Consider the following 55,370-nt stretch of genomic DNA (forward strand, 5'->3'; position numbering starts at 1 on the left):
CGTCATCGCCGAGTTCGAGAACCCCCGCTATCGCGCCAGCCAGGGCTCGCCCGAGGAACAGGCCGCCGCCCGCGACGCCTTCGTCGGCTCCTCGGTCTGGTCCGGGGAGGTGATCGCCACCGCGCCCGACGGCTCGGTCCTGATCGACATCTCCAGCTTCGTCACCCGCGACGCCCACGGCATCGCGCCGTCCCTGGCCCGTTCGGGGCAGGGGACGCTGCGCCCCGTCGCCGACCTGACCCTGATCGACCCGACCCAGGCCCGCGCCTTCCCCGACAACGTCGAGCTGGAAGCCCGCCTGACCTTCAGCGTCGACAACCCCGGGCGCGTGCTGAACCAGATCGCGCCGGACAGCCGCATGGCCACCTTCACCGTGCGCCACAGCTTCATCCGCCTGCCCGACGACGGCTACCAGCCCCGCGCCTACGACCCTCGCACGGGTGCGCTGTCGACGGTGATCACCGACTTCTCCGCCCCGCTGGACGAACCGATCGTCAGCCGCGTCGCCAACCGCTTCCGCCTGGTGAAGACCGATCCGACGGCGGCCCGTTCCACCGTCGTCGAACCCATCGTCTTCTACGTCGATCGCGCCGCTCCCGAGCCGATCCGCACGGCGCTGGTGGAGGGCGCCCAGTGGTGGGCCGAAGCCTTCGAACGCGCGGGCTACATCGACGCCTATCGCGTCGAGGTCCTGCCCGAGGGCGTCGATCCGCTGGACGCCCGGTACAACGTCATCAACTGGGTCAATCGCGCGACGCGCAGCTGGTCCTACGGCCAGAGCGTCGTCGATCCCCGCACCGGAGAGATCGTCAAGGGCAGCGTGCTCTTGGGCAGCCTTCGCATCCGTCAGGACATGCTGATCTTCGAAGGGCTGGTCGGCGCCGATCAGACAGGGACTGGCGGCCCCAACGACCCGCGCGAAGTCGCGCTGGCCCGCATCCGCCAGCTGTCGGCGCACGAGGTCGGCCACGCCATCGGCCTGCTGCACAACTTCGCCGCCTCGACCCAGGACCGCGCCTCGGTCATGGACTATCCGGTGCCCCTGATCCGGGTGGACGGCGACGAGCTGGATTTCTCCAGCGCCTATGACACGGGCGTCGGCGAGTGGGATCGCTTCGCCATCGACTGGCTCTATGCCGACGCCGATCCGGCCGAACTGGACCGGCGGGCGAGGGAAGGGGCGGCGCGCCTTCGCTTCGTCTCGGACGGCGACGCCCGGGTGGGCGGCGACGCCCAGCCTTGGGGCAGTCTGTGGGACAACGGGGCCGACCCGGTCGAGGAGCTCAACCACTTGATGCGGGTGCGCCGCATAGCTCTGAGCCGCTTCGGCCTCGCCGCCCTGCCGGAGGGCTCGGCCGTCAATGACCTGCGCCGGCGCATCGTGCCCATCTATCTCTTCCACCGTTATCAGGTGGACGCCACGGCCAAGCTGATCGGCGGCCTGGATTACGGCTATCCGGTCACCGGCGACGGCCGCGAGACCGCCCAGCCCGTTCCCGCCGACCAACAACGCGCCGCGCTTGCCGCCCTCATGACCACGCTCGACCCCGCCGCGCTGGACCTGCCCGAGCCCCTCCTGGCCCTGCTCGCCGCCCAGCAGTCGGGCGACAGCGACCCCCAGCACGACATCGAGCTGTTCGCCACCCGCCAAGGCCAGCTCTTCGACCCCGGCAGCGCCGCCGAGGCCGCCGCCGACACGACGCTCAACGCGCTGCTCGCCCCCCGCCGCGTGGAACGTCTCGCCGACGTCGAACGCCGCGATCCATCCGCGCTCGGCCTGACCGAGACGTTGGACACCCTGTTCGCCACGGCCTTCCGTCCTGCCGCCGGCCGGCTGGCCGAGCCGGCCCGCCGCGTCCAGGCGCGCACCGTCCTGACGCTGGCCGGACTGCTGCGCTCGGATGCCGTCTCGGCCACGAGCTCCGCCATCGTGGAAGACCGCCTCAAGGCGCTCGAGGAACGTCTCGACAGTTCGCGCGCTTCCGACCCGGTTCAGCGGGCGCATGACCGCTTCCTGGCCGAGCTGATCTCCGACCGCGAGCGGCTGGATCAGTTGCTGGAAGAGAACCGCATCGAGACGCCCACGCCGCCCGGCAGCCCGATCGGCGCCGAGGCCTGTTGGCACTGCGAGCCGTCAACGGGCGTTGACGGAAACTGAATCACCTGTATAAGGCGCGCTTCCCGCGAAGGGCGCCACGCTCCTGGTCTGTTGACCGGAGCGTTTGTTGCGTCCGGAAACGCGTATCTGGAGAGCTTCGTGGCCCGTATCGCTGGCGTCAACATCCCGACCAACAAGCGCGTCGTCATCGCGCTGCAGTACATCCATGGCATCGGACCCAAGTCCGCCCAGGAGATCACCGAGAAGGTCGGCATCGAGGCCTCGCGCCGGGTCAACCAGCTGACCGACGCCGAAGTCCTGCAGATCCGCGAGACGATCGACAAGGATCACACCGTCGAGGGCGACCTGCGCCGCGAGACCTCGATGAACATCAAGCGTCTGATGGACCTGGCCTGTTACCGCGGCCTGCGTCACCGCAAGGGCCTGCCGGTCCGCGGCCAGCGCACCCACACCAACGCCCGCACCCGCAAGGGTCCCGCCAAGCCGATCGCCGGCAAGAAGAAGTAAGAGAGCTAGCTGATGGCCAAGGAACCGGGTCGCGTAAAGAAGCGCGAGCGCAAGAACATCACCTCGGGCGTCGCCCACGTGAATGCGTCCTTCAACAACACGATGGTGACCATCACCGACGCGCAAGGGAACGCGATTTCCTGGTCGTCGGCCGGTCACATGGGCTTCAAGGGTTCGCGCAAGTCGACCCCCTACGCCGCCCAGATGGCCGCCGAGGACGCGGGCAAGAAGGCCGCCGAGCACGGCGTCCGCACCCTGGAAGTCAACGTTTCGGGTCCGGGTTCGGGCCGCGAGTCGGCGCTGCGGGCCCTGCAGGCCGTCGGCATGACCATCACCACCATCCGCGACGTCACCCCGATGCCACACAACGGCTGCCGTCCGCCCAAGCGTCGCCGCGTCTAAGCGCCGCCTGAAGACTGCCGCCGACCTTATTTTCCGCCGGTCCTGCCTCACCTGACGAGGTTTAGGGGGACCGGCGACACTCGTTAGGGACACCTATGATCGAACGTAACTGGCAAGAGCTGATCCGTCCCGAGAAGCCGCAGATCGAGCTGGGTTCCGACGCGCAACGCAAGGCGCGTCTGGTGGCAGAGCCTCTGGAGCGCGGCTTTGGCGTGACGCTCGGCAATGCGCTCCGCCGCGTTCTCCTGTCGTCGCTGCAAGGCGCGGCCGTGACCGCCATCCAGATCGACGGCGTGGTGCACGAGTTCTCGTCGCTGGAAGGCGTGCGCGAGGACGTCGTCGACATCGTGCTGAACATCAAGCAACTGGCCCTGCGCATGCACGCCGAGGGCCCCAAGCGCATGACGCTGCGCGCCACCGGCCCCGGTCCGGTGACCGCCGGCCAGATCGATGTGCCCGCCGACATCGAGGTCCTGAACCCCGATCACGTGCTCTGCACCCTGGACGACGGCGCCTCGATCCGCATGGAACTGACCGTCCAGAACGGCAAGGGCTATGTGGCGTCCGAGTTCAACCGCCCGGAAGACGCCCCGATCGGCCTGATCGCCGTCGACGCCCTTTATTCGCCGGTCAAGCGCGTCGCCTATCGCGTCGAGCCGACCCGTCAGGGCCAGTCGCTCGACTACGACAAGCTGATCATGGAAGTCGAAACCAACGGCGCCGTGTCGCCGGTCGACGCCGTGGCCTATGCCTCGCGCATCCTCCAGGACCAGCTGCAGATCTTCATCACCTTCGAAGAGCCCAAGAAGGCCGTCGAGGCGACCGAGGGCAAGCCGGACCTGCCGTTCAATCCGGCCCTGCTGAAGAAGGTCGACGAACTGGAGCTGTCCGTCCGCTCGGCCAACTGCCTGAAGAACGACAACATCGTCTACATCGGCGACCTGATCCAGAAGACCGAGGGCGAGATGCTTCGCACCCCGAACTTCGGCCGCAAGTCGCTGAACGAGATCAAGGAGGTCCTGACCTCCATGGGTCTGTCGCTCGGCATGGACGTGCCGAACTGGCCGCCCGAAAACATCGAAGACCTGGCCAAGAAGTTCGACGACCAGATCTAGTTTCAACCCTCCGCCCAAGACCCCCAAAAAAGCGAACCGGGGGTCGCGGAGCGGTTAGAATGACAGGCCCAAGGTCCGGTTCTGCTGGAAACCAGGGTTGAGTAGGAGAGACCCCGATGCGCCACGGCGCCGCCTATCGCAAGCTCGGCCGTACGGTCAGCCACCGCCAGGCCATGTTCGCCAACATGGCCGCCTCGCTGATCAAGCACGAGCAGATCACGACGACCCTGCCCAAGGCCAAGGAGCTGCGGCCCTTCGTCGAGAAGCTGGTCACGCTCGGCAAGAAGGGCGACCTGCACGCCCGTCGTCAGGCCATCAGCCAGGTCCGCGACGTGACCCAGGTCGGCAAGCTGTTCGAGACGATCGGCCCGCGCTACGCCGACCGCAACGGCGGCTACATCCGCATCATGAAGGCCGGCTATCGCCACGGCGACAACGCCCCCATGGCCGTCATCGAGTTCGTCGACCGCGACGTCTCGGCCAAGGGCCAGGACTCGGGTCCGGTCATGTCCTACGAGGGCGACGACGAGGCCTGAGCCTCCGTTCGACGCTGACGATCTGAGAGGGCGATCCGGGCGACCGGATCGCCCTTTTCGTTTGCCTCGGAGCGGGGCAGGGTGGGGGCAATGCGCCTCGACATCGTCCCCTATCGCCCTGACCATCACCCCGCGTGGATCGCGCTGAACGAGCACTGGATCCTCGACGGCGGCTACGCCATCGAGGCCAAGGACCGCCTGACGCTGGATGATCCGGACGGTTCCGTCCTGTCCAGGGGCGGGATCATCTTCATGGTCGAGCGGGACGGGGAGGCGGTCGGCTGCTGCGCGCTGCTGGCCATGCCGGACGGCGGCTATGAGGTCGGCAAGATGGCGGTCGCCCGCTCGGCCCAGGGTCTCGGCCTCGGCCATCGACTGCTCCAGGCCTGCGAGGATCACGCCCGCGCCGCCGGCGCGCCCCGGCTCTATCTGGAGACCAACACCAGCCAGACCCATGCCATCGCCCTCTATCGCCGCTTCGGCTTCGTCGACCTGCCGCCCCAGCCGACGCCCTACGCGCGTTGCAACGTCTGGATGGAGAAGCGCCTGTGAGCGACCCCGCGACCAATCTGGTCCTCTACAGCCACCCCTTCTCCTCCTACTGCCAGAAGGCCCTCGTCGCCTTCTATGAGAAGGGCCTGCCGTTCGGGCACCGGAACCTCGAGCAACCGGAGGCCATGGACGAGCTAAAGGCCTCATGGCCCTTCGGCCAGTTCCCGATCCTGAAAGAGGCCAGCGGCCGCGTGACCGCCGAGACCTCGATCATCATCGAGCGCCTCGACCAGATCGCCCCGGACACGCCCATGATCCCAACCGACCCGGACGCGGCGCTGCAGGTCCGCTTCATGGACCGGGTCTTCGACAACCACCTCCAGTCCAATCAGCAGCGCATCATCTACAACACTCTCCGCCCTGAGGCCGACCGCGACCCCATCGCCGACGCCGAGGCCCGCGCGAAGCTGGAGACCGCCTACGCCTGGCTGGACGGCGTGATGGCCACCCGCACCTGGGCGGCGGGCGGGACCTTCACTCTGGCAGACTGCGGCGCCGCGCCAGGCCTGCTCTACGCCCACTGGACCCACGCCATTCCGGAGCGATTTCAGCACCTCTGGGCCTACCGCCGCCGTCTGCTGGACCGCCCCAGCTACGCCCGCGTGTTAGATGAGGCGCGTCCCTATCGCGGCTATTTCCCGCTCGGCGCGCCCGACGAGGACTGACCGACCACCCGTGATATTTCGCACGGCACGCGAAACAAATTCGCGTTTCAGGCCAGCTTGACCATTTGCGGCCGTTTCGTGTCGGCGTAGCGTCCGCGCTGCGACAACCTCAGGAGGGACGCATGCTCAGGACGAACTCGACCCGAATTCTCAAGGCGCGACTACTGACGGCGGGCTGCGCTGTGGCACTGATGGCATCCGCAGGTGCCGCAGCGGCGCAGAGCGCGCAGGACGAAGCCCAACTGGACGAAATCATCGTCACCGGCACCAAGCGCGCGTCCACGATCCAGGACACGCCCTTCTCCATCAACGCCCAAACCCAGGAAGACATCCAGCGGTCCGGCGCGGTGACGCTGGAAGACCTGTCCCGGAACGTCGCCGGTTTGTCGATCCAGAATCTCGGGCCGGGCCAGAGCCAGGTGTCGGTGCGCGGCGTCTCCGCCGGTCAGGTCGTGCGCGACCAGCCGGGCGTGAAGGAACAGGTCGGCGTCTATCTGGACGAGAGCGTAATCTCGCTGTCGCTGTTCACGCCCGACCTCGACCTGTTCGACCTCAACCGCGTCGAAACCCTGCGCGGGCCCCAGGGCACCCTGTTCGGATCCGGCTCAGTGGGCGGCACGGTGCGCTACATCACCAATCAGCCGGTGCTGGGCGTGACAGAGGGCTCCATCGAGGCCAACGTGAACGTCGTCGAGGAGGACGACGGCGGCGGTCATCTGAAGGGCGCTATCAACCTGCCGCTCGGCGACACCGTGGCCCTGCGCGCCGTGGCCTATCACACTGAGTACGCTGGTTTCATCGACGCCCGTCGCGAAGGCGGCCGACTGGAAGAAAACGTCAACGACGGCAGCCGTACCGGGGGTCGTCTGGCCCTGCTGTTCCAGCCCAATGACCGCGTCTCCATCACGCCGCGTGTCGTCTACCAGAATATCGAGACCGATGGCTTCAACCGCCAGGAGGTGTTCAACCTGTTCGCCAACCCCTTCACGACGACCCGCCCCGCGGTGACGTTCGACGAGCGCGAGCAGTTCCTCCTGCTGAACGAGTCGTTCAACGACGAGACGGTGCTGGCCGATCTGACCGCCAGCTTCGATCTGGGCGGGGTCGAGCTGACCTCGGTCACCAGCTACATCGACCGCGACATCCTGGTTAGCCGCGACGCCAGCGCCCTGACCGGCTCCGTCTCCGTCGATCTCGGCTATCCGGCCTCGGCCGTGACCCTGCCGTCCAACCTGCTGGACGCGACCCAGCTGGAGCAGACGACCCAGGAACTCCGCCTGGCTTCGACTGGCGACAGTGCCTTCCAGTGGCTGATCGGCGCCTTCTACTCCCAGGTCGATCGCCTCTATTCCCAGACCCTGCCGACGCCTGGCTATGATGCGGCGACCGACGCGCGTCTGGGGGCCGGAACCTCGGCGGCTGTCCGAAACGGGTTCGGCCTGAACTCGCCCTACAACGCCGTCCTGCCCTACGATATCGAGCAGACCGCCATCTTCGGCGAGGCCAGCTACGATTTCGGCAAACTGACCGTCACGGCGGGCGGGCGCTTCTACGATTTCTCAGAGACGCGCAGCTTTACCTCCGGCGGCCTGTTCGCCAACGGCGACCGGCGTACCGACACCACGGAATCGGACGGCTTCACTCCGCGCGTCCTGATCAGCTACGAAGCGTCGGAGAACGTCACCTTCAACGCCCAGGCGGCCCAAGGCTTCCGCCTCGGCGGGGTCAACGATCCGCTGAACGTTCCGCTCTGCACGCCCGCCGACCGCGCCATTTTTGGCGGCTTCCAGACCTACGACGACGAGACGCTATGGAACTACGAGGCGGGGATGAAGTCCCGCTTCGGGGCCCTCACGTTCAACTCGGCGGTCTTCTACACCGACATCGAGAACCTGCAGACCACGCTGGACGCCGGCTCGTGCTCGTCGCGCGTGGTGTTCAACGTGCCCTCGGCCCACACGGCGGGTCTGGAGGTCGAACTCTCGACCTTCTTGACCGACAACCTGGAGGTCGGTTTCTCAGGCAGCGTGGTCGAGGCCGAGTTCGACTCCACCGTCCGCGATGGCACGGGCGCGGTCATCGGCGGTATCCGCGAGGGCAACCGCCTGCCGTCGGTGCCGGAGCTTCAGCTGTCGCTGAACGCCACCTACAGCTTCGACCTCGGCAGCCTTCCGGCCTACGTCAACGCCTCGTTCCAGCATGTCGGCAGCCGCTACACCCAGGCCAGCGATCAGGAGAACAATCCGCGCTCCTTCTCCTCCGGACTGCCGTTCGGCGGGGCGACGGGCACGCGGGCCACGATCGTCGATCTGGAACTGCCCAGCTACGAGCTGTTCAACATCTCCGCCGGCGTGGAGTTCGAGAACGGCGTCGAGGCGGTCGTCTACATCAACAACGCCTTCGACGAGAACCCGCTGCTGTCGTTCGACCGCGAGCGCGGCGGCCGGGCCCGTCTGGGCTACTCCGTCGGCGCGCCTCGCACGATGGGCCTGACGCTGCGCCGGTCTTTCTGATCAGCCCCTAGATCCGGATAGGGCCGGCTCGCCTCACGGGGGGGGCGGCCTTATTCCTTGGACAGGTCCTGCCTGCTGAACCACGCAAGCGCCGCCACCAGCGGGACGATCGTCCACACCGTCAGGCCCGTGATCGCCTTCCACGCCAGACCGTCTGGCGCGGCGGCGGCGTCGGGGCCGCCCTGAACCAGGGTCTTCAGGCTGTCGTGCGACAGGCCGGGAATCAGCAGGTGCGCCTGCAGATCGCCCGCGCTCCACGCCAGAAGCGGCAGGGCCTGCATCAGGAAGAACTGGCCGATTGCCACCACCATTGGCACGAACAGTGCCGCTAGCAGCGAGCGGCTCATGACGGCGGCCAGCAGGCCGACCATGGTGAACTGCATTACCCGTGTGACCGTCACCGCGATCAGGCCCGCGAACTGGCCGGGGCGTTCGTCGGCGAAGGAAAAGGCCAGAGGCCGCTCGAAGATTGCCGCCTTGATCAGCTCGCCGATCAGGCCGAAGACCAGCCATGTCGCGAGGGCCACCAGCACCACGCCGAACACCAGGGCGACCTTACCCGCCACCAGATTGATCCGAGTGTTCCGCGCGCTCGTCAGCCGCCAGGTCTCCCAGCGATAATCCCCTGCATAGATGATGGCCGCCCCGATCAGGACGAACAGCATGACGATGGGATTGGCGAAGTCGCCGGCCTGGGCCAACAGGCTCTGCCCCAGGTCCAGCGTGCCGGACAGGGCCATCGGTCCGCCCTCGGCCGTCATCTCCGGCGGCAGGGCCTCGGCCATCTCGGCCATGCGGGCCTTGGTGAAGAACTGCACAGCCGTGCCGATGGCCAGGAACAGCACCGGCACGAACAGGATCGACCAGAACACAGCCATGCGGTTGCGAGTGAAGCGATAGGTCTCGGAACGGATCGCGTCAGCCAGCATGAATGCTCTCCGGCATTTGGACCGATCCGGTCTCGGTCATGAACACGGCCTCCAGGTCGGCCCCGACCCAGCGGGCCTCGTCGATGTCGACGCCCGCCTCGACCAAAGCGCGCAGCAGGGCCGGAGTCTCGGGTCGCGACAGCGTCGCAACAACCGCGTCGCCGTCCAGCGAGCCTGACGCGTATGACAGGGCGGCTAGCACCTCCAGCGTCTTCGATATCGGCGTCACCGACAGCCGCAGCCGCTCTCCCGATGACGTCAACTCGCTTACCGCGCCCTCGCGCACCAGCCGACCCCGGTTAAGAATGGCCACCCGGTCGCAGACGCGCTGGACCTCGAGCAACTGGTGGCTAGCCAGGATAACCGTGATGCCGTCGCGTTCCGCTAGAGACCGGATCAGGGCCCGCATCTCCTGGATGCCGGGCGGGTCCATGCCACTGGTCGGCTCATCAAGGATGACGAGTTCAGGCTCGGTGATCAGGGCGGCCGCAACACCCAGCCGCTGCAGCATGCCGACCGAGAAGCCGCGCACCTTGCGATCGGCCGCCTCGGCCAGCCCCACGCGTTCCAGCCATCCAGACACGCGGGCGGCGTCGGCCTTCAGCCCATGCGCGGCCGACAACCATCCCAGGACCTGGCGCGCAGTCATGAAGGGCGGAAAGCGCGGCGTTTCGATCATCGACCCCATGCGCCGGGACGCGGCGACGTCGCCGACGGCCCCGCCCATCACCACCGCTTCGCCCGCCGTCGGCCGGATCAGGCCCAGGAGGATGCGGAACAGCGTCGACTTGCCCGCGCCGTTTGGTCCCAGCACCCCGTAGACCCCGCCGCGAGGGATGCTGAGGCTGAGGCCATCCAGGGCCCGCACGGACCCGTAGGTCTTGGTCAGGCCGCGCGTCTCGATCACGAAGGTCATGGATCGACGGTCATCCGATGGAGGCCGCTGGCGAGGCGGCGAAAACTTGCCGGGCACTTCTCATGCCGAACTCAGGCCCCGCCAGCGTAGGCGACGGTGTACTTGCTGTCCTGCTGACCGCCGATGCCCCAGTTCAGGGTTTGGCCGGAGGCAAAGCGGACGGAATAGGTCTCTACCCGCCCGTTGGGGGTTTCCTCGGCACCGACGAAGGTCATGGCCTCGACGGCACCCAGGCTGGCCAGGCCAGCCGACATTTGCGCCAATTGCTGCAGACACGCCGCCAGCAGGCCATCCGCCATGAGGTCCTCGGGGCAGCTTCCCGCCGCAGTCTCGACGATCATGCGGCGGAGCGCGTCGGCATACTCGCCCTGCTGATTGTCCTGCGCCATCGCGGGCAGGGCGATCATCAGGCCTGCTAGGGTGGTGGCGTGCAGCGTGCGGCGCATGGCGGTCTCCCTGGTCCGGGGGTGACCTTGCCGCGCACTCGACCTCTCGAACAAGGGGGCAGGGGATTAAGCTTTCGCAACATCTGACCGGCTTGAAATCCGGCCGCCTTGAAGCGGCCCGAAACCGCTACAGATATACCGTCGTCCATGATGACCTGCTGGAACGCCATGAAGACCTCTTCGCTCGCCATCGCCGTGGCCCTGACGCTCGCCGCCTGCGGGAACGCCAACAGCTCCAAGGCCCAGGACGGCGTCTTCGCCGAGCCGACCGAGCGTCAAGCCCCGACCGACGCCACCACAATGAAGCAGAGCTTCTCGCCGGTCGTGCGCGAGGCGGCGCCCGCCGTGGTCAACATCTCGGCCCGCTCGATCCAGCGTGTCCAGGCCGATCCCTTCTTTCAGTTCTTCGGCGGCGGCATCCCGCGCGAGCGCGTCGCCGAGTCCGCGGGCTCGGGCGTCATCGTCCGCTCCGATGGCATCGTCGTCACCAATAACCACGTCATCCAGGGCGCCCAGCAGATCCGCGTGGTGCTCAACGACCGCCGCGAGTTCCCGGCCGAGATCATTCTGGCTGACGAACGCTCAGACATCGCCGTGCTCCAGCTTCAGGGCGTGACCGAGCAACTGCCGGTGCTCGCCATCGATGATCGTGAGGAACAGGAGGTGGGCGACCTCGTGCTCGCCATCGGCAACCCTTTCGGCGTGGGTCAGACGGTGACCAACGGCATCATCTCGGCCCTGAACCGCACCGAGACCGGGATCTCGGACTCAGGCTCCTTCATCCAGACCGACGCCGCCATCAATCCTGGCAACTCCGGCGGAGCGCTGGTCGACATGGACGGCGACCTGATCGGCATCAACACGGCGATCTTCTCCCGCTCGGGCTCCTCGGCAGGCGTGGGCTTCGCCGTTCCGGCCTCAATGGTGCGCCGCGTGGTCGACAGCGCGCTGGGCGGCGAGAGCATGGTCGTGCGCCCCTGGCTGGGCGTGAAGGGCGAGAGCGTCACCGCCGCCATCGCCCGGTCGCTCGGCCTGTCGCGGCCGCAGGGCCTGATCGTGACCGAGCTCTATCAGGGCGGTCCCGGTGACCGGGCGGGTCTGCGCGAAGGTGACGTCATCACCGCCATCGACGGCGCCGAGGTCAACGACCAAAGCGGCCTCAACTTCCGCGTCGGCACCAAGAGTCCGAATGAGGTCGCCGCCGTCACAGTCGTCCGAGACGGTCGCACCCAGACCATCAACGCCCGCGTCCAGACCCTGCCCGGCGACGCCAAGGGCGATGGCCTGCTCATCCAGGACGGCCCCTTCTCGGGCGCGGAGATTGCCGCGCTCAATCCGGCGCTGGCCGACCGCCTCGGCGGCGATCCCTTCGCCACGGGCTTGCTGATCACCAGCGTCCAGCGAGGCAGCTATGCGGCTCGCGCGGGCCTGCGTCCCGGCGACCTGGTGCGAGAGGTCAATGGCCGCGCTGTGACGTCTCCCCAGGCCCTCGCCCGCCTCGGCGCGTCGGAAGTCACAATCGAGCGGCAGGGCCGTCGCCTGACGGGGGTGCTGCGCTAGGGACCCTTGATCGGGCTGGCGATCGACCAGCAGTGGCCGAACGGATCCATGACCCGGCCATAGCGGTCGCCCCAGAACTGGTCTGCCAGCGGCATGATCGGAATGGCTCCGGCCGTCAGCGCCCGGTTCCACCATTCGTCGGCGTCGTCGACCTGAAGGTGCAGGGCGACGCCTTTCGGAACGACATCGCTCTCGTTGCCGTACTCGGGAAACTCGTCGGACAGCATGACCAGGCCGCCATTGATCACCAGCCGACTGTGCATCAGCCGCTCGCCATCCTCGGCCATGTTGTGGAACAGTTCGTCGGCCCCAAAGGCACGCTGGTAGAACTCGACCGCCGCCTGACCGCCTCGGCCGGGGATAGTCAGGTAGGGGATCACGCCGGACGGGATCGGGGCGGGCTCGGTCATCTGTGACGCTTTCTCAGGGGGCGACGTCCCCCTACATAGCCCTATGACCGATCTTTTCGAAGCCTCCGGCGTCCATCCGCCCGATGCTCCGCTCGCTGACCGTTTGCGCCCCACGACGCTCGACGACGTGGTGGGCCAGGACCATCTGCTGGGCGAGGGCGGGCCGATCCAGCGCATGGTCGAGGCGGGGCGGCTAAGCTCCATGATCCTGTGGGGGCCGCCCGGTACGGGAAAGACTACGATCGCGCGGCTCCTCGCCAAGGCCGCTGGCTATCAGTATCAGGCCATCAGCGCCGTCTTCTCCGGCGTCGCCGATCTGAAGAAGGCCTTCGAGCAGGCCCGCATTCGGCGCGCCGCCGGGCAGAGCACGCTGCTGTTCGTAGACGAGATTCACCGCTTCAATCGCGCGCAGCAAGATAGCTTCCTGCCCTTCGTGGAGGAGGGGATCGTCACCCTGGTCGGCGCCACGACCGAGAACCCCTCGTTCGAACTGAACGGCGCGCTCCTCTCCCGCAGCCAGGTCTTCGTCTTGAAGCGGCTGGACGACGCTGCGCTGGATCAACTGTTGACGCGCGCTGAGGACATGGAGGGCCGACCGCTCCCCCTCACGCCTGAGGCGCGTCAGGCGCTGCTGGCGCTCGCCGACGGCGACGGCCGCTACCTGCTCACCATGGCCGAGACCCTGTTCGCCCTGCCGCCCGAGCCGCTCGACGTACAGGCCCTGGCCAGCGTCCTGCAAAAACGCGCGCCCGCTTACGACAAGTCGAGAGAAGAGCACTACAACCTCATATCCGCGCTGCATAAATCGGTTCGAGGGTCCGATCCCGACGCGGCCCTCTATTGGCTCGCCCGCATGCTGAACGGCGGCGAGGATCCGCTCTATCTCGCCCGCCGCATCGTGCGCATGGCTGTCGAGGACATCGGCGAGGCCGACCCTCTCTCGCTGTTGGTCGCCAACGCCGCCAAGGAAACCTACGACTTTCTGGGCAGCCCCGAGGGCGAACTGGCGTTGGCCCAAGCCGTCGTCCACCTCGCCACCGCGCCAAAGTCGGTCGCGGTCTACGAAGGGTACAAGGCCGCGTCGAAGGCCGCGCGCGAGACCGGCTCTCTCATGCCGCCCGCCCATATCCGTAACGCCCCGACCAGGCTGATGAAGTCCCTGGGCTACGGGGCGGGCTACCAGTACGACCCCTCCACCGAGGACGGCTTCTCCGGCGCCAACTATTTCCCCGACGGCATGGAGCGCCGCGTCTTCTACGCCCCCAAGGGCGAGGGCCACGAGGAGAAGGTCCGGGCGCGGCTGGAACGCTGGGCTGAACTTCGCGCGGCGAAGATGGAAGGCTCGTAACTTGCCGCCACGCTTGATCGGCGTATCGTCGCGGTCCTGAATGATCCTTGGGAGGGGATGATGGTCAGCATGATGAGCGCCTCGTCGGGCGCGAAAACCCCGTGGCACCTGTGGGCGGTGGGCGTCGTGGGCATTCTGTGGAATGCCTTCGGCTGCATCGACTACACCATGACGAACATCCAGGGGGATGTCTGGCTGCGATCCATGGGCATGACCGACGCCCAGATCACCAGCTTCAACGCCATGCCGGCCTGGATGACCGCCGTCTGGGCCGTGGGCGTCTGGGGCGCCATGCTCGGCACGGTCCTGCTGTTGCTGAAGAACAAGCTGGCGTTTCCGGTCTTCGTGGTGTCGCTGATCGCCTATGTTCTGAGCCTGGTCTACGCCTACGCCCTGTCCGATCAGGCCGCGACCATGCCCGAAGGGACATGGATCATGCAGGCCGTCATCTTCGTCGGCTGCGTCTTCTTCGTCTGGTACAGCCGCATGATGGCGCAGCGGGGCCTGCTTCGGTGAAGGCGGCCCGCCGCCTCTGGCACGCGTGGCTCGTCGGGGCGGTCGCCTTGTTGGTCTGGTCTCAGGGCGCGTGGGACTGGCTGATGATGACGACCCGTAATCCGGACTATCTCGCCGATGTCCCGCAGGACTGGCAGGCGCTGGTCTTCGGCCAGCCGGTGTGGGTCAGCATCGTCTGGGCGATTGCCGTCTGGGGGCTATTCATCGGGGCGGTGGGCCTTGTGTTTGGGCGCACGTGGGCGGTCCTGCCGCTCGTCGCCGCCGCGATCGGGCTGACGCTGGATCAGGTCTACGTCTACGTCCTGCATCCCGAGGCAGCGGCCTGGCGGGCCGATGGCGTGACCTTCAGCGTGGTCCTGTGCTGCGTCTTCGCCGCCTTCGCCATCTACGCCGCCGTCATGGCGAAGCGGGGCGTGCTCCGCTAAGCCAGCAGCGTGACCCGCGCCCCCGTTTCCCTGACGCCCGAAGAGATCGCCGCTGTCCGCTCCTGGATCATCCATGAGGACGCAAGCGTCATCGCTTTCGCCAAGCCCGCCGGCCTGTCCAGCCAGGGCGGCCGCATCCAGGCCCACACTCTGGACGACCTGCTGTGGGCCTTCGCCCGCTCGAACGGCAAGCGGCCGGAGCTGGTCCACCGGCTGGACCGCGACACGTCCGGCGTCATCCTGGCGGCCAAGACCAAGCCGGCGGCGGGCTTCCTCGGCAAGGCCATCCAAGCCCGCCGTCTGGTCAAGACCTATCTCGCGCTGGTCTCGGCCGCCCCGGAGCCGCGCGACGGTGACATCAACTTGCCCCTGGTCCGCCAGGAGATCGGGCGTGAGAGCTACATGCGCGTCACGGCGTTCGACACCAAGGGGGCGCAGGGATCCCGCAGCCGGTACCGCACCCTGGCCGACAGCGAGGAAGGGGCGCTCGTCGAGCTCCAGCCCTTTACCGGCCGCATGCATCAGCTTCGGGTTCACATGGCCCACATCGGCCGACCCCTGATCGGCGACGTCCGGTATGGTGGAGCCCTGACGGCCGCCGGGCAGGCGGCTCCGCGCCTGATGCTTCACGCGGCGGCGCTGAGGTTTCCGCATCCGGACGGCGGCGAGCGCACCGTCACGGCGCAGCCCCCGGGCGATTTCACAACTCTGGCGAAGGCGATGGGCCTGGCCTTGGAACACGGCTCCCGCTCCGGCGCTTAACCTTCGAAAACGAAAGCGTCGCCATGATCCGCATTCTCGCCATCGCCGCCTCGGCCCTGTCGCTCGCCGCCTGCGCCTCGCTCGCCCCCTATGGCCCGCAGCAGGGCCCCGGCGGTCAGGGCTTCTCCGAACAGCGCATCGAGAGCGACCGCTACCGCGTCACCTACAACGGCGTCGGCGCCCCCGGTCCTGTCGCGGACCTCGCCCTCCTGCGCGCGGCCGAGCTGACGCTGGAGCAGGGCTACGACTGGTTCGAGGTCACCCAGCGCTACATCGATGGCCGTCCGGACAGCGCTGGCGGCGTCCGACCAAGCGTCTCCGTCGGCTTCGGCTCGAGCTCCGGCCGGTACGGCAGCTATCGCTATTCCGGTTCGAGCGCGGGCGTGGGCGTCGGCCTGAACTTCAGCGGCCCGTCCCCGACCTCGACCGTGCTGGAAGTCCGCCTGGGTCGCGGCCCGCAGCCGGATCGCGGCGAGGTCTACAGCGCCGCCGAGGTGCGCGCCAACCTCAGCGGCCGCGCGTAAGCGCCCGGTACTCGACCAGCCGTTCCTTGTCGCGCCGCACCTGGTCGCCGATGGTGTTGTCGAGGTCCAGCGAAGCGTAGCGGACCCAGCCCTCCAGCCCCAGCTTGTCCTTCACCGCCGCCGTCGGCGTCTGCCAGCGGTAGTAGGACAGCCACGACACGATCAGCCCCATCAGCAGCGCCACGCCCTGCAGCACGCGGAAGCCGATCTCATTGCCCGCCGGAGCCGGCCAGAAGGCGAACATCGCCAGCCATATGATCACCACCAGCGGCGTTGTGATCCGCCCGACCCAGCGCATCCAGTAGCGCTCGCGCCGCACGCGCCACAGCTCCAGTTGGACGTACTTCTCCAGATGCTCCATGCGTGCGCCGAGCCACAGCACCAGCCGCGTCAGGAACAGCGCCCTCTGCCCCCACCCCTTGCCGTCGGTGGCGTATGTGGTCTCGGCCTGGTCGGACAGGGCGCGAGCGTTGGTGAACAGGTTCTGCAGCTCGCGCGTCCTCTGCACGATCTCGCGCGACAGCTCGTAAGAATCGTTCTCCAGCCGGAACCGGTACTGCACGAACAGGATGGCCGACACGCCGTAGAACAGCCCCGCCGTGATCAGCATGCCCAGCACCGCCAGCCCCAGCCCCTGAGGCTGTCCGCCCGTCCACTCCGCGAACAGCGTCGGCCCCAGGATCGCCATGGCCGCGAAGCCCACCAGCGCCAACCCCTGCGTCAGCCGCTTGGTCAGGACGTGCACCCGCAGGGCGTTGAACACCCGCCGCCCGTACCCGAAGATCCGGCCCCGGATGTCCGCGTCGGCGGGGAAGCGCTCCTCGATCTGGCGGGTGAACAGGACGTGGAAGCGGTCCGGCTTGTTCTCCGTCTCCCAGAAGGGAAAGATGTCCAGCGCCTGGTTGAAGTACCGGTCGATGTTGGCTGAGATCACCGAGATCGCCTCGGGATCGAGCGTGAAGTAGTCGCTCTCCTGGATCGGCCTCAGGATGCCGTCCTGCGCCGTCGTCGGCTGGGGTGTCGCGCTCGGGATCGGCGGCGGCGCGGTGCGATCCGCGCGGGTCTCCGCGCCCGCCGGCTCGTTCGACACGGGCGGCAGATTGGCCGGGGCCGGCGCGTGCGGCGACTGATCCTCGTGCGACATGCTCAAGACCCTAGACCGATCCGGCCGAGCTTCCGACGCCCTTCGCGCCGAAAGCGAAGACGGATATCGCCGTTAACCCTGAACGGCGGCAAGTGAAGTTTCCGAAATCTCGGTGTCAGTACCGCGCCATCGCCGCCGCGAAACCCACCAGCGGGAACAGCAGCAGCACCTCGATCCGCACCCACATCGCCGCCTTCGCCACCTCGGCCGCCGGCGGCCGGAACCCTGCGTCGGCCTTGAACGCCCGGCTCCAGCGGATGAACCGCATCGTCGGCATGATCGAGATCAGCCCGATCACGGTGAACGTCGCGATCTTGGCCCAGAACCAGGGATTGCCCTCATAGGCGACCCAGCCCTTGGCCCCCCAGACCACCCGCACGACGCCGACGATCAGCACCAGTACGGCGATCGCGCCATACCCCCCATCCAGTTTCGCCAGCCGCGTCACCGGCACCGGATCGGCCCGCAGATAGGCCAGCTCCATCGCCAGCATGATCGCCAGGCCGAACACCAGCACATGGTGGACGACCGCCAGTCCCAGATCGTGCATGCGCGCCTCCCTTCGCTTCGCCGCAATCGGGGTTATAAGCCGCCCACAATGGAACGTCTCCTGATCGTCGGCCTGGGCGGAGCGCTGGGCAGCATGGCCCGCTATGGCGCGGGCCTGGCCGCCGCGCGTCTGGCCCCCGGGGCGGCCTGGCCTTGGGCGACGCTGTCCGTCAACGCCATCGGCGGGCTCCTCATGGGCTTGCTCGTCGGCTGGCTGGCCCAGCGGGGGCAGGGGAGCGAAGCCTATCGCCTGTTCGCCGCCGTCGGTGTTCTGGGCGGCTTCACCACCTTCTCGGCTTTCTCGCTGGAAACGGTCCAGATGATCGAGCGGCGCCAGTTCGGCCTGGCCGCCGCCTACGTCGCCCTTTCGGTCATCCTCGCCTGCGCCGCCCTGTTCCTCGGCCTCATGATCGCCCGCCGCGTCTTCGGAGCCGCACTGTGACAGACGAGGCCTTCAAGCGGGAAGTGAAGACCCTCTATGTCGCCGAGGCCGAGGACGGCATCCGGCTGGACCGCTGGTTCCGCCGTCGCTGGCCTCATCTGTCCAACATCCAGGTGCAGAAGATGGCCCGCAGCGGCCAGATCCGCGTCGACGGCGCCCGCATCAAGCCCGAAGGCCGCCTGACCGCCGGCGCCGCGGTCCGCGTTCCGCCCATCCCCGACGCCGTCGTCCGCGCGCCCGGCGAGCATCAGGCGCTCAGCCCCGCCGACGTCGCCTTCGCCAAGTCGCTGGTGATCTACGAGGACGACCTCGTGATCGCGCTCAACAAGCCCTGGGGCCTCGCCGTCCAGGGCGGCACCAAGACCACGCGCCACGTCGACCGCCTGCTGTCGGCCTGGGGGGAGGGGATGGAGCGCCCGCGCCTGGTCCATCGGCTGGACCGCGACACCTCCGGCGTCCTCCTGCTCGGCAAGGGCCCCGAGGCCGCCAAGCGTCTCGCCGGCGCCTTCGCCCGGCGTCAGGCCAAGAAGACCTATTGGGCCCTGGTCATCGGCCTGCCCAAGCCCACAGCGGGTCAGATCGACCTGCCGCTGAAGAAGACCGGCATCAACGACTTCGAGATCATGCGCCCCGCGGACGCCAAGGAACACGGCGCCGAGCCCGCAGAGACGGCCTACGCCCTCATCAGCCACGCGGGCCAGCGGGCGTCGTGGCTGGCGCTCCGCCCCTTCACCGGCCGCACCCATCAGCTGCGCGCCCACATGAAGGCCATCGGTCACCCCATCCTGGGCGACACGAAGTACGGCGACGCCGTAAGCGCCGAACTCTCCGGCCCGCTGAAGCTGCAACTCCACGCGCGGCGGATCGAGCTCGACCACCCGTCGGGCGGCAAGCTGATCGTGGAAGCCCCCCTCAGCCCCGAGATGCGCGCCGGCTTCCAGCATTTCGGCTTCGAGGAAGCCGAGGCCGACGCCGACCCCTTCGCGGGTGTGAGACGCATGCGATGAGGCCGCTGGCCATCTTCGACATCGACGGCACCCTTGTCGACAGCCGCGCCTCCATCTTCCAGGCCGCCACCGAGGCCGCCCGCGCGCTCGGCCTGCCCGAGCCCGACTATGACCGCGTCCGCCGGATCGTGGGCCTCAGCCTGCCCGAGGCGCTCGCCACCCTCGAACCCGGCCTGACACCGCCCGAGCTCGACCGCTTCGTCGAGGGCTTCCGCCAGTGTTTCCACCGCCTCTACGCCGAGGGCCACGAGGAGCCGCTCTATCCCGGCGCGAACGATCTGCTGCGTCGCCTCCACCGCGACGGCTGGCGCCTGTCGCTGGCGACCGGCCAGAACCGCAAGGGCGTGGCGCGCAACCTCGCCCGACAGGGCTGGGCCGACCTCTTCGTCTCCTCCCACTGCGCCGAGGACGGCCCGGGCAAGCCGCACCCGGCCATGCTCCACGCCGCGCTCTCCGCCGCCGCCTGCGAGCCCAACAGCGCCATCATGATCGGCGACACCACCTACGACATCGTCATGGCCCTCAACGCCGGCGTCCGCCCCCAGGGCGTCGCCTGGGGCTTCCATACGCCGGACGAACAGATCGCCGCCGGCGCGCCCCACGTCGCCGTGGATTTCACCGACCTGGAAGCCGCGCTGGATCGTTTCGCGGCGAGAGCCTTCGCATGAGCCACATCCCCAACCTCGACCCCAACGTCGCCGCCCGAAAGGGCTTTCGCGAATCCGAGGAGCGCCAGAAGCGCTTCTGGAAAGACGTCACCGTCGAACCCCGCGATGGCGGGCACGTCGTCTTGCTCGACGGCCGCGCCCCCAAGACCCCCGCCGGCGCCCCCTACGCCCTGCCGACCGAACCGCTCGCCCGCCTCGTCGCCGACGAATGGGCCGCCCAGGGTGAGTTCATCGAGCCCGCGACCATGTTCGCCACCCGCCTGGCCGCCACCGCCATCGACCGCGTCTCCCAGGCCCGCGAGGCCGTCGCCGAGGAGATCGCCGCCTACGCCGGCTCTGACCTCCTCTGCTACCTCGCCGAGGACCCGACCTCCTTGGTCGAACAGCAGGCCCGCCAGTGGACCCCTTGGCGCGACTGGGCTGCATCCGAGCTCGGCGTCGCGCTCGAACCCGTCGAAGGCATCATCCACCGCCCCCAGTCGCCCGACGCCGTCGCCCGCGTTCGCGAGCTCGCCCTGTCGCTCGACGACTTCGCCCTGTCCGCCCTCGCCATGGCTACGCCGCTGCTGGGCAGCGCCATCCTCGCCCTTGCGGTCCAGCGCGGCGCCCTGACGGGTGAGGCCGCCTTCGACCTCTCCCGCCTCGACGAAGCCTTCCAGGAAAGGCGCTGGGGCGTCGACGAGGAAGCCGCCGTCCGCACGGCGCTAAGACGCGCCGAGGCGTTCCTGCTCGAAAACTGGTTCCAGGCTCTCAGCCCTGCTCATGCGAGTTCCAGGGACTGACCTGCGTCCCGCGCGGTTACGCCCGGGTCGTAGTTCAGGATCGGTGCCAGCCAGCGTTCGGCCGTCTCGAGGTCCCAGCCCTTGCGCTGGGCATAGTCCTCAACCTGATCGCGGTCGATCTTGCCCACGCCAAAGTAGTGGCTCTGCGGATGGCCGAAATAGAGGCCCGAGACCGACGCCGGCGGCGTCATGGCATAGCTCTCGGTCAGGGCCATGCCGGCGTTGGTCCCGGCGTTCAGCAGGCGGAACAGCGTCGCCTTCTCCGTGTGGTCGGGCTGGGCCGGATAGCCGGGGGCGGGGCGGATGCCCTGGTATTTCTCCTCGATCAGGTCCTGGATCGTCGCCGCCTCATCTGGGGCATAGCCCCACAGCGTCGTCCGCACCTCCTTGTGCAGCCGCTCGGCGAAGGCTTCGGCCAGACGGTCGGCCAGCGCCGAGGCCATGATGGCGGAATAGTCATCGCCCGCGTCCTTGAAGTGCTTAGACGCCTCCAACTCGCCATGCCCGGCCGTCACGGCGAACGCCCCGATCCAGTCCTCGCCGGTCGGCGAGACGAAGTCCGACAGGGCCGCGTTGGGCTTGCCGTTCGACTTGGCGATCTGCTGGCGCAGGGTGTGGAAGCGGGCGATCTCGCTCGTCCGCGCCTCGTCCTCAAACACCACGATGTCGTCGCCGACGGCGTTTGCGGGCCAGAAGCCGACCACGCCCTTGGCCGTGAACCACTTCTCCTCGACGATGCGCTTCAGCATCGCCTGGGCGTCGTTGAACAGATCCTTGGCCGCCTCGCCGACGATCTCGTCCTCGAGGATGTGCGGATAGCGGCCGATCAGCTCCCAGCTGGCGAAGAAGGGCGTCCAATCGATGTGGTCGGCCAGATCGGCCAGATCCCACGCCTCGAACGCGCGCACCCCGGTGAAGCTCGGCGCAGCCGGACGCGGCGCGGTCCAGTCGATGGCGACGGGGTTCTTGCGGGCGTCGGCGATGGAGGTGCGCGCCTTGACCTCCTGGCCCCGGGCGTACTGTTCGCGGATGCGGATGTATTCGTCGCGCGTGGCCGCCTCGTTCCTGGCCTTCTCGGTCTTGGACAGCAGCCCCGACACCACGCCCACAGCACGGCTGGCGTCCACCACATAGGTGGTCGAACCTCTTCGATAGGCCGGCTCGATCTTGACCGCTGTGTGTGTCCGGCTGGTGGTCGCCCCACCGATCAGCAGCGGGATGTCGAAGCCCCGCCGCTCCATCTCGCGCGCCACGAACACCATCTCGTCCAGGCTCGGCGTGATCAGGCCCGACAGGCCGATGATGTCGACGTTGTGCGCCGCGGCCTCGTCCAGAATGCGGTCGGCTGGCACCATGACGCCCAGGTCGATCACCTCATAGTTGTTGCACTGGAGCACGACGCCGACGATGTTCTTGCCGATGTCGTGGACGTCGCCCTTGACGGTCGCCATCAGGATGCGGCCCGCCTGCTCGCGGGGCTTGCCGGCCTTCTCCGCCTCCATGAAGGGTTCGAGATAGGCCACGGCCTGTTTCATCACCCGGGCGGACTTCACCACCTGGGGCAGGAACATCTTGCCCGCGCCGAACAGGTCGCCGACCACGTTCATCCCGTCCATCAGCGGGCCTTCGATGACGTGCAGGGGACGCTCGGCCCCTGCGCGCGCTTCCTCGGTATCCGCCTCGATGAACTCGGTGATGCCGTGAACCAGCGCGTGCTCGATCCGCTTGCCGACGGGGGCCTGGCGCCACGTCAGATCGACGACCCGGCCCGCGCCCTTGTCGCCCTTGTAGTTGGGGGCGAGGTCCACCAGCCGCTCGGTGTTGGACGCATTAGTCCGCTGCGGCCGGTTCAGGATGACGTCCTCGACGGCTTCCCTCAGCGTCGGATCGATGTCGTCATAGACCGGCAGGTCGCCGGCGTTGACGATGCCCATGTCCATACCCGCCTGGATGGCGTGGTACAGGAACACCGAGTGGATCGCCCGGCGCACCGGCTCGTTGCCGCGGAACGAAAACGACACGTTCGACACGCCGCCCGACACGCGGGCGTAGGGCAGGGTGGTCTTGATCGCCCGCGTCGCCTCGATGAAGTCGACCGCATAGTTGTCGTGTTCCTCGATCCCCGTCGCCACGGCGAAGATGTTGGGGTCGAAGATGATGTCCTCGGGCGGAAAGCCGACCTCGTCCACCAGGATGCGATAGGCCCGGGTGCAGATCTCGATCTTGCGCGCGGCGGTGTCGGCCTGGCCCACCTCGTCGAAGGCCATGACCACGACGGCGGCGCCGTAGCGCAGGCATTTGACCGCCTGTTCGCGGAACTCCGTCTCGCCGGCCTTCATCGAGATCGAGTTGACGATCGGCTTGCCCTGAACGCACTTCAGGCCCGCCTCGATGACCTCCCATTTGGAGCTGTCGATCATCACCGGCACGCGGGCGATGTCGGGCTCGGCCGCGATCAGGTTGAGGAAGGTCCGCATGGCGACGGCGCCGTCCAGCAGCCCCTCGTCCATGTTGACGTCGATGATCTGGGCGCCGGCCTCGACCTGCTGGCGCGCGATGTCGAGCGCGGCGGTATAGTCGCCCTCGACGATCAGCTTCCTGAACTTGGCCGAGCCGGTGACATTGGTCCGCTCGCCGACGTTGATGAAGGTGGGGCGCATCAGGCCACCATCTCGAACGGTTCCAGCCCCGACAGCCTCAGCGCCACCGGCCGCTCCGGGATCGCGCGCGGCGTCACCCCCGCCACTTCCTCGGCCACATGACGGATGTGCTCCGGCGTCGTGCCGCAGCAGCCGCCGACGATGTTGACCAGGCCGCTGCGCGCCCACTCCTCGATGAAGTGGGCCGTTTCGTGCGGTTCCTCGTCGTACTGGCCCATGGCGTTGGGCAGGCCGGCGTTGGGATAGGCGGCGACCAGGGTGTCGGCCACGCGGGACAGCTCGGCGATGAAGGGCCGCATCAGGTCGGCCCCCAGCGCGCAGTTGAAGCCCACGGCGAACGGCTTGGCATGACGCACGCTGTTCCAGAAGGCCTCGGCCGTCTGGCCCGACAGGGTCCGGCCAGACCGGTCGGTGATGGTGCCCGAGATCCAGATGGGCAGGGGCTCCAGCCCCTCATCCTCCAGGTCCTTGATCGCCTTGATCGCGGCCTTGCAGTTCAGCGTGTCGGTGATGGTCTCGATCAGATAGAGGTGCACCCCGCCTTCGTTCAGCGCCTTCACCTGATGGCGATAGGCCTCGTAGACCTGGTCGAAGGTCACGCTGCGCGCGCCCGGATCGTTCACGTCCGACGACATCGACAGCATTTTGTTCAGCGGCCCGATCGACCCGGCGGCGAAGCGCGGCTTGTGCGGTTCCTTCTCGGTCCAGCGATCGGCGGCGGCGCGGGCCAGCTTCGCGCCTTCCAGATTGATGTCCCAGACGGCGTCGGCGTCGAGGTGATAGTCCTCCTGGGCGATCGTGGTGGCCGAGAAGGTGTTGGTCTCGGAGATGTCCGCCCCGGCCGCGAAATACTGGTCGTGCAGGTCGGCGATGACGTCGGGCCGGGTGATGCAGAGGATGTCGTTGTTCCCCTTCATCTGGCCGTTGTGGGACGTGAAGCGGTCGCCCCGGAAATCCTCTTCTGACAGCTCGCGCCGCTGGATCATCACGCCCCACGAACCGTCGAGCACCAGGATGCGCGCCTTCGCGGCGACGTGAAGCTGGGCGATGCGGTTGGAACGGCTCATGCGACGGCCCTCTGCTCGCGCACGCCCAGGATCCGGCAGATCGCATAGACGAGGTCGGCCCGGTTCAGGGTGTAGAAGTGGAAGTCCGAGAAGCCTTCCTCCTGCAGCCGCGCGCAGGTCTCGGCCGCGACCGATGCGGCCACGAGCTTCCGCGTCTCTGGATCGTCGTCCAGCCCCTCGAAGTGGGCCGCCAGCCATGCGGGCACCGAGGCCCCGCACGACGCGCTCATCCGTTGGAGGCCCGCGAAGTTCGACACCGGCATGATCCCGGGGATCAGGGGGATGGTCACGCCGGCTGCCCGCACGCGGTCGCGAAACCTCAGGAAGGCGTCGATGTCGAAGAAGAACTGGCTTAGCGCCCGCGTCGCGCCCGCGTCGACCTTGGCCTTGATCACATCAATGTCGTGCTCGATCGACGGGCTCTCCGGATGCTTCTCCGGATAGACGCCGACCGATGTCTGAAAACCCCCGACGCGCTGGATCGCCCGCGCCAGTTCTGTGGCATTGGCATAGCCGTCCTCGCGCGGCTGATAGACCCCGCCGATGCCGCTTCCGCCGCTGACGGCCGAACCCGGCGGATCGCCGCGCAGGGCCACGATGTGGTCCACGCCGATGGCCTTGTAATCCTCGATGACCTGATCGACCTCGTCGCGGCTAGCCTCGACGCAGGTCAGGTGGGCGGCGGGCTTCATCGTGGTCTCGGTCAGGATGCGCTGCACCGTCCGGTGCGTCCGCTCCCTCGTCGAGCCGCCCGCGCCATAGGTCACCGAGACGAAGGCGGGGTTCAGGGGCTCCAGCCGCCGGATCGCCTTCCACAACGTGGCTTCGGCTTCGTCGGACTTGGGCGGAAAGAACTCGAACGAGACGCGCACCGGGTTCGGGTTCTCGCCCGCGCGAGCCACAGGGCCCAGCGGCGACAGCAGCAGCGCGCGCGCGGCCGCGAGGGATGTGGCGGCCATCAGGCGACGCTCCTGTTGGCGATAGCGGGCCGCTCGGCGGTCCAGATAGTGACGGTCAGGCCCGCTGTGTCCGGGGGCAGGGCGATGGTTGCGGACGGCTTGAGCCCCGCATCCCCCAGCCAGCGACCGATCTCCTCGTCGGCGAAGCCCAGGCGCCGGTGCTGATGCTCGTCTCTCAACCGCTCCAGCTCATGGGGGGCGAAATCAACGATCAGCAGTTTTCCACCGGGCATGACCAGCCGCGCGGCCTCGGCTACGGCGGCGGCCGGATCGGCCAGGTAGTGCAGAACCTGATGCACCAGCACGAGGTCCGCCGACTGCGCCGGCAGGCGCGTGGCGAAGATGTCCCCGTGCCTCAGCTCGACCTTATCCAAACCTGCCCTGGCGACATTGGCGCGGGCGATGTTCAGCATGTTCTGGCTGAGATCCAGCCCGATCGACATCCGCGCCTTCTTGCCTAGCAGGGTCAGCATCCGCCCCGACCCGGTACCCAGGTCCACGACCCGCTCGAACGGTCCCGGCCCCGCCGCCCGCTCGATGGCGTTCTCCACCGCCGTCTCGGACACATACAGCGACCGGATGCGGTCCCAGCTGGGCGCCACCTGCTCGAAGTAGGCGGCGGCGGCCGCGGCGCGCTCGTCGCGCACCTCGTCCAGGCGGCGGTGGTCGGCGGCTCCTGCCGCGTCGTCCAGCCCGTCCAGGATGGTGTCGATCAGACGCCGCACGTCCGGCTCGTGCGACACGCGGTAGAAGACCCGGGCCCCGTCCGGAAACCGCTCGATCAGCCCGGCATCCGCCATCAGCTTCAGGTGACGCGACACGCGCGGCTGGCTCTGGTCCAGCACGCGGGACAGCTCCATGACTGACAGCTCCTCGCCGGCCAGCAGCGACAGCACGCGCAGCCGCGTCGGCTCTCCGGCGGCGCGCAGCACATCGACAGTCTGATCAGCGGTCAGGCTCATGAGATAATCATATAAGGATATCCTTATATGATGTGAAGCCAGAAATGCCGCGACGGCTTGGGCGGTGTCGCGCGTTATAGTCAGGCTTGTCCTGTCGGAGCCGTCTGATGCGCCTCGTCCTATGCCTCGCCTCGACCATGGCCATGTCGCTCGCTGCCTGTGCGCAGGAGGAGCGGGTGGAGGCCGCTGCCGTCGATCCCGCCCCGATCGAGGAACCCGCCGACGCACCAGAAGAAGCCTTTCTTGAGGAGGCGGCGCTGGACGTCGAACCCCTGCCGCCCCGACCCCTCCCGCCGCGCCCGGCCCAGCGGCGTCAGGCGGAGCAGGGGCCGATGACGCTGGAGCAGATGCTGGCCCGCGCCGAACGAGGCTTCGACCGCGCCGACGCCGATTCGGACGGCGTGGTGACGACCGCAGAGCTGGACGCCGCCGCCGAAACCCTGCCCAACGCCCGCAACTGGTCCCGCGCCGACCGCGACGGCGACGGACGCCTGACCAAGGATGAGTTCCGCTCCGTCGTCGCCTGGCGCTTCGAGCGCATGGACGCCGACGGCGACGGCTCAGTCAGCGTCGAGGAACGCCAAGCCCGCCGGGGCGGCGAGGCCGACTAGGTCTTCCCACCGTCCGTGATCGCCTTGGCCGCCCCGACCGCCGACCAGGTCGTGAAGCCGACATGCGCCCGTGCGGGCGGCGAGGGCTCCGGCGCCTCGGGCAGGGGGGCGAGGCGGCGCTTGTTCACGTGGTCCACCGTCCGCACGCCGACCTGATCCGGGAACTCGCCCCGGAAATAGAACCTCTGCCACGCCTGCTTGACCGCTTCGGGATCGCCTGCGGCCATGCGGGTGTTGAAGTCGGTGCGGACCTCCGACCACTTGCGGTACTGAACCGCGAGATCGCCGTCGTCATCCAGCGAGCGCCGCACTGGCTGGAACCGCTCGATCCGGTGGTGCGGCACGGGCTGCAGGAAACAGAAGGGCTCGTCCTTCTCGAACCGGATCACGCCGGGGGCCGTGAAGCGCCAGTTCATGGTGAAGGGATAGGGCAGCCAGTCCGTCTCGGTGATGCCTTCCAAGGCGCAGATGCCGTGCTTGGCCCGGTTCGGCGGCCCGGACGCCCGCATGCCCCAGCCCTCGGGCGTGCGGAACATCCAGCCGGTGTGAAACGTCAGCACACCCTCGGTGAAGTGCGACTGGGCGAAGTGCTCAAAGTAGAGCGCATCCTTGTCGGGTCGGAACTGGATGGCGTCGGCCCCCATCCTCCCGTCCCACTCGGCCTCGAAACCGAAGGGACACAGCAGCTCCCACCCCGTGGTGTTGGCCATGGTCAGCGGCAGGCAGCGATAGGGATGCCGCCCGGCGAACTCATCCATCCAGTCGCGCTCCGGTCGCCCGGGCACCATCCGCGGCGGGTCCGGCCGCATCGGAAAGCACTCCAACGTCAGGGCGTCGGTCTGAACGGCGATGTCGGTCACGGGCGAACTCATGGAACAGGCGACACGGGCGGCTCGCCCGCTGCCACAGCCTGAAGGTTCCGGACCAGAAGCGCCAGCATCCCCTGCACGGCCGCCATCGTCGCCCCGGCCGTGTGCGGCGTCAGCAGGACGTTGGGGACGTCCGCCCAACGTTCCGCCGACGTCGGCTCGGTCTCGAACACGTCCAGCGCCGCCCCGCCCAGCCGCCCGGCCTTCAACGCCGCGATCAGGGCGTCTTCGTCGACCAGCGACCCGCGCGCCACGTTCACCAACAGCCCATTCGGCCCCACCGCCTCGATCACCTCGGCCGAGATCAGCCCCCGGTTCGTCGTGTCCGCGCGACAGGCCACGACCAGGATGTCCGACTGGGCGGCGAGCTCCACAAGAGACCCTGCCTTGGGCCACGCCGCCTGCGCCTTGTCGCGCGGCCCCCACCACCGAACCTCGCAGCCCATCACCGCGACACGCAGCGCCACCGCCTCGCCGATGGCCCCCAAGCCAACGATGCCCACGCGCTGCCCCCGCATGGACGGCGTGATCAGCCGCTGCTCGATCGCCCAGCTGCCCGAGCGCACGATCCGGTCGCCGTCCACGACGCGCCGCCGCGCCGCCAGCATCAGCGCCAGCGCATGATCGGCCACGTCCTCATGATTCACCGCCGGCGCATGAGTGACGACCAGGCCTCGCGCCCGGCACCAGTCCAGATCCAGCCCGTCATACCCCGAGGTGAAGCAGGCGACGTGCTTCAGGTTCGGAAGATGCTCCAGCACCACCATGTCCAGCGCGTCCTCGCCCACCATCACGACGGCGGTGATGTCGTCGGTCGCCTCCACCGGCGGCCCCTCCCACAGGCGAAAGACCCGATAGGCGGCCTCCAGGAACGGCGCGACGGGCGCGAGTGCGCGCGAGGCGATAAGCAGGGCAGGCAGGGTGGTCATGGCTCGGCCTATACGACGCCAAGCCTGGCCGGGGGAGGGGCTACGGCACGCTGGCTGGGCAGCCAGGCCTGGCGGCCCCGGACCTAGAAGTCGATGACGTCGAGGCCGCGGCTAACCGGATCGATCAAGGGCAGCCAGTCGGGCGTGAGGTCTGCCGCATTGAGATCCGGCGTGCCGTCCAGACCCGCCAAGGCGTAGGCGGCGCTGGCCAGAGCCCCATCCTCTTCGCTCGCCGGAGCAGCCTGGGCTCCCGCGCGCGAGGTGGTCAGGGTGTAACCGCCCGTCCCTGTCGAGGTCACGACGATGTAGACGCTGCCCGATGCGGCCGTCGACGTCTCCACCGGCACCAGGAACGAGGCCCCGCGCCCGTCGGCGTCGAACAGCAGCAGCTTGCCCCGCACGTCGTAGACCGAGATGCTGGTCACCGCGTCCGATCCGTTCACGGTGATCGTGGTCCGCGTCGGCAGGTTGGCGAAGAACCAGTCCTTGTCGCCCGCGATCTCGAACACGCCGTTCGTCACCGACTGCCCGGCGGCGTTCAGCGGCGTCAGGGCCGGGTTCGCCTGCGATTGGTCTCTGCCAAACGCGCCTTCGCCCGGACGGCCCTCGTCGGCGCCATAGGTCAGCCAGTGGGTCCGGGCGGCGTTCAGCACCTGCGACGTCGGGGTGAAGGCCAGAGACGCGGCCACGTCGGGATTGCTCAGCAGATAGCCGACCGTGTCGAACCCGCTCGTCGCCCGTCCCTCGTTCAGGCCATTGGTTATGTAATGACGCGCCGCCGCCGTCGCGTCGGTCCCGAACGCCCGCGCCAAATCCACCCACGCCGCCGCATAGGCCTGCCCGTCGAAGGTGATCGTGCGCCCCTCCGCCATGCCATAATGCTGATAGTGGGCGACGCCCGCCGCGTTATCGGCTCCGAATGCGCGGATCAGGTCCGCATAGCTGGCGATATAGGACAAGCCGTCGAACGCGGACGCCACGCGGCCCTCGGCCTGACCGTATTCGAAGAAGTGCCGATAGGCCTTGACCTCGTCGGTCCCGAACGCGGCGCGCAGATCGGCGTAGCGCGCAAGGTAAGCGGCCGCATCGAAATCAAGCACCGTCGCCTGCTGAAAGGTTACTGCTGACCCGGAGGCAAACTGCACGAACTCGAAGCTCACAGCAGTACTGGCGGCGGACTGCCCGTCGTGTATGGCCCACCCCGTAGCCGTCTGGACCAGCAGATAGTTTGACGACGGCCCTGCGAACCTGAGGATATCCGACCCGTCGCCGCCGTTGAGCGCATCGGAGCCACCCGCCCCGAAGACGACATCGTCTCCGCCCAAGCCGTCAATCAGGTCGGCTCCTGCGCTCCCCGTGAGCGTATCCGCGCCCGCGGTTCCCGTGATCGTCGGCATGGCGAAACTCCCTTACTGGTTGCAAGGGGTAACACCCGTTTTTGAAACATTGAAGACCAAACCGGGGCAGACGCCCCGGCCCGATCAGCGCCCGAACTTCTGGAACTTGATCCGGTGCGGGATCAGCGCGTCGGTGCCCAGACGGCGCTTCTTGTCCTCTTCATAGGCTTCGAAGTTGCCCTCGAACCATTCGACGTGGCTGTCGCCCTCGAAGGCCAGGATGTGGGTCGCCAGACGGTCCAGGAACCAGCGGTCGTGGGAAATCACCACCGCGCAGCCGGCGAACTCCTCCAGCGCCTCTTCCAGGTTCTGCAGGGTCTCGATGTCCAGGTCGTTGGTCGGTTCGTCCAGCAGGATCAGGTTGCCGCCGGTCGCGAGCGTCTTGGCCAGGTGCACCCGGTTGCGCTCCCCGCCCGACAGTTGCCCGACCTTCTTCTGCTGGTCGCCGCCCTTGAAGTTGAAGCTGCCGACATAGGCGCGCGTGTTGATCTCGCGCTTGCCGACCATCATCACGTCGGTGCCGCCGCTGATTTCTTCCCAAATGGTCTTGTTCGGGTCGAGCGCGTCGCGCGACTGGTCGACATAGGCCAGCTTGACGGTCTCGCCGACGCGGATGGAACCGCCGTCGGGCTGCTCCTGGCCGGTGATCAGCTTGAACATGGTCGACTTGCCCGCGCCGTTGGGCCCGATCACGCCGACGATGCCGTTCGGCGGCAGCTTGAAGGTCAGGTTGTCGAACAGCAGCTTGTCGCCATAGGACTTCTGCAGCCCCTCGACCTCCAGCACCACATTGCCCAGGCGCGGCCCCGGCGGGATCTGGATGACGGCGAAAGACTGGGCCTGGCGGCTGTTCTCCTGCTCGGACACCATCTTCTCGTAGGCGGCCAGACGCGCCTTGGATTTGGCCTGACGGGCCTTGGCGCCGGATCGCACCCACTCCAGTTCGCGGGTCAGCGCCCGCTGGCGAGCCTCGGATTCCGACTGCTCCTGAACGACGCGCTTCTGCTTCTGCTCCAGCCAGCCGGAGTAGTTGCCCTCGTAGGGGATGCCCTTGCCGCGATCGAGCTCCAGCGTCCACTTGGTCACCTGGTCCAGGAAATAGCGGTCGTGGGTGACCAGGATCACGCAGCCCGGGAAGTTCTCCAGGTGGTGCTGCAGCCAGGCCACCGACTCGGCGTCCAGGTGGTTGGTCGGCTCGTCCATCAGCAGCATGTCGGGCTTGGACAGCAGCAGGCGGGCCAGCGCCACGCGGCGCTTCTCACCGCCGGACAGGTTCACGACCGACCAGTCGTCCGGCGGACAGCGCAGGGCATCCATCGCCATCTCGATGCGGCTGTCGATGTCCCAGACATCGCCGGCGTCAATCTTTTCCTGGAGGGACGTCATCTCCTCCATCAGTTCGTCCGTGTAGTTCTCGCCCAGTTCGGCGGCCACTTCGTTGAACCGGTTGACCCACTGCTTCTCCTCGCACCAGGCCTCGACGTTCTCGCGGACGTTCAGGTTCGGGTCAAGCTGGGGTTCCTGCTCCAGGTAGCCGCGCTTGATGCCGTCGGCGGCCTTGGCCTCGCCGGAGAACTCCGGATCGATGCCGGCCATGATCTTCAGCAGCGTCGACTTGCCGGAGCCGTTGACGCCCACCACGCCGATCTTGGCGTCGTTGTAGAAGCTCAGCCAGATGTTCTCGAAGATCTTCTTGCCGCCGGGGAAGGTCTTGGTCAGACCCTGCATCTGGAAGATGTATTGCTGCGCCATGGGGGCTTCGGGCCTTGTCAGTCGGAGTGGGGGGAGAGCGGGCAGCGGGATGTAGCGACTGGGGGCGGCAAGGGCAAACCTAGTCGGCCGACAGGAGCGTCGGCATCGACTTTCCGCGGGTAAGGATGTAAGGAGCGTCGATGGGAATGCACTTCGCCAAGATCACATCCAAGGCCCAGACGACGGTGCCGAAAGAGGTTCGGGAGGCTCTAAAGGCCGGGCCGGGCGACACTTTGGCTTATCGGGTTGGGCCTGAGGGCGTCACCGTCAGCAAGGCAGAGCCCTTGGATTGGGAGTACCTTCGCGCACTTGAGTCCACGCTGAGTGAATGGAACACGCCCGAGGACGCGGCGGCCTTCGATGATCTGTGAAGCGGGCGATGTCGCTGTCGCGCCATTTCCCTTCAGCAACATCCCTGTGTCGAAGGTCCGACCCGCTGTGGTCATCTCGCCCGCCGCAGCCAATGAGCGAGAAGGCGAGACACTTCTGGCGATGATCACTACGGCCGCTGGCGGACCCCGTCCCGGTGACACGCCGCTTCTCGATCTCGAAGATGCTGGCTTGAAGTCGCGCTGCGTTGTCAGGCTGAAGCTGTTCACGCTCGATAATCGATTGATCTCAAGGCGTGTCGGCCGACTTTCGGGTCAGGACCGTACGCGTATCGCCGAGTTGATCAGGGGCTTCATTGCGATTTGAAGCCGGAGATCACCAGCGGAACAGCACCTTGCCGATCACCGCCCCGACCGCTGCCGTCGCGGCGATGCCGAGCGAATACCAGACCACCACGAAACCGGCCGTGTGCTCGGGGCAGTGCAGACCGTAGAGCGTCGTCGCCAGTCCGGCCGTCAGCAACCCAGCGGCGGCGCCCGCCGCGCCGGGCCGCATCGGTGCGAACCCCCGCGCCGCTCCAAACACGAAGGGCGCGGCGATCAGGCTGAGGATCAGGATCAGCGGCGCGCACTCGACGGCGCTTTCGCCCATCAGGGCGGGCATCCGCTCGGCTTCTGCCATGGTCATGAACTCCCAGGTGGCGAACCCGGCGGCAACGGCGAGCACGGTCGCCAACGCGATCAGGGGTCCCGCGATCTGCGACCCAGGCCGGCCCAGCCGGTCGAGCAACCAGAACCCGATGATGCCCAAGGCCCCGGAATAGGCTGCCTTGACCCAGAAGTTGGGGCCCATCATCGCGGACGTCAGATCGTCACGAAATCCCAGCCACAGATCGACGCCCAGCACGATCAGCAGCCCACCCCCGGCGAGGGCCAGCAGGATCCGTCGCTCGACCTGACGCGGCTTGGCGGCGGGGAGGTCAGCGGCAAGGGCCTCGATCAGGTCTTCAGTCTTCATCGTCGCCTCCGTCTGTGGACGCGGGCGCGAAGCGGGCGTTCAGGGATTTCATGGATCGGTGGATCGAAACCTTGGCGGCGGTGAGGCTGTAGCCGTGCCTTTCTGCGGCCTCGGCGACGGTCAGGCCCTTCAGGCGCACGTCCTCGATGAGGCGGCGCTGGCGGAGCGGCAGGTGAGCCAGGACGCGGGTCAGGTCGGCGCGCGTCGCGCCGTCCTCGACCGTGTGATCGGCGAACAGTTCCCCCGCCTCCTCGATCGGATGGCTGGGGCGGCGGCCCTGACGGCGCAGATGGTCGATCAGCTTGTGGCGCGCGATGGCGAAGGCCCAGGCGGTGAAGGGCTGGTGGCGGTCCCAGGTGGCCCGCTTGGCGTGGATGGCGATCAGGGTCTCCTGCACCAGGTCCTCCGCGTCGGCCCCGCCGTCGAACAGGCGGCGCCGGAAAAAGGGACGCAGGTGCGCCCCCATGTCGGACAGCAGCAACCGCCAGGCGGCGGCGTCGCCCTCCAGTCCGCGGAGCATCAGGGCTTTCAGTTGGGCTTCGCGGTCGGTCACGTGCGGCCCGTTACGGCGGGGGAAAGGCGAAGGTTACACAGGCTGGTCAGAGCGTATAGCCACCGTCCACGATCAGCGCCGCGCCGGTCATGGACCGCGCCGCCGGCGACAGCAGAAAGGCGATCTGCCCCGCGATCTCCTCGGGCTTGGCATAGCGGCCCAGTGGCGTTCCGTGGGCGGCGATGGCGTCGAAGGCGGCCTGCTCGGAGCCCAGCGCGGCCACCATGTCCCGAAAGAAGTCCATGCCGCTCCACATGGGCGTCTCGACCCCGCCGGGGAGGATGGCGTTGACCCGCACGCCGCGCGGCACGCCTTCCTTGGCCGCCACCTTCGCCAGCTGGATCACCGCCGCCTTGGACGCCGCATAGGCGGCGATCCCGGCCTCGGCCTTCACGCCCGAGGCGGACGAGACGACCACGGCCGCGCCGCCATCGCGCAACAGCCGCATCCCGGATCGCAGCGTCAGGAAGCCCCCGTCCAGATTGACCGACATCACCCGCCGCCACGCCTCAAGGGACAGCTCGGCGATCGGCCCGCTTTCCGAGACACCCGCGTTGACGACGACCGCATCCAGTCCCTGCCAGTGATGGCGCACACCGTGCTCGACCCCGTCCCAGCCTTCCTCGTCCGTGACGTCCTGGGCGCAGAGAAACAGTTCCAGCCCCGGCCGCTCGAGCGCGTCCCCAAGGGCCTGCAGCCGATCGCCGTCACGATCGACCAGCACCAGCGCGCGGGCACCGTCGTCGGCCAGCCGCCACGCCGTCGCCGCGCCGATGCCCGACGCGGCTCCAGTGATCAGGCATACCCCAGGATGCCGCGCGCCAACGTCGTCTCTTTCAAGCATAGTTGAAGCTAACCGAAATGCGCTCGCTTTTGGCCGCGGTCGCCGGCACCTCGTGCCGCAGCCAGCTCTCCCACATCAGCACCGTCCCTGCTTGCGGAGCCAGATAGACGAAGGGCTGCTCGGCCTCCGGCGCGTCGGGCCGCACGCTGGGCCGCGCCATCATCATGGCCAGGCGCGGGTCCTCCAGCTTCAGGGCCGAGGCCCCGTCCGGCACCTCGATATAGACCGTGCCCGACAGGAAGGCGTGGGGGTGGATGTGGCCGCTGTGAGATCCGCCGGGCTTCAGGATGTTGACCCACAGGGTGTCCAGCCGGGGTTTGCGGCCCAGGTCGAAGTTCAGCGCCTTGGCATAGGCGACCGCGTGCCGGTCCAGATGCCGCTTCAGCTCGGCGAACTCCGGCAGGCGCTGCGGCAGGTCGTTCAGCGAGCCGTAGGACGTATAGCCACGATACCCGTGCGCCCGGCACCACGCCCGGCCCGCGCCGTCCTCGACCGCCAGCATGCGGCAGGCGTCGGCGAGGGCGGCGTTGAAGGCGTCGAAGCCCGGCGTCGCGGCGAGGCTGGCTTCATAGACCTGGGTGACGAACAGGGGGCGAAGGGACATGGGCGGGCCATAGCGCCGAACGCGCGGACCGGTCCAGCCACGTCCGATTTTGACGTGTGCGATGGTTAGGCTGGTCCTCATGAATGCTTCCGCGGGCCGGGTGAGAGAAGTGAGAGTCGCTTTTCCGGACTCTCACTCCCAGTTCGGGAGTCGATCAGAACCCTAGGTCTGCGGCCCCCGTCAGGATCGCCTCGGCCTGCGTCGTATGCTTGGCCCCCGACCGGTCGTGCAGCACGAGGGGCGGCAGAAGTTGCAGCGGCGCCCGCCCGCCCCGCATCGCTTGCACCAGCACCCGCTTGGCCGGCTCGTCCGCGAACGGGTGGACCGGCCGGATGGCGAACGACCCGCATCTGGGCCCCAGCAGCGCCAGCAGGTCCGCCAGCCGATCCGCTCGGTGGATGATCACGATCCGCCCGCCGTCCTTCACCCCGTCCGTCAGGAACCCGACCCAGACCGCCAGCCCGTCGTCGGCGATCCATGCTCCGCGCTTGGCCAGGGAGGGGGCTCGCAGAGCACCTTCGTCGTCAAAGAACGGCGGGTTCGACACCGCCCAGTCGGCGCGCGGCAGGCCCAGCGACTTGAACGCGGCCCCCACGTCGCCCTCGAGCACCCTCATCCGGTCGCCGATGCCGTTGAGCTTGGCGTTCTGGCGCGCCAGACCGACGACCGAAGCATCCCGCTCCACCCCAACCAAGGACACGCCCGGCCGCCGCGCCGCGATCTGCGTCAGCACTGCGCCCGCCCCGCAGCCCGCCTCCAGCACCGTCTCGCCGGGCCTGGCCGCCACAGCCGCTGCCAGCAGGGCCGCGTCCATGCCGGCGCGATAGCCGCTCGCGGGCTGCAGGAGGCGAACCCTTCCGCCGAGCAGGGCGTTCTCGGTCGGTTCGTCCTGAGACGCCTCGCCTTCGGGCGGGGGGGATGCGACGGTCACGCGGCTTGACCCTTCATGGCGGGGTCACCATTGTCCGGCGTGACCCCGCCCCGCAAGGACGGATGATCGTGCGGCGCGTCTCCCCTCGCGCCGCGAGGCCTGAAAGAGAGATTCCTTGGACGCCGCCGTTTTGACCGCCACACGCCCGAAAGGCGACGTCGAGGCCCTGGCCCGCCTGGCCAAGGGTGACATGGCGGCGGTCGACGCCCTGATCCTGGACCGGATGCAGTCCCAGGTGCCGGTCATCCCGCTCCTGGCCGAGCACATCGTCTCGGCGGGCGGCAAGCGCCTGCGTCCGTTGCTGACCATCGCCGCCGCCCGCGCCGTCGGGGCCGATCCGATCGACAATGCGCTCAAGCTCGCGGCCTCCGTCGAGTTCATCCACACCGCCACCCTGCTGCACGACGACGTGGTCGACGGGTCCGAGCGCCGCCGGGGCAAGGTCGCGGCCCATCTGATCTGGGGCTCGGCCACCAGCGTGCTGGTCGGCGACTTCCTGTTCGCCCGCGCTTTCGAACTGATGGTCGAGACCGGCGCCATCCGCGCGCTGGGCATCCTGGCCCAGGCCTCCGGCGTCATCGCGCAAGGGGAAGTGCTGCAACTGACCCGCGCCCACGACCTGAACCTGGATCAGGAAACCTACCTGCGCATCATCTCGGCCAAGACCGCCGAACTTTTCGCCGCCGCCGCCGAGGCCGGCGCGGTCGGCGTCGGCGCCGACGAGAAGACGACCGACGCCCTGCGATCCTATGGCCTGAATCTCGGCCTGGCCTTCCAGCTTGCCGACGACGCCCTGGACTACGGCGGCTCGTCCGAGGCCCTGGGCAAGAACGCCGGCGACGACTTCCGCGAGGGCAAGGTCACCCTGCCGCTGCTGCTGGCCGTGGCCCGCACGCGCGGCCGCGAGGACGCCTTCTGGGACCGCACCATCAACCGGAACGAACGCTCCGACGAGGACTTCCGGCGCGCTCGCGAGCTGATCCTGGGCACCGGCGCGGTCTCGGCCACGCTGGACGCCGCCGGCGACTATGCCGACGCCGCCAAGGCCGCGCTGAAGGTGCTTCCGCGCAGCGACTGGCGCTCCGCCCTGGAAAGCCTCGCCGACTTCGCCGTCAGCCGGGCCAGCTAGCGCAGCGACGCCGCGAACCGCTGGATGCGCGCGCAGGCTTCCTCCAGCACATCCTCAGAGGTCGCGTAGCTGATGCGGAAGTAGGGGCTCAGTCCGAACGCCGCCCCGTGCACCACCGACACGCCCTCTGCCTCCAGCAGGGCTGTCGAGAACGTCTCGTCGCTGTCGATCACCGTCCCGTCCGGCGCGGTCTTGCCGATCAGCCCCTCGATCGAGGGATAGACGTAGAAGGCCCCCTCCGGCGTGGGGCAGCGGATGCCCGTCGCCTGGTTCAGCATCGACACCACCAGATCGCGTCGCCGCTCGAAGGCCGCTCCGCGCTCGGGCAGGAAGTCCTGCGGCCCGTTCAGCGCCTCCACCGCCGCCCACTGGCTGATGGAGGCCGGGTTTGACGTCGTCTGGCTGGCGACCTTGCGCATCAGGTCGATCAGCGGCTTGGGCCCACCCGCATAGCCGATTCGCCAGCCCGTCATGGCATAGGCCTTGGACACGCCGTTCACCGTCAAAGTGCGGTCGTAGAGGTCCGGCGCCACCTGGGCGATCGTCGTGTACTCGAACCCGCCATAGGTCAGGTGCTCATACATGTCGTCGGTCAGGATCCAGACCTGCTGATGCCGCCGCAGCACCTCGGCCAACGCCTCCAGCTCGGCCCGCGTATAGGCCGCGCCTGTCGGGTTGGACGGGCTGTTCAGGATCAGCCACTTGGTCCGGGGCGTGATCGTGCCTTCCAGCACCTCGGGCCGCAGCTTGAAGCCGTCGGCCTCCTCGCCCGTGACGAAAACCGGATCGCCGCCCGCCAGCAGCACCATGTCGGGATAGCTGACCCAGTAGGGCGCCGGCACGATGACCTGATCGCCCGCGTTCAGCGTCGCCACCAGGGCGTTGTAGATCACCGGCTTGCCGCCTGGCGCGACGTGGATCTGCGCCGTCGTATAGGTCAGGCCGTTCTCGCGCTCGAACTTGGCCACGATGGCTGCCTTCAGCTCGGGCAGGCCGTCCACGTCCGTGTACTTGGTCTCGCCACGCTGGATGGCGGCGATGGCGGCGGCCTTGATGTTCTCGGGCGTGTCGAAGTCGGGTTCGCCGGCGCCCAGGCTGATGATGTTGCGCCCCTGGCGCTTGAGCTCGCGCGCCTTGGCGGTCGCGGCCAGCGTCGCGGAGGGCGCCACGCGGGCGAGGGCGGAGGACTGCAGGTCGGACATCGGCGATTCCCCGGAAAGGCCCGTCGTCTTTACGCAGATGCGAAAGGCGGATCAAACGCGGCTGGAGCGCAGGGCTCGCCGGGACGCCACAGCGGATGGTAAGCGGCCGGGCATGAGGCAGATCCTCGACTTCATCTTCAACATGGAGGGGCGGCGCTGGCGCACGGCGCTCGCGGCGGCGCTGCTGCTGGGGGCCACCCTGGGGCTGCTGGCGCTGGGCAAGACCCAGTTCGCTCTCGCTGCCGAGGAAAATCTGGAAGGGTGGCTCCAGGGCTATCGCGGCAGCCCCTGGGCCTTCGCCGCCACCATCGTCTTGTTCGTGGCCGCCGCCTTCATCGGCGCGCCCCAGTTCATCCTGATCGCCGCCTGCGTCGTCGCCTTCGGCCCGTCGCTCGGCTTCTTCTACAGCTGGGCGGCGACCGTGGTGTCCGCGGGCCTGACCTACTGGCTGGGGCGCGGCCCGACTGCCCGGCTCATCGACCGACTGGACAGCCGCACCCTGGAGCGTCTGAAGCGGTTCGTGGGCCGGAACGCCTTCTACGCCAGCTTCATGATCCGCAATGTTCCGTCCGCCCCCTTCATTGTCGTCAACATGGCGTTCGGGGCGACTCGGGCCTCGTTCCTCGGCTTCCTGGCCGGATGCGCCCTGGGCGTGCTGCCCAAGACCGCGCTGGTGGCCTTTTTCGGCGGGGCGGTGGTTTCGGCGGTCAGCGGAGACGGCGTCTGGACCTCGCTGATCCTCGTCGCGGTCGCCGTGGCCTGGCTGGCGATCATGCTGGGAGTGCGCGAACTGGTTCGTCGGCGCGAGACGGCCTCGGACACCGTGCGAGGCCCTCAAGCGGAGCCGTAACCGCCTCGTGATCGAACCGGCGCGACCGGACGGTTTCGGGGCTTGTAATCACCTGTAGCAGCGGGCAAACGGGCGCTCAGTCCGTCAGGCGAGGACGATCAGGAGGCCGAACGCGTATGGGGATGCGCCTCGGCCGGGGCGTCGCCGAAACGGGCTGGATCAGCATCGCCCCACACGGCCCCAACCGAACGGTAACCGACCCCCATGAGCTTCTCCCTCTTCGGCGCCATCTCCAACGACATCGCGATGGACCTCGGGACCGCCAACACCCTCATCTACATGAAGGGCAAGGGCATCGTCCTGAACGAGCCGTCCGTGGTGGCGCTGAGAAACGTCGGTGGACGCAAGATCGTCCACGCCGTCGGCATCGAGGCCAAGCAGATGCTGGGTCGCACGCCGGGCCACATGGAAGCCATCCGCCCCATGCGCGACGGGGTCATCGCCGACTTCGAAGTCGCCGAGGAGATGATCAAGCACTTCATCCGCAAGGTTCATAACCGCAAGGGCTTCGTGAACCCCAAGATCATCGTCTGCGTGCCCTCGGGCGCCACGGCGGTGGAGCGCCGCGCCATCAACGACAGCTGCCTGAACGCCTCGGCGCGTCGCGTCGGCCTGATCGACGAGCCGATGGCCGCCGCGATCGGCGCCGGCCTGCCGATCCACGAACCCACCGGCTCCATGGTCGTCGACATCGGCGGCGGCACCACCGAGGTGGCCGTGCTGTCCCTGTCGGGCATCGTCTATTCCCGCTCGGTCCGCGTCGGCGGCGACAAGATGGACGACAGCATCATCAGCTATATGCGTCGAAACCATAACCTGCTGATCGGCGAGACCACCGCCGAGCGCATCAAGAAGGACATCGGCACCGCCCGCATTCCCGCCGACGGCGAAGGCCTGTCGATCGAGGTCAAGGGCCGCGACCTGATGCAGGGCGTCCCGCGCGAGGTCCGCATCTCGGAACGTCAGGCCGCCGAGGCCCTGGCCGAGCCCGTCTCCCAGATCATTGACGCCGTGAAGGTGGCCCTGGAAGCCACCCCGCCGGAACTCGCCGCCGACATCGCCGACAAGGGCATCATGCTGACGGGCGGCGGCGCCCTGCTGCGCGGCCTGGACGCCGAGATCCGCGATCACACCGGCCTGCCGGTCTCCGTCGCCGACGATCCGCTGAGCTGCGTCGCCATCGGCTGCGGCCGCGTTCTGGAGCATCCGCGCTGGATGAAGGGCGTGCTCGACTCCGCGCTCTGATCGGAGGCGCAAGCGCCGCTGCAAATCCCCGTGATTGCAGCGATTTCGCCGGTTCCAATCCGGCGCGCTTTTTGCGATAGGCTGCCACAGCGGCGGGGGGCGTCCCGCCGATTCTGACCTCTTTTGGAAGGCAAGGCCGTGGCGTTCCGCGACGGACCGTTCGATCAGCTCAAGGTGCCGCTGGCCTGGACCGCCGCGGTCGCGGTGGTCGTCGCCCTGATCGCATCCGTCCTGATGATCATCGGCGACCGCCGCAACGACGGCGGCGCGCACGGCTATGGCCCCGTCCGCGCCGGCGTGGACACGGTTCTGGCCCCCATCGGCGGCGTGCTGGCGGCACCCGTTCGCTGGGCCGGCAGCGCCTCGGACTATATCGGCGGCTACTTCAACGCCGTGTCCGAGAACCGTCGTCTGCGCCGTCAGGTCGCCGAGCTCGAACCCTGGCGCGACCAGGCTATCGCGCTCAAGAACGTCAATGCCCGCTACGAGGCCATGCTCGGCCTGCGCACCGAGCCTCCCGTCGCCATGGCCACGGCGCGGTCCGTGTCGGAATCGCGAGGCCCCTTCGCCAACGCCCGTCTTCTGGACGCGGGATCGAGCAAGGGCGTGCGTATCGGCAACCCCGTCATCAACGAGCACGGCCTGGTCGGCCGCATCGTCGGCACCACCGGCGGCGTCAGCCGGATGCTGCTGGTTACCGACGTCGCCAGTCGCGTGCCGGTGCTGGTCGACCGCACCGACGCCCGCGCCATCCTGACCGGCGACGGTTCGGGCAACCCCCGGCTGGAGTTCGTGCGCGGCGTGGGCTCGATACAGGCCGGCGACCGCGTCCTGACGTCGGGCGACGGCGGCGGCGTCCCGCGCGGCGTGCCCATCGGCGTGGCGGCGCGCGGCATCGACGGCACGTGGCGGGTCAAGCTGTTCAGCGACCGGGGCGCCATCGACTACGTCCGCATCATGCTGTTCGAAGACTTCGGCCAGCTGGTCGATCCCGAGGCACTCAACACCCCTCCGCTGGCCGGCCTGGCGACGGCTCCCGCGCCTGACGCCGCCCAGACCGCCGCCATCGGCGACGCCGCCGCCCGTCGCGCGCGTCAGACTACGGCCCCGGCCACCGCCTCGGCTCCGGGGGCGGCGGAGTGAGGCGCCCCGTCGCGGTCCGCGTGGTCGGCTCCTTCGAGCTGGTGTTTCGCCCGGCTCTGATCGCAATCGCCCTAACCATCGTTCTGGCCACGCCGGTCGAGCTGTTTGGCCTGACCCTGCCTGAGCCGGTCCTACCGATGGTGCTGGCTTTCGCCTGGCCACTGATCCGCCCATCCATGCTGGCGCCGGCCGTGCTGTTCGCGCTCGGACTGTTCCTCGACATCTTCTGGGGCGGGACGCTCGGCATGTGGCCGCTGGCCCTGCTGGCGGTCTACGCCGTGGTCCTGGTCTCGCGGAACCTGCTCGCCGGCCAGGAAACCCAGGTGCTGTTCGTCTGGTATGCGATCTGCACCGCGCTCGCCTTCTTCCTGGCTTATCTGATCGTCAGTTTCGACGCGGGCCGCCCGCCCAGCCTCTTGGCCCTGCTCTTGCAGGTCCTGCCGACGCTTCTTCTATTTCCCGTGGCCGACTGGATGGTCCAGCGGTTCGACGATGGTGATGTGCGCTTCCGATGAGCAGCGAGCCGTCCATCTTCTTCTCCGACGTCAACGAGCGGCAAGGCTCGTTCCTGCGGCGCACCTTCGTGGTCGGCGGCCTGACCGCCATCGGCGTCACCGCTCTGACGGTCCGTCTCGCGCAGCTCCAGGTCGTTCAGGCCGAGGAGTATGCGACGCTCGCCAGTCAGAACCAGTTCAACTTCCGCCTGGTGCCCCCGCCGCGCGGTCGCATCCTGGACCGCAACGGCGTCGTCATCGCCGGCAACCGGCCCAGCTTCCGCGTGCTCGTCGTCCGCGACGAAACCAAGGATCTGGACCAGACGCTGGATCTGCTCGGCCGCCTGCTTCCTGACACCGTGGACCGTCGCCGCTCGATCATCCGTGACGTCAACGCCGCGCCGCGTTTCGCGCCCGTTCCGGTCAAGACCGATCTGACCTGGGAAGAGTTCGCCCGGGTCAACCTCTACGCCAACGAGCTGCCGGGCGTCATGGCCGACATGAACGAGGCCCGTTACTACCCCTTCGGTGGATCGTTCGCCCACGTCGTCGGCTATGTCGCCAAGCCCTCCGATCGCGACGTTCAGGCCTACCGCGACCGTAATGAAGAGGTCCCGCAGATCCTCTACAACCCCGGCTTCCGCATCGGCCGGACCGGCGTCGAAAAGGCGCTGGACGAAGATCTGCGCGGGGTCGAGGGCGGCAATCGGGTCGAAGTCGACGCGCGCGGCCGCGTCGTGGCCGAGGATGTCGGCGGTTCGCGGCCAGCTGTTCCCGGCAAAGAGATTGTGCTGACCCTGGACGCCGACGTTCAGAACCGGGCGCTGGAGGTCTTTGGCGAGGAAGCCGGCGGCGCCGTCGTGATGGACGTCCGCACCGGCGACATCCTGTGCATGGTGTCGGCGCCGTCTTTTGATCCGAACCTGTTCGTCAACGGCATCCCCAGCTCGATGTATCGTCCGCTGGCGGACTATGAGCGGCGGCCCCTGCTGGACAAGGCGATCTACGGCACCTTCGCGCCCGGTTCGACCTTCAAGCCTGTCACCGGCCTCGCGGCGCTGAAGCGTGGCGCGAACCCCGAACGTCGCATCGTCTGCAACGGCGGCTACTACCTCGGCCGCCGCTTCGCCTGCCACGCCACCCACGGCTCGCAGAACATGCGCGAGGCGATCAAGAACTCCTGCAACGTCTACTTCATGACGCTGGGGGTCGAGATGGGGCCGGACGCCATCGCCGAGGCGGCGCGTGAGATGGGCTTCGGCCAGGAGTTCGACATCGGCATCGACGGTCAGCGCGAGGGCCTCGTTCCCGATCGCGAGTGGCGCAGGCGTAACCCTGTGCGCGGCGACCCCATGTGGTATCCGGGCGAGACCCCCAGCTACAGCATCGGCCAAGGCGCACTGACTGTGAACGCGCTCCAGCTCGCCACCTATACGGCGCGTCTGGCCAATGGCCGCAAGGCGGTCCTGCCGCGTCTGATCAAGAGCATCGACGGGGTGGAGCAGGGTGGCGACCGCGCCTTCGCCGACCTGCCCTACGACCCTGCTCATCTACAGGTCCTGCGCGAGGGCATGGAGATGGTGACCGACGTCGGCGGCACCGGCTTCCGCAACAGTCAGCTGGGCCTTGGCGCGGTTCGGATGGCTGGCAAGACCGGCACCGCCCAGTCGCGCAACTATGGGTCCGGCTCGCGTAGCGGCGCAGGTCGGCCCTGGGCCCAGAAGGACCACAATCTCTTCATCGCCTACGCCCCGATCGACAATCCGCGCTACGCCGTGTCCGTCATCGTCCAGCACGGCGGCCTGGGCGGCGGCACGGCCGGCGCGCCCCGCGCCCGCGAGATCATGAAGGTCGTCCTGCTCAAGGACGACGAGATCCGCCAGCGCCTTGAACGCGAAGGCTTCGCCGAGACACCCGAGGATCCGGGCGCCCACGAGTCCGACAGCCTGGCCCTGAACGCCGCGCCGGCGCAGGCTGCCGCCCCGGCCGCCGAACCGGCTGGCCCGCGTCCCTACCTGCCTGCATCTCCCCAATGACCGCTTCGGCCCTGACCCGTCCCGGCGAACGCGATCGCCTTTCGACCAAGCTGTCGGAGCTGGATTGGCGGTTGATCGCCCTGTTGTCAGTCGTGGCCATGACCGGCACGGCCATGCTTTATTCGATCGCGGGCGGGCAGTGGCAGCCCTGGGCCATCGATCACCTGCTGCGCTTCGGGGCCATGCTGCTGGTCATGATCGGCTTGGCGATGGTCCACCCCAAGTGGTTCTTCCGCGCAGCCTATCCCCTGTATGGCCTGGTCGTGGTCATGGTGCTCATGATCGAGTTCACGCCGCTGGGGTACGAGCCCGCCGGAGCCGGCGCCAAGAACTGGCTGAACCTGGGCTTCATCCGCATCCAGCCGGCCGAGTTCGTCAAGCTGGGCCTGGTTCTGGCTTTGGCCCGCTGGTACCACGACCATACGGCGCAGGAGGCGCGCTGGTCCTGGAAGCTGATCTTCCCGGTCGCCATGATCGGCGTGCCGTTCCTGCTGGTGGCCAAGCAGCCCGACCTCGGTTCGGCCATGATCATCGGCCTCACGGGAGCGGCCGTCATGTTCGTGGCGGGTCTTAGCTGGAAAGTGATCGCGGCGGGCGGCGTCGCGGCGCTCGTCACCATCCCTCCATTCGTGATGTTCGGCATGCACGAATATCAGCGAAACCGCGTCCTGACCTTCCTCAGCCCGGAGTCCGATCCGTCGGGAACGGGCTACAACATCATCCAGTCCAAGATCGCGCTCGGCTCCGGTGGCCTGCTGGGTCGCGGCTATGGTCTGGGCAGCCAGAGCCAGCTCGAGTTCCTGCCCGAGCGCGAGACCGACTTCATCTTCTCGACCGTGGCCGAGGAGTTCGGCTTCGTCGGCTCCTTCGCGCTCCTGGCCTGCTACATCGCCATCGTTCTGATCGCTCTGCGCATTGCGTCCCTGGCCCACAGCCACTTCGCGCGGATTTCGGCGGCGGGCATGACGGCCTTCTTCGCCATTTTCGTGCTCATCAACGGGGCCATGGTCATGGGCCTGGCGCCGGTCGTGGGCGTGCCCATGCCGCTGCTGTCCTATGGCGGTTCGTCGATGATGACGATCATGATCGGCTTCGGCCTGGTCCTGTCGACCCGCGTCCACCGCTATGCTGAATTGCCCAAGGGCTACGGCTTGGTCTGAGCCGCCTTAGAGCGTCGCCGCCCAGTCCGTTCCGCGCACCAGGCTGTCGACGATGCCGGGCTCCGATGACGCGTGCCCCGCGTCGCCGACGATATCCAGCTTCGCCTCAGGCATGGCGCGGTGCAGGGCCCAGGCGCTGGCGATCGGTGTGACCACATCAAATCGCCCTTGCGCGATCCACGTCGGGATGTGCCGGATGCGGCCGATGTTCTTCAGCAGCCAGCCTTCCTCGGGGAAGAAGCCGCCGTTGGTGAAGTACCAGTTCTCGATCCGCGCGAACGCCACGGCGAACTCCGGCTCGGCGAACTTGTCCGGACGGGCGTCGGGACCCTCGACGCTGACCGTCTCGCCTTCCCAGCTGGACCAGGCCACGGCGCAGCGTTCGCGCTCGGCCACGTCCTCGCCGATCAGCCGCTTGTGGTAAGCCCCCATCAGGTCGTGCCGCTCGCCCTCTGGAATCGGCTCCACGAACCGCTCCCAGGCGTCGGGGAAGATCATCGAGGCGCCCTCCTGGTAGAACCAATGCAACTCCTTCTTGGTCAGCAGGAAGATGCCGCGCAGGATCAACGCTTTTACCCGCTCCGGATGGGTGATGGCGTAGGCCAACGAAAGCGTCGACCCCCACGATCCTCCGAACACCGTCCACGTCTCGACACCGCAGCGTTCGCGCAACCGCTCGATATCCTCGATCAGGGTCCAGGTGGTGTTATCCTCCAGCGAGGCGTTCGGGCGCGACTTTCCGCATCCCCTCTGGTCGAACAGGATGATGCGATAGATCGCCGGATCGAAGTAGCGCCGCATCGCCGGATTGACCGCGCCACCCGGGCCTCCGTGCAACACCAGCGCAGGCTGACCCTGCGGATTGCCGCACTCTTCGAAATAGACCTCATGGACGCTGTCGGTTTGCATCCAGCCGGACGCGAAGGGTTCGAGCTCGGGGTAGAGCTCTCGGCGGGGCGTCTCGGTCACGGGGAAGGCCATGTGGTCTCGGAGAATTGCAGCTAGAGGATCAGGCATTGACGGAAGGTGACCGGAAGACTGCGAGCGCGACTACGAGCCAGCCCGCGATCATCAGAACCCCGCCGACTGGAGCCACTGCGCCCATCGCCGGCAACGACGCCAGGCCGATCAGCGAAAGGGCAAGGCAGAAGACCAAGCCCCCAACAGCGGCCATCCATCCGCCGATTTGCGCCAGTCGCGGCGCGGCCGACCAAAGGGCGCAAGCGAGGCCGAGCAGGGCGTGTGCCAGCTGATAGCTCGCGCCTGTGGTCAGCAACGTCTTGACCTGCGGCCCGGCCCCATGAGCGGCGAAGGCGCCGACGGCGACCGCCATGGCGCCGTTCAGGGCGGCGAAGCCTGCGAGCGAGCGATTCCAACTCATTACACGAGCGTAGCCCACGGAATCTCCGGCGTCTGCTACTGCGTCGCCGCATGAGCATCGCGAGCCGAATGGCGTTGCAATATGTCCTCCTGTTCACGGCCAATGGCGTCAGCCTGCCGTTCGCCGGCCTCTGGCTGTCGGCTCAGGGCTTCACGGCGGCCCAGATCGGGGGGTTGCTGGCCGCCCCCATGCTGGCGCGCCTGGTCACCGGCCCAGTGATCGCCGTCTGGGCGGACGGCTTCCGTCGTCGACGCACGCCTATCGCTATCCTTGGCGCCGTCGCCTGCGCGGCCTATGTCGTGGCCGGGGTCGGGCAGGGGTTGTGGATTCAGGGAGGGGCCTGGTTCGTGGCGGCGACCGCGATGGCCGCCCTGATCCCCCTGACCGACGTACTCAGCCTCCAGGCCGCCCGCCGCACCGGCTTCGCCTTCGCGTGGCCGAGGGGCTGCGGCTCGGCCGCCTTCGTCATCGCCAACGTCCTGATGGGCGCGGTTCTCAGCGGCGCCTCGGTGGATGGCGTCATCGTCGGCGTCGCGGTCGCCTCGGGCCTGCTCGCGCTCATCGCCGCGACCCTCCTCCCCACCGACGGCGTGGCCGAGCGGGGCCGGGCGCGCGACCGCTTCGCCGGCGTCGGCCGTCTGCTGAAAGACCGCCTGTTCATGACCGCGCTCCTCGCCATCGGCGCGATCCAGGCCACCCACGCCTTCTACTACGGCTTCTCCGCCATCGCCTGGAAGGCGCAGAGCATAGACGAGCGCACGACCGGCCTGCTCTGGGCCTTCTCCGTGATCGTGGAGATCGGCTTCATGTGGTGGGTCGAGCCGTGGCGGCGGCGTCGCGGCATCGGCGCCATGACGATCCTGACGGTCGGGGGCCTGGCGGCGGTCGTGCGCTGGACCGCCCTGGCCTGCGCTCCGCCGCTCGTCCTGCTCTGGCCGCTTCAGGCGCTCCATGCCCTGACGTTTGCGGCGACCTATCTGGCCGGCGTGGAGATCATCGAGCGTCTCGCCCCGCCCGGCCAGCACACGGCGGCACAGACGCTGAACTCGGTCATGGCGGCCGGCGTCCTGATCGGTCTGGCGACGCTGGCGGCCGGGCCGCTCTACGGCGCATTCGGGACGCTGGGCTATCTGTCGATGGCGGCGCTGGCGGGCGTCGGCCTGATCGCCGCCTGGTCCCTCAGGGGCCGGATCAGCTGAGGCGCGCGCGGGGCAGGGGCGACAGGTGCCGCGCCATCGCCGCCGCCGCCGCCTCGACGCCGCGTCGGACCGTTTCGGGGGCCAGACCGCTGGGCGTTCGCAACAGGCCCACGGCCACCGCGTCCGCGTTGTCCGGCAGGGCCGTCAGCACCCGATAGAGCAGATAGGATCCCGCGTCGTCCTCGCTCTCCGACGTCGCATCGGCGGCGAAGCCCGCGTCGTTCAGCGCCCGCATCATCTCCGATACCGGGGCAGTGGCCCGCGCCACCGCCGGGCCGGTCATCGACAGCTTCTTGCCGCCGCTCAGCGCCCGGTTCTCGGCGCGCATCTGGATGCGGAAGCGATCGGCCTTCTTCGTCCGGCCGACCAGCAGCACGGCGCGACAGGCTTCGTCGTCCAGTTCTCCGGTGATCACGCCCGCCAGCACGGCGGGGTCGTCCGGGCCGACCGGCAGGATACGAGCATTCAGCCCGCCCGGCGCGTCCAGCGGCCACAGGTCATCGGCATCATCGTACACGCAGACCAGCATGGCGGGCCTGCGGTCCGGCTTTTCCTCGGCGGCGGTGTCGAGCATGAAGCCTTGCGAAAGCCGTTGACGCGAACCGGCACCCCAAACTGGAACGGGCCGGGCTGAGCATGACAGGCTCATGACAGCGGCCGGAACGTGTCGGAAATCCGGCCCGGCCGTCAAGCTCAAAGCGACGCTCGAAGGCTCGAACCGCCCTGAATCAACCGTCAGGCGAGATCGCCGATGGCGGCGTCCAGCAGCATGAAGGCCCGGCCCGTGTCCGTGGCCAGAACGGCCATGACGGCGGAGGCCCCGTCCGCGGCCTGCTGCGCCAGTCGAGCGGCCTGACCCCGCACGAACCGCTCGGCGTCGCCGCGCAGCTCCGGATCGCTGATGACCCGGCGCGACACGCTGCGGACTGCGGCCGGGGCCACCCGACGCACAATCTGGCGCGCCCGGTCGGGATCGCGGCTGGCGAAGGCCTCCGCCGCCTCCTCCACCCGCGACCGGGGTAGAAGCGCGTTGGGATCGACCCCCATGCGCCGGATCGCAGCCGTGATCCGGTCGGCCAGAGCGCCCGCGTCTTCCGGCATCACCGGAGTATCCAGTTCTAGTGGTGCCTGCGGCCCGGAGTCATCGACCAGGTCGGCCCAGTCGAGCCGGTCAGCCGCGGGCAGTGCGGCGCGCGTGCCAGGGTCCTCGACGGTGGGGGCAAGGCGCAGTCGCCCGCGCAGACCAAATCCGCGCTCGCGTTCGGGCGCTGCCCTCTCGGTCTCGCGCGCGGTCGGCGCCGAAGGCGCCGCGACAGCCGGTGGCACGGGCTCCAGCGGCGGCTCGCGCCGCCGGATGGGTGCGGGATCGCCTGACACCACGCCCATCAGACGCACGGCCTCGGTCAGCATGTCGTAGTTGCGCCGCACCCGCTCCTGGAAGCCCGCGTCCAGGGCCTCGGTATCCTCGGCGGCCTTGCGCGATGCCGCCGCCAGCGCCGCCAGACCGTCCTCGACTGTCACCCGAACGGCTTCGGCCCGCGCGCGGGTTTCCTCGGGCAGCCGGGCGGCGCGTTCGTCCAGATCGCCAATCGCGGCATCGACTTCGGCCAGGGCCTGGGTCATGCGGGCGAGCGTGGCCTGCAGCTTGTCGATCGCCTTCTGACCTGCCTCGTCCACCAGGTCGGTGGTTTCCAGCACGATCCGGCGCGCCCCCTCGACCCGAGCATCGGCGGCCTCGTCGGCTTTACGAGCGGCATCGAACAGTGCTTCTCCCAGCCGGTCGGCGTGAATCTGGGCCTGGGTCGTCGCATCCGTCGCGGTCTGGCGGCTTTGCTCGGCCGTGGCCTGCAGGATCGCCAGCGCTCGCCGCGTTTCCTCGATCAGGGTGTCACGCGCTTCGGCCGCCAGCGCCTCGAACTTGTCGAGCGAGACCTTGGTGGCGGCGTCAAAACCATCGGCCTCCCGCTGCGACAGGTCGACCAAGGCGCGGAACTGATCCGTCGCCGCCTCCACCAGATCGCGAACGCTTTCGGACGCCTTGGTCGTCGTATCGCCCAGATCGGCCGTGACCGACCGCGCGGCCGACAGTTGTTCGGTAAGCTGGGCCCGCTGGCTCTCCACCTGCGCGGAGAAGTCCTCTTGATCGGTCCGCAGCGCATAGGCCGCCGTGACCAGCGCTGCCCGCTGCTGGCTCAGACCTTCCTCGACCGACTGGATCTGTTCCGCGACGCCGGTGCCGGCGTTCTCCAGCCTCAGCGTCTGGCGCGCCAGATCGTCGGCGGCCAGACGCGCCGCGTCCTGCGCCTCCGTCGCGGCGGCCGCCAGATCGGCGGCGCGCGCGGCCAGGGCGGCTTCCGCCTCCCTCAGCTGGGTTTGCGCCAGGTCAGAGGCATCGACGATCAGACGGGACTGCTTCTCGACGGCGTCCAGCACCCCGGACGCCTGCTTGTCCAGACGGCCGCCCAGCGTCGCCATCTCCTCGCGTTCCTTGCCCAGCTGTTCGGTCAGGCGGCGCGCCGTGCGGCTAGCCACCTCGGCCGCGTCGTTCAGACGCTGCGTCTCGGACGCGAGAGCTTCGCGCAACAGGGCCATGTCGTTGCGCGCCCGCTCGGCCGCCAGCGCCGCTTGGTCGATGTCGTTCCTCAGCGTCGCCAGCACCTCGCCGGTCTGCTGGGCCGCCAGCGCCGTGGGGGCCACCAGCGCCTCGGCCAGATCGCGAGCACGCCGCGTTTCCGCCGCCAATCCCGTGCCTTGTCGCACCGCGTGGGCCAGCATCACCGCCAGCCCCGCCGGGGCGAGCGCGATCAGGGCATAGAGCGCCAGACGCAGCGGATCGAGCGTGACATCGCCCGCCCCGATCTCATACGCCGCCCAAGACGCCACCCCGCCGATCCACAAGGCCGCGGCGACGCCCGCGATCAGATAGGTCCGACCCGACGAAGGCGGCGCGACATTGGACTTCACCGTCAACGGCGCCGGCGACGGCGCAGTCCCCCGCATCGCAGGCGGGGCGTCGGCGCTTGTGGCGAAGGTGATCGGCTGGGGCGCGGGTTCCGGTTCGGCGGTCGCGACCGCAACGTCCGATAGGGTGGCGGGCTGCGGTTCAGGCGCGGGCGGCGGAGCGAGCGCGGCCTCCTGATCCAGTCGCTGTTGCTCCAGCAGGCGACGGCGGCGGCGCTCGGACATGGGGCGCAGCCCATCCATCGCGGGAACCTCGACCGGTCTGTCCCCGCCGTGCGTGTCCACAGACGGCTCTGACCCGGCGTCCGCCCGCTCCGGCGCAGCCTCGGCTTCGGGCGTGGGGTCGGTCAGGGTCAGGGGCGGCCGATGACGGGACTTCATGGGAGGCGGTTTCTCGGGTGGGCAAACGCCAGTCGTGTGCGAGGGCCGGACCCTAGCGACTAAGCCCCTGTCCCGGAAGGCTTCGGGTACGATTCAGAGGGGAGGAAAATCAGCAGTCGCGGGGCGCGTCGGCCGGCGCGGCGACCGAGGTAGAAGGTGCGCAGTCGACCACGCGGCGGACTTCCGGCTGGGGCTCGGCGGGCCGATCCAACGACACCCCGAACTGCGCCAGGGCGGCCGTGGCCAGCATGACGATGAAGCCGGCAAGCAGTTCGATCAGCGCCTGCACGTGTTCATCTCCCCCAGGACGGCGGCCCTGATACCCGATTTCGGCGAACCGGACAATGCAGGGTGGTCGCGCGGCGTTGACCCGACCCGGACCGCGTGGAACGGATAAGCTTCCCGCGCGTCTTCACGCGACCGGGCATCTCCGCTCAGGATCAGGGAGACGCCACAGCATGTACCAGGAGGCCGATCACCGACCGGCCCTCGACGCCGCGAGCGTGCTGACCCCCGGTGACACGTGCTGGCGCGTGCCGCGCGCCACCCGCTTCGCCGTCCTGATGGAGAACGAGGCCTACTTCGACGCCCTGGCCTCGGCCTTGTCGAAGGCCCGGCGGTCGGTCGTGATCCTGGGCTGGCAGTTCGATCCGCGCACCCGTCTGGATCCCGAGACTCGCCCCGGCGACCGCCAGGCTGAGATCGGCCACCAGCTCCGCATGATGGTCAAGACGCGGCCCGAGCTGGATGTCCGCCTGCTGATCTGGAAATCGCCGCTGCTGATCGCCGCGTCGCAGGGCTTCTACCCGCACCGCGCCCAGGGCTGGTTCAGGAAGCGCATGGTCGAGTTCCGGCTGGACCAGCCCGGCCCGCTCGGAGCCTGTCACCACCAGAAGGTCGTGGTCATCGACGACGCCGTGGCCTTCTGCGGGGGAGGGGACATCTCGACCGACCGCTGGGATTCGGAGGCCCACCGCGACGACGACCTGCGCCGCGCCCAGCCCTCCGGCGCGATCTCGCCGCCCAGACACGAGACCATGTGCGTCATGGACGGCCCGGCCGCGCGCGCGCTAGGCGATCTGGCCCGCGAACGCTGGTTCAAGGCCACCTGGGAGCGGACCCTGCCCGACCCGGACGGCTTCGACCCCTGGCCCGACGGCGTGGAACCCGACCTCCACGACGTTCCCGTCGCCATCGCCCGCACCGAGCCCGCTCACGGCGGCCGCGCCGAGGTGCGCGAAAATGAACGGCTGCACGTCGAGGCCATCCGCCAAGCGAAGCGTCTGATCTACATGGAGAACCAGTATTTTACCTCGCCCGTCATCGCCGCCGCCCTGGCCGAGCGGCTGGCGGAGCCGGACGGGCCGGAGGTCGTCCTGGTCTCGACCGGCCGCAGCCCCAGCTGGTTCGACAGCATGACCATGGACACGGCCCGCGCTGAGGTCTTGTTCCGGCTGGAGAGCGCTGACCGCCACGACCGCTTCTTCGCCTTCAGCCCCAATACAGCCGGCGGCGAGCGCATCATCGTCCACGCCAAGGTGACGATCGTCGACGACCGCATCCTGCGGATCGGCTCGACCAACCTCAACAACCGGTCGCTGGGCATGGACACGGAGTGCGACGTCGCCGTCGCGCCGGAGGACGCGACCGGCTGGGACGCCCTTCGTCGCTTCCGCCACCGAACCATTGCCCACTTCATCGGCGTGACCGGAGACGAATTCGCCGCCGCCGAGGCCGTGCTCGGCTCGACCGGCAAGGCTATGCGTCAGTTCGACACCGGCCGCCTGACCCCGCTCGGAGCCACGCCGCCCTCCGTGATCCAACGCACCGTCGCCGAGTTCCAGATCGGCGATCCCGTCTCGCCCGCCGACGCCTGGCGTCCGTGGAAGCGGCGAAACCGCTCCCAGCGGCCTCAGCTCCCGGCCTGAACCTCGAAATCCACCACCAGCGGCAGGTGATCCGACGCCATCCGCGACAGGGGCGAGAAGGGGGCCTTCACGCCCGTGATCCGCACGTCCGGCGTGACGAACACATGGTCGATCCGGATGGCCGGAAAGCCGGACGGAAAGGTCTTCACCGACGGCCGCAGCCCCAGCTGGCGCTGGCAGTCGGCCAGTCTGCGCGCGATGGTCTGATAGGGCCGCGTCATCGACGTCGCATTGAAATCGCCCGCCAGCAGCGTCGGCCCCACGCACTCCGGATGGCCGACCCAGTCCTTGCCGACCAGCGCCGCCGCCTGAAGCCTCTGTTCGCGCGGAACGAGGCCCAGGTGGGTGTTGATGACGTTCAGTTCGACGCCCTCGATCTCCACCTTGACCCACAGCGCCCCGCGCGGCTCCAGCCCCGGAATGCCCTGCACGGTCGGCAATGCCCCCACCCGGATCAGCCGCTCGGGCCAGCGTGTCAGGATCGCATCGCCATACTCTTCCGCCTCGATGCGCATGGCGGCGTGAAACCGCACCGCCATCGACAGCCGATCCGCGATCGCCTTGGCCTGATCCACGCCGCCCGTGCGGGCCCGACCGACGTCCAACTCCTGCAGGCAGACGATGTCCGGCTCATGTTCTGCGATGACGGCCGCGATGCGCTCGACGTCCAGCCGCCGATCCACGCCGACGCAGCGATGCACATTGTAGGTGAGGAGGCGCACGGCCGGATGGGCTAAGCCATTTGCCGCCGCTTGGCGACCCGACCGGCCTCAGATTTCCACCAGCCGGTCGGCAATTTCGTTCGGATTGCGCGGGCGTGGCGGGAAATGCTCCGCCAGAACGCCACCCACGAGGCCGATCGCTGCCTCAAAGCCGTTCGCCGGTCGATCAGAGCGCAGCCCGTCGGTCAGAGCTTCCACCGCCTCGGCCCAGACCGACTGGTCGACGCGGGAATGGATGCCGCTGTCGGCGATGACCTCGACCTGATGGTCGCCCAGGGCCGCGAAGATCAGCACGCCCGTGCGCTCCTCGGTGACGTGCAGGCCGTGGGCCAGGAACTGATGTAACGCCGCCTTTCTCACCCGCGCCCGACGCACAGCCCGGGGAGTTGTCAGCCGACGCAAGGTCGGCAGGCGCACGGCGGCATAGACGAACAGGAAGACCGCCGCCTGAACAAGGGCATAGGCCGCCAGCGACTGGCTGGTCTCCGTCACGCGCCCGGCCAGATGCGCCGCGTCCCATCCCGCAGAGATTCCGGGAATCCACGAGGCCTCGAAGCCAAACGGAATCAGCGCCAAGGGAAGGACGAAGGCCGCGCCTGCAGCCCACAGAAGGCTCACGTCCCGATATGTCGAGACCTCCCGCGCCAGAACGCAGAAAATCTCGCCCGCTGTGTCCGCCTCGGCGGCCTGAATGGCGGCCGCGATCCGGGCATGGTCGGCCTGAGAGATGCGCTTCACCATCCGCCTGACGCGCCTCCGCCGCCGAAACTCCCGCCGCCGCCGGAAAAGCCGCCGAAACCGCCTCCGCCCCAGTCCGACCCACCACTGGACCGGTTCCGGTTCGCGCTTCCGAGCACCTCGGCCGCCGTCCACACCAGAACGGGATCGACGCCATTGCGGCGACGTCTATGGCGTCCCCCGCCGCCGACCGCTCTCATGATATTGATGAACAGAAACAGGAAGATCAGGGTGATGATGACCGCCGGATAGGCAGGCAGCTCAGGGTCCGTCGGCTCTGCCGCCGCCGCGCGCGCCTGCGCTTCGGCCGGATCGAGCCTCAGCTGGGCGTCGATCGCGTCGACCCCGGCAGTGATGCCGCGCTCGAACCCGCCCTCACGGAAGGGCGGCAAGATCTGGGACTGGATGATCTGGTTGGACAAGGCATCCGTCAGGATGGGCTCCAGGCCATAGCCTACCTCGATCCTGACCTTGCGCTC

General features: G+C 68.4%; 58 protein-coding genes (2 of these 58 only partly in view). 30 read left to right on the forward strand and 28 right to left on the reverse strand.

The genetic code is table 11. The annotated features are described in order from the left end of the window. The 8 genes from Q333_RS0113625 to Q333_RS0113660 all read left to right on the forward strand — a co-directional run. Positions 1-2,158, forward strand: partial view of a zinc-dependent metalloprotease gene (locus Q333_RS0113625; RefSeq protein ID WP_051651337.1) — the 3' portion only. 326 nt of this gene lie to the left of the window's left edge; the window shows 2,158 of its 2,484 coding nt (coding positions 327-2,484); its start codon lies beyond the left edge, outside the window; it ends in the stop codon at positions 2,156-2,158. A 99-nt stretch (positions 2,159-2,257) separates the two neighbouring features. Further along, positions 2,258-2,626: a 30S ribosomal protein S13 gene (gene rpsM, locus Q333_RS0113630; protein WP_029417740.1), complete on the forward strand. Its 369-nt coding sequence runs from the start codon at positions 2,258-2,260 to the stop codon at positions 2,624-2,626. Positions 2,627-2,638: 12 nt separating this feature from the next. Continuing rightward, positions 2,639-3,028 (forward strand): 30S ribosomal protein S11, encoded by a 390-nt coding sequence (rpsK, locus tag Q333_RS0113635; RefSeq protein ID WP_029417742.1) that lies wholly within the window; start codon positions 2,639-2,641, stop codon positions 3,026-3,028. A gap of 95 nt (positions 3,029-3,123) precedes the next feature. Next, positions 3,124-4,143 (forward strand): DNA-directed RNA polymerase subunit alpha, encoded by a 1,020-nt coding sequence (locus Q333_RS0113640; RefSeq protein WP_029417743.1) that lies wholly within the window; start codon positions 3,124-3,126, stop codon positions 4,141-4,143. A 116-nt stretch (positions 4,144-4,259) separates the two neighbouring features. Continuing rightward, the gene (gene rplQ, locus Q333_RS0113645) at positions 4,260-4,679 is read left to right on the forward strand and encodes a 50S ribosomal protein L17 (protein ID WP_029417745.1); all 420 of its coding nucleotides are present in this window, start codon (positions 4,260-4,262) and stop codon (positions 4,677-4,679) included. Positions 4,680-4,769: 90 nt separating this feature from the next. Continuing rightward, positions 4,770-5,231, forward strand: coding sequence for a GNAT family N-acetyltransferase (locus tag Q333_RS0113650; RefSeq protein WP_029417746.1), 462 nt, complete (start codon positions 4,770-4,772; stop codon positions 5,229-5,231). Continuing rightward, entirely contained in the window at positions 5,228-5,896 is a 669-nt protein-coding gene (locus Q333_RS0113655; RefSeq protein ID WP_084176147.1) for a glutathione S-transferase family protein, read from the forward strand. Before Q333_RS0113650 ends, Q333_RS0113655 begins: the two co-directional genes overlap by 4 nt. Positions 5,897-6,018: 122 nt before the next feature. Further along, positions 6,019-8,409, forward strand: a complete 2,391-nt coding sequence (locus tag Q333_RS0113660; RefSeq protein WP_029417748.1) for a TonB-dependent receptor — start codon at positions 6,019-6,021, stop codon at positions 8,407-8,409. A 50-nt stretch (positions 8,410-8,459) separates the two neighbouring features. On the opposite strand, the gene Q333_RS0113665 is transcribed toward Q333_RS0113660, so the two are convergent. The 3 genes from Q333_RS0113665 to Q333_RS0113675 form a co-directional block, all read right to left on the reverse strand. After that, complete coding sequence (locus Q333_RS0113665) at positions 8,460-9,338, reverse strand: hypothetical protein (protein ID WP_029417749.1); 879 nt, start codon at positions 9,336-9,338, stop codon at positions 8,460-8,462. Continuing rightward, positions 9,328-10,254 (reverse strand): ABC transporter ATP-binding protein, encoded by a 927-nt coding sequence (locus Q333_RS0113670; protein ID WP_029417750.1) that lies wholly within the window; start codon positions 10,252-10,254, stop codon positions 9,328-9,330. The genes Q333_RS0113665 and Q333_RS0113670 overlap by 11 nt, the downstream gene beginning before the upstream one ends. Before the next feature lie 71 nt (positions 10,255-10,325). Next, the gene (locus Q333_RS0113675) at positions 10,326-10,700 is read right to left on the reverse strand and encodes a hypothetical protein (RefSeq protein ID WP_029417752.1); all 375 of its coding nucleotides are present in this window, start codon (positions 10,698-10,700) and stop codon (positions 10,326-10,328) included. 168 nt (positions 10,701-10,868) lie between these two features. On the opposite strand from Q333_RS0113675, the gene Q333_RS0113680 reads away from it, so the two are divergent. Beyond that, the gene (locus tag Q333_RS0113680; RefSeq protein WP_029417754.1) at positions 10,869-12,260 is read left to right on the forward strand and encodes a Do family serine endopeptidase; all 1,392 of its coding nucleotides are present in this window, start codon (positions 10,869-10,871) and stop codon (positions 12,258-12,260) included. Here the strand turns inward: Q333_RS0113680 and Q333_RS0113685 are convergent. Beyond that, the gene (locus Q333_RS0113685) at positions 12,257-12,670 is read right to left on the reverse strand and encodes a VOC family protein (RefSeq protein ID WP_029417755.1); all 414 of its coding nucleotides are present in this window, start codon (positions 12,668-12,670) and stop codon (positions 12,257-12,259) included. The two genes, Q333_RS0113680 and Q333_RS0113685, sit on opposite strands and share 4 nt — an antisense overlap. Positions 12,671-12,713: 43 nt before the next feature. Between Q333_RS0113685 and Q333_RS0113690 the strand changes: the two genes are divergently transcribed. From Q333_RS0113690 to Q333_RS0113710, 5 genes are all read left to right on the forward strand, one after another. After that, positions 12,714-14,018: a replication-associated recombination protein A gene (locus Q333_RS0113690; protein ID WP_029417756.1), complete on the forward strand. Its 1,305-nt coding sequence runs from the start codon at positions 12,714-12,716 to the stop codon at positions 14,016-14,018. 60 nt (positions 14,019-14,078) lie between these two features. Next, positions 14,079-14,534, forward strand: coding sequence for a hypothetical protein (locus Q333_RS0113695; protein WP_029417758.1), 456 nt, complete (start codon positions 14,079-14,081; stop codon positions 14,532-14,534). An 83-nt stretch (positions 14,535-14,617) separates the two neighbouring features. Next, on the forward strand, positions 14,618-14,959 hold the full coding sequence (locus Q333_RS0113700; RefSeq protein ID WP_157072469.1) for a hypothetical protein: 342 nt from the start codon (positions 14,618-14,620) through the stop codon (positions 14,957-14,959). 9 nt (positions 14,960-14,968) lie between these two features. Then, on the forward strand, positions 14,969-15,721 hold the full coding sequence (locus Q333_RS0113705; protein WP_029417760.1) for an RluA family pseudouridine synthase: 753 nt from the start codon (positions 14,969-14,971) through the stop codon (positions 15,719-15,721). Positions 15,722-15,744: 23 nt separating this feature from the next. Then, positions 15,745-16,245 (forward strand): CC0125/CC1285 family lipoprotein, encoded by a 501-nt coding sequence (locus Q333_RS0113710; protein ID WP_029417761.1) that lies wholly within the window; start codon positions 15,745-15,747, stop codon positions 16,243-16,245. Here Q333_RS0113710 and Q333_RS0113715 read toward each other — a convergent pair. Together Q333_RS0113715 and Q333_RS0113720 are read right to left on the reverse strand one after the other, a co-directional pair. Further along, positions 16,229-17,389 (reverse strand): hypothetical protein, encoded by a 1,161-nt coding sequence (locus Q333_RS0113715; RefSeq protein ID WP_029417762.1) that lies wholly within the window; start codon positions 17,387-17,389, stop codon positions 16,229-16,231. The genes Q333_RS0113710 and Q333_RS0113715 overlap by 17 nt on opposite strands. 115 nt (positions 17,390-17,504) lie before the next feature. After that, positions 17,505-17,939: a DUF2214 family protein gene (locus Q333_RS0113720; RefSeq protein WP_029417763.1), complete on the reverse strand. Its 435-nt coding sequence runs from the start codon at positions 17,937-17,939 to the stop codon at positions 17,505-17,507. Positions 17,940-17,987: 48 nt separating this feature from the next. On the opposite strand from Q333_RS0113720, the gene crcB reads away from it, so the two are divergent. Genes crcB through Q333_RS0113740 form a run of 4 tightly spaced genes read left to right on the forward strand, consistent with a single transcriptional unit; the run spans position 17,988 to position 20,837 of the window. Continuing rightward, on the forward strand, positions 17,988-18,380 hold the full coding sequence (gene crcB / locus Q333_RS0113725; RefSeq protein ID WP_029417765.1) for a fluoride efflux transporter CrcB: 393 nt from the start codon (positions 17,988-17,990) through the stop codon (positions 18,378-18,380). Beyond that, a complete protein-coding gene (locus Q333_RS0113730; protein WP_029417767.1) occupies positions 18,377-19,387 on the forward strand; it encodes an RluA family pseudouridine synthase in 1,011 nt (336 codons plus the stop codon). Before crcB ends, Q333_RS0113730 begins: the two co-directional genes overlap by 4 nt. Then, positions 19,384-20,055, forward strand: coding sequence for an HAD-IA family hydrolase (locus tag Q333_RS0113735; RefSeq protein ID WP_029417768.1), 672 nt, complete (start codon positions 19,384-19,386; stop codon positions 20,053-20,055). Before Q333_RS0113730 ends, Q333_RS0113735 begins: the two co-directional genes overlap by 4 nt. Beyond that, on the forward strand, positions 20,052-20,837 hold the full coding sequence (locus Q333_RS0113740) for an ATP12 family chaperone protein (protein WP_029417769.1): 786 nt from the start codon (positions 20,052-20,054) through the stop codon (positions 20,835-20,837). The genes Q333_RS0113735 and Q333_RS0113740 overlap by 4 nt, the downstream gene beginning before the upstream one ends. Here the strand turns inward: Q333_RS0113740 and metH are convergent. From metH to Q333_RS0113760, 4 genes are read right to left on the reverse strand one after another with little or no spacing between them, the layout of a single operon-like run. Beyond that, positions 20,816-23,497 (reverse strand): methionine synthase, encoded by a 2,682-nt coding sequence (metH, locus tag Q333_RS0113745; protein ID WP_029417771.1) that lies wholly within the window; start codon positions 23,495-23,497, stop codon positions 20,816-20,818. The genes Q333_RS0113740 and metH overlap by 22 nt on opposite strands. Beyond that, positions 23,497-24,564, reverse strand: a complete 1,068-nt coding sequence (locus tag Q333_RS0113750) for a homocysteine S-methyltransferase family protein (protein WP_029417773.1) — start codon at positions 24,562-24,564, stop codon at positions 23,497-23,499. Before Q333_RS0113750 ends, metH begins: the two co-directional genes overlap by 1 nt. Next, the gene (metF, locus tag Q333_RS0113755; RefSeq protein ID WP_029417775.1) at positions 24,561-25,523 is read right to left on the reverse strand and encodes a methylenetetrahydrofolate reductase [NAD(P)H]; all 963 of its coding nucleotides are present in this window, start codon (positions 25,521-25,523) and stop codon (positions 24,561-24,563) included. The genes Q333_RS0113750 and metF overlap by 4 nt, the downstream gene beginning before the upstream one ends. Beyond that, complete coding sequence (locus Q333_RS0113760) at positions 25,523-26,485, reverse strand: ArsR/SmtB family transcription factor (RefSeq protein ID WP_029417776.1); 963 nt, start codon at positions 26,483-26,485, stop codon at positions 25,523-25,525. Before Q333_RS0113760 ends, metF begins: the two co-directional genes overlap by 1 nt. A gap of 107 nt (positions 26,486-26,592) precedes the next feature. Between Q333_RS0113760 and Q333_RS17100 the strand changes: the two genes are divergently transcribed. Next, entirely contained in the window at positions 26,593-27,096 is a 504-nt protein-coding gene (locus Q333_RS17100) for an EF-hand domain-containing protein (RefSeq protein ID WP_051651339.1), read from the forward strand. Here the strand turns inward: Q333_RS17100 and Q333_RS0113770 are convergent. The 4 genes from Q333_RS0113770 to ettA all read right to left on the reverse strand — a co-directional run bounded on the left by Q333_RS0113770 (position 27,093) and on the right by ettA (position 32,043). Further along, the gene (locus tag Q333_RS0113770) at positions 27,093-27,926 is read right to left on the reverse strand and encodes a DUF6065 family protein (RefSeq protein WP_245591552.1); all 834 of its coding nucleotides are present in this window, start codon (positions 27,924-27,926) and stop codon (positions 27,093-27,095) included. The two genes, Q333_RS17100 and Q333_RS0113770, sit on opposite strands and share 4 nt — an antisense overlap. 38 nt (positions 27,927-27,964) lie before the next feature. Then, positions 27,965-28,894: a 2-hydroxyacid dehydrogenase gene (locus Q333_RS0113775; protein WP_029417780.1), complete on the reverse strand. Its 930-nt coding sequence runs from the start codon at positions 28,892-28,894 to the stop codon at positions 27,965-27,967. 83 nt (positions 28,895-28,977) lie between these two features. After that, positions 28,978-30,291: a hypothetical protein gene (locus Q333_RS17105; protein ID WP_029417782.1), complete on the reverse strand. Its 1,314-nt coding sequence runs from the start codon at positions 30,289-30,291 to the stop codon at positions 28,978-28,980. Between the two features lie 84 nt (positions 30,292-30,375). After that, complete coding sequence (gene ettA / locus Q333_RS0113785) at positions 30,376-32,043, reverse strand: energy-dependent translational throttle protein EttA (RefSeq protein WP_029417783.1); 1,668 nt, start codon at positions 32,041-32,043, stop codon at positions 30,376-30,378. A 146-nt stretch (positions 32,044-32,189) separates the two neighbouring features. Between ettA and Q333_RS0113790 the strand changes: the two genes are divergently transcribed. Both Q333_RS0113790 and Q333_RS17435 read left to right on the forward strand, forming a co-directional pair. Then, complete coding sequence (locus Q333_RS0113790) at positions 32,190-32,414, forward strand: AbrB/MazE/SpoVT family DNA-binding domain-containing protein (RefSeq protein ID WP_029417784.1); 225 nt, start codon at positions 32,190-32,192, stop codon at positions 32,412-32,414. Further along, positions 32,404-32,739, forward strand: coding sequence for a type II toxin-antitoxin system PemK/MazF family toxin (locus Q333_RS17435; RefSeq protein WP_084176149.1), 336 nt, complete (start codon positions 32,404-32,406; stop codon positions 32,737-32,739). Before Q333_RS0113790 ends, Q333_RS17435 begins: the two co-directional genes overlap by 11 nt. Before the next feature lie 9 nt (positions 32,740-32,748). On the opposite strand, the gene Q333_RS0113800 is transcribed toward Q333_RS17435, so the two are convergent. The 5 genes from Q333_RS0113800 to Q333_RS0113820 all read right to left on the reverse strand — a co-directional run bounded on the left by Q333_RS0113800 (position 32,749) and on the right by Q333_RS0113820 (position 36,322). Then, entirely contained in the window at positions 32,749-33,390 is a 642-nt protein-coding gene (locus Q333_RS0113800; protein ID WP_029417787.1) for an NrsF family protein, read from the reverse strand. Further along, a complete protein-coding gene (locus Q333_RS0113805; RefSeq protein ID WP_029417789.1) occupies positions 33,380-33,943 on the reverse strand; it encodes a sigma-70 family RNA polymerase sigma factor in 564 nt (187 codons plus the stop codon). The genes Q333_RS0113800 and Q333_RS0113805 overlap by 11 nt, the downstream gene beginning before the upstream one ends. A gap of 46 nt (positions 33,944-33,989) precedes the next feature. After that, a complete protein-coding gene (locus Q333_RS0113810) occupies positions 33,990-34,787 on the reverse strand; it encodes an SDR family NAD(P)-dependent oxidoreductase (RefSeq protein ID WP_051651341.1) in 798 nt (265 codons plus the stop codon). Further along, the gene (locus tag Q333_RS0113815; RefSeq protein WP_029417793.1) at positions 34,780-35,391 is read right to left on the reverse strand and encodes a TIGR02466 family protein; all 612 of its coding nucleotides are present in this window, start codon (positions 35,389-35,391) and stop codon (positions 34,780-34,782) included. Before Q333_RS0113815 ends, Q333_RS0113810 begins: the two co-directional genes overlap by 8 nt. A 154-nt stretch (positions 35,392-35,545) precedes the next feature. Continuing rightward, the gene (locus tag Q333_RS0113820; protein ID WP_051651342.1) at positions 35,546-36,322 is read right to left on the reverse strand and encodes a tRNA1(Val) (adenine(37)-N6)-methyltransferase; all 777 of its coding nucleotides are present in this window, start codon (positions 36,320-36,322) and stop codon (positions 35,546-35,548) included. Positions 36,323-36,437: 115 nt separating this feature from the next. Here Q333_RS0113820 and Q333_RS0113825 point away from each other — a divergent pair, with 115 nt between their 5' ends. Beyond that, a complete protein-coding gene (locus Q333_RS0113825; protein ID WP_029417795.1) occupies positions 36,438-37,451 on the forward strand; it encodes a polyprenyl synthetase family protein in 1,014 nt (337 codons plus the stop codon). Here Q333_RS0113825 and Q333_RS0113830 read toward each other — a convergent pair. Beyond that, complete coding sequence (locus tag Q333_RS0113830; RefSeq protein ID WP_029417796.1) at positions 37,448-38,653, reverse strand: pyridoxal phosphate-dependent aminotransferase; 1,206 nt, start codon at positions 38,651-38,653, stop codon at positions 37,448-37,450. The two genes, Q333_RS0113825 and Q333_RS0113830, sit on opposite strands and share 4 nt — an antisense overlap. Positions 38,654-38,765: 112 nt before the next feature. Here Q333_RS0113830 and Q333_RS0113835 point away from each other — a divergent pair, with 112 nt between their 5' ends. The 6 genes from Q333_RS0113835 (at position 38,766) to rodA (ending at position 45,581) form a co-directional block, all read left to right on the forward strand. Continuing rightward, positions 38,766-39,503 carry a TVP38/TMEM64 family protein gene (locus tag Q333_RS0113835; RefSeq protein WP_035294477.1) on the forward strand — a complete coding sequence of 246 codons (738 nt, stop codon included), beginning with the start codon at positions 38,766-38,768 and terminating at the stop codon, positions 39,501-39,503. Between the two features lie 204 nt (positions 39,504-39,707). Continuing rightward, complete coding sequence (locus Q333_RS0113840) at positions 39,708-40,748, forward strand: rod shape-determining protein (RefSeq protein WP_013269710.1); 1,041 nt, start codon at positions 39,708-39,710, stop codon at positions 40,746-40,748. Between the two features lie 138 nt (positions 40,749-40,886). Next, positions 40,887-41,891 (forward strand): rod shape-determining protein MreC, encoded by a 1,005-nt coding sequence (gene mreC, locus Q333_RS0113845; RefSeq protein WP_029417803.1) that lies wholly within the window; start codon positions 40,887-40,889, stop codon positions 41,889-41,891. Further along, entirely contained in the window at positions 41,888-42,406 is a 519-nt protein-coding gene (locus Q333_RS0113850) for a hypothetical protein (protein ID WP_157072470.1), read from the forward strand. The genes mreC and Q333_RS0113850 overlap by 4 nt, the downstream gene beginning before the upstream one ends. After that, a complete protein-coding gene (mrdA, locus tag Q333_RS0113855) occupies positions 42,403-44,421 on the forward strand; it encodes a penicillin-binding protein 2 (protein WP_029417807.1) in 2,019 nt (672 codons plus the stop codon). Before Q333_RS0113850 ends, mrdA begins: the two co-directional genes overlap by 4 nt. Further along, positions 44,418-45,581 (forward strand): rod shape-determining protein RodA, encoded by a 1,164-nt coding sequence (gene rodA, locus Q333_RS0113860; RefSeq protein WP_029417810.1) that lies wholly within the window; start codon positions 44,418-44,420, stop codon positions 45,579-45,581. Before mrdA ends, rodA begins: the two co-directional genes overlap by 4 nt. A 6-nt stretch (positions 45,582-45,587) precedes the next feature. On the opposite strand, the gene pip is transcribed toward rodA, so the two are convergent. Together pip and Q333_RS0113870 are read right to left on the reverse strand one after the other, a co-directional pair. Next, a complete protein-coding gene (gene pip, locus Q333_RS0113865) occupies positions 45,588-46,562 on the reverse strand; it encodes a prolyl aminopeptidase (RefSeq protein ID WP_029417812.1) in 975 nt (324 codons plus the stop codon). A 28-nt stretch (positions 46,563-46,590) separates the two neighbouring features. Continuing rightward, entirely contained in the window at positions 46,591-46,962 is a 372-nt protein-coding gene (locus Q333_RS0113870; RefSeq protein ID WP_029417814.1) for a DUF423 domain-containing protein, read from the reverse strand. A gap of 50 nt (positions 46,963-47,012) precedes the next feature. Between Q333_RS0113870 and Q333_RS0113875 the strand changes: the two genes are divergently transcribed. Then, positions 47,013-48,161: an MFS transporter gene (locus tag Q333_RS0113875; protein ID WP_029417815.1), complete on the forward strand. Its 1,149-nt coding sequence runs from the start codon at positions 47,013-47,015 to the stop codon at positions 48,159-48,161. Here the strand turns inward: Q333_RS0113875 and Q333_RS0113880 are convergent. From Q333_RS0113880 to Q333_RS0113890, 3 genes are all read right to left on the reverse strand, one after another. Next, positions 48,154-48,735: a C15 family peptidase gene (locus tag Q333_RS0113880; protein WP_029417816.1), complete on the reverse strand. Its 582-nt coding sequence runs from the start codon at positions 48,733-48,735 to the stop codon at positions 48,154-48,156. The genes Q333_RS0113875 and Q333_RS0113880 overlap by 8 nt on opposite strands. 161 nt (positions 48,736-48,896) lie before the next feature. Beyond that, complete coding sequence (locus tag Q333_RS0113885; RefSeq protein WP_029417817.1) at positions 48,897-51,503, reverse strand: coiled-coil domain-containing protein; 2,607 nt, start codon at positions 51,501-51,503, stop codon at positions 48,897-48,899. 109 nt (positions 51,504-51,612) lie between these two features. Beyond that, positions 51,613-51,792: a hypothetical protein gene (locus Q333_RS0113890; protein WP_029417819.1), complete on the reverse strand. Its 180-nt coding sequence runs from the start codon at positions 51,790-51,792 to the stop codon at positions 51,613-51,615. 169 nt (positions 51,793-51,961) lie between these two features. Here Q333_RS0113890 and Q333_RS0113895 point away from each other — a divergent pair, with 169 nt between their 5' ends. Further along, complete coding sequence (locus Q333_RS0113895) at positions 51,962-53,431, forward strand: phospholipase D-like domain-containing protein (protein ID WP_029417821.1); 1,470 nt, start codon at positions 51,962-51,964, stop codon at positions 53,429-53,431. Here Q333_RS0113895 and Q333_RS0113900 read toward each other — a convergent pair. The 3 genes in view from Q333_RS0113900 to Q333_RS0113910 are tightly spaced (at most 48 nt apart) and all read right to left on the reverse strand, a layout consistent with a single transcriptional unit that may run on beyond the window. Next, the gene (locus Q333_RS0113900) at positions 53,416-54,153 is read right to left on the reverse strand and encodes an endonuclease/exonuclease/phosphatase family protein (protein WP_029417823.1); all 738 of its coding nucleotides are present in this window, start codon (positions 54,151-54,153) and stop codon (positions 53,416-53,418) included. The two genes, Q333_RS0113895 and Q333_RS0113900, sit on opposite strands and share 16 nt — an antisense overlap. Before the next feature lie 48 nt (positions 54,154-54,201). Next, a complete protein-coding gene (locus Q333_RS0113905; protein ID WP_029417824.1) occupies positions 54,202-54,894 on the reverse strand; it encodes a TPM domain-containing protein in 693 nt (230 codons plus the stop codon). After that, positions 54,888-55,370 carry the 3' portion of a TPM domain-containing protein gene (locus Q333_RS0113910; RefSeq protein ID WP_084176152.1) on the reverse strand. 348 nt of this gene lie beyond the right edge of the window, so 483 of the gene's 831 nt are visible here — the last part of the coding sequence; the start codon falls outside the window, past its right edge; its stop codon occupies positions 54,888-54,890. The genes Q333_RS0113905 and Q333_RS0113910 overlap by 7 nt, the downstream gene beginning before the upstream one ends.

Source organism: Brevundimonas bacteroides DSM 4726 (assembly GCF_000701445.1).
GTDB lineage: Bacteria > Pseudomonadota > Alphaproteobacteria > Caulobacterales > Caulobacteraceae > Brevundimonas > Brevundimonas bacteroides.

Bases quoted from the DNA above. Each gene is read 5' to 3' on its own strand.
- rpsK (WP_029417742.1), top strand. From the start codon at position 2,639: ATGGCCAAGGAACCGGGTCGCGTAAAGAAGCGCGAGCGCAAGAACATC.
- Q333_RS0113640 (WP_029417743.1), top strand. From the start codon at position 3,124: ATGATCGAACGTAACTGGCAAGAGCTGATCCGTCCCGAGAAGCCGCAG.
- rplQ (WP_029417745.1), top strand. From the start codon at position 4,260: ATGCGCCACGGCGCCGCCTATCGCAAGCTCGGCCGTACGGTCAGCCAC.
- Q333_RS0113650 (WP_029417746.1), top strand. From the start codon at position 4,770: ATGCGCCTCGACATCGTCCCCTATCGCCCTGACCATCACCCCGCGTGG.
- Q333_RS0113660 (WP_029417748.1), top strand. From the start codon at position 6,019: ATGCTCAGGACGAACTCGACCCGAATTCTCAAGGCGCGACTACTGACG.
- Q333_RS0113665 (WP_029417749.1), bottom strand. From the start codon at position 9,338: ATGCTGGCTGACGCGATCCGTTCCGAGACCTATCGCTTCACTCGCAAC.
- Q333_RS0113670 (WP_029417750.1), bottom strand. From the start codon at position 10,254: ATGACCTTCGTGATCGAGACGCGCGGCCTGACCAAGACCTACGGGTCC.
- Q333_RS0113675 (WP_029417752.1), bottom strand. From the start codon at position 10,700: ATGCGCCGCACGCTGCACGCCACCACCCTAGCAGGCCTGATGATCGCC.
- Q333_RS0113680 (WP_029417754.1), top strand. From the start codon at position 10,869: ATGAAGACCTCTTCGCTCGCCATCGCCGTGGCCCTGACGCTCGCCGCC.
- Q333_RS0113685 (WP_029417755.1), bottom strand. From the start codon at position 12,670: ATGACCGAGCCCGCCCCGATCCCGTCCGGCGTGATCCCCTACCTGACT.
- Q333_RS0113690 (WP_029417756.1), top strand. From the start codon at position 12,714: ATGACCGATCTTTTCGAAGCCTCCGGCGTCCATCCGCCCGATGCTCCG.
- Q333_RS0113695 (WP_029417758.1), top strand. From the start codon at position 14,079: ATGGTCAGCATGATGAGCGCCTCGTCGGGCGCGAAAACCCCGTGGCAC.
- Q333_RS0113700 (WP_157072469.1), top strand. From the start codon at position 14,618: ATGATGACGACCCGTAATCCGGACTATCTCGCCGATGTCCCGCAGGAC.
- Q333_RS0113710 (WP_029417761.1), top strand. From the start codon at position 15,745: ATGATCCGCATTCTCGCCATCGCCGCCTCGGCCCTGTCGCTCGCCGCC.
- Q333_RS0113715 (WP_029417762.1), bottom strand. From the start codon at position 17,389: ATGTCGCACGAGGATCAGTCGCCGCACGCGCCGGCCCCGGCCAATCTG.
- Q333_RS0113720 (WP_029417763.1), bottom strand. From the start codon at position 17,939: ATGCACGATCTGGGACTGGCGGTCGTCCACCATGTGCTGGTGTTCGGC.
- crcB (WP_029417765.1), top strand. From the start codon at position 17,988: ATGGAACGTCTCCTGATCGTCGGCCTGGGCGGAGCGCTGGGCAGCATG.
- Q333_RS0113735 (WP_029417768.1), top strand. From the start codon at position 19,384: ATGAGGCCGCTGGCCATCTTCGACATCGACGGCACCCTTGTCGACAGC.
- Q333_RS0113740 (WP_029417769.1), top strand. From the start codon at position 20,052: ATGAGCCACATCCCCAACCTCGACCCCAACGTCGCCGCCCGAAAGGGC.
- metH (WP_029417771.1), bottom strand. From the start codon at position 23,497: ATGCGCCCCACCTTCATCAACGTCGGCGAGCGGACCAATGTCACCGGC.
- Q333_RS0113750 (WP_029417773.1), bottom strand. From the start codon at position 24,564: ATGAGCCGTTCCAACCGCATCGCCCAGCTTCACGTCGCCGCGAAGGCG.
- metF (WP_029417775.1), bottom strand. From the start codon at position 25,523: ATGGCCGCCACATCCCTCGCGGCCGCGCGCGCGCTGCTGCTGTCGCCG.
- Q333_RS0113760 (WP_029417776.1), bottom strand. From the start codon at position 26,485: ATGAGCCTGACCGCTGATCAGACTGTCGATGTGCTGCGCGCCGCCGGA.
- Q333_RS17100 (WP_051651339.1), top strand. From the start codon at position 26,593: ATGCGCCTCGTCCTATGCCTCGCCTCGACCATGGCCATGTCGCTCGCT.
- Q333_RS0113775 (WP_029417780.1), bottom strand. From the start codon at position 28,894: ATGACCACCCTGCCTGCCCTGCTTATCGCCTCGCGCGCACTCGCGCCC.
- Q333_RS17105 (WP_029417782.1), bottom strand. From the start codon at position 30,291: ATGCCGACGATCACGGGAACCGCGGGCGCGGATACGCTCACGGGGAGC.
- ettA (WP_029417783.1), bottom strand. From the start codon at position 32,043: ATGGCGCAGCAATACATCTTCCAGATGCAGGGTCTGACCAAGACCTTC.
- Q333_RS0113790 (WP_029417784.1), top strand. From the start codon at position 32,190: ATGCACTTCGCCAAGATCACATCCAAGGCCCAGACGACGGTGCCGAAA.
- Q333_RS17435 (WP_084176149.1), top strand. From the start codon at position 32,404: ATGATCTGTGAAGCGGGCGATGTCGCTGTCGCGCCATTTCCCTTCAGC.
- Q333_RS0113800 (WP_029417787.1), bottom strand. From the start codon at position 33,390: ATGAAGACTGAAGACCTGATCGAGGCCCTTGCCGCTGACCTCCCCGCC.
- Q333_RS0113810 (WP_051651341.1), bottom strand. From the start codon at position 34,787: ATGCTTGAAAGAGACGACGTTGGCGCGCGGCATCCTGGGGTATGCCTG.
- Q333_RS0113815 (WP_029417793.1), bottom strand. From the start codon at position 35,391: ATGTCCCTTCGCCCCCTGTTCGTCACCCAGGTCTATGAAGCCAGCCTC.
- Q333_RS0113830 (WP_029417796.1), bottom strand. From the start codon at position 38,653: ATGTCCGACCTGCAGTCCTCCGCCCTCGCCCGCGTGGCGCCCTCCGCG.
- Q333_RS0113835 (WP_035294477.1), top strand. From the start codon at position 38,766: ATGAGGCAGATCCTCGACTTCATCTTCAACATGGAGGGGCGGCGCTGG.
- Q333_RS0113840 (WP_013269710.1), top strand. From the start codon at position 39,708: ATGAGCTTCTCCCTCTTCGGCGCCATCTCCAACGACATCGCGATGGAC.
- mrdA (WP_029417807.1), top strand. From the start codon at position 42,403: ATGAGCAGCGAGCCGTCCATCTTCTTCTCCGACGTCAACGAGCGGCAA.
- rodA (WP_029417810.1), top strand. From the start codon at position 44,418: ATGACCGCTTCGGCCCTGACCCGTCCCGGCGAACGCGATCGCCTTTCG.
- pip (WP_029417812.1), bottom strand. From the start codon at position 46,562: ATGGCCTTCCCCGTGACCGAGACGCCCCGCCGAGAGCTCTACCCCGAG.
- Q333_RS0113870 (WP_029417814.1), bottom strand. From the start codon at position 46,962: ATGAGTTGGAATCGCTCGCTCGCAGGCTTCGCCGCCCTGAACGGCGCC.
- Q333_RS0113875 (WP_029417815.1), top strand. From the start codon at position 47,013: ATGAGCATCGCGAGCCGAATGGCGTTGCAATATGTCCTCCTGTTCACG.
- Q333_RS0113880 (WP_029417816.1), bottom strand. From the start codon at position 48,735: ATGCTCGACACCGCCGCCGAGGAAAAGCCGGACCGCAGGCCCGCCATG.
- Q333_RS0113885 (WP_029417817.1), bottom strand. From the start codon at position 51,503: ATGAAGTCCCGTCATCGGCCGCCCCTGACCCTGACCGACCCCACGCCC.
- Q333_RS0113895 (WP_029417821.1), top strand. From the start codon at position 51,962: ATGTACCAGGAGGCCGATCACCGACCGGCCCTCGACGCCGCGAGCGTG.
- Q333_RS0113905 (WP_029417824.1), bottom strand. From the start codon at position 54,894: ATGGTGAAGCGCATCTCTCAGGCCGACCATGCCCGGATCGCGGCCGCC.